A 57,671-nucleotide genomic window follows, 5' to 3' on the forward strand; every position below is an offset into this window, starting at 1 on the left:
AGACGTTACCCGTGAGCGAAGAGCCGTCAAACGTCTTGTCAGGTGCCGTAAACTGGAACGTACCCTGCAGCTTCCCGTCCTTGAAGTCAGCCTTCAGACCGCTTGCAGCAGCTGGTGCAGCAGGAGCAGTAGGCGTCTTTGGGAAGGTAAGAGCCATGAGTGAAGCCTCCGTTGAGTAGCCTCCTACGGGCGTAACCTTTCCGTTTTCAAGGTTGATCGTATAGAGTTGGAACTTCCCGTCCCTGTCTGTTGATGCCCAGAAGAACTCATTTGTGCGTGGATCAAACTCTCCACTCTGTGTGAAGTATTGTCCATTGTTATCGGAAACCACCACTCCCGTGGAGCCTTTCAGCGTCTCTGCACCCGTCGTACGGTCAATCTGATAGAAGTCACCTTCCTTCGTTACACCGTATGCAAAGCCGTCATTGGCGATGCCCAAGGCTACATATACGTGTTGTGCAGGGGCTATCGTGGTGCGCTTCAGTGTGGTATAATCAATCACACCCCACTCATGTCCATTCAAATCAGGAGCATAAAACTCACCGAAGATCTCACCCGTTACGGGGTCTACAGCCGTCTCTGTGGCAGTCAGACTGAGGTCGTTTACCTCTACAGGCTGGTCAATGAGCTGCCATGTTTTGGTGTCGTAGGCATAATATTTCAGTTTTATGACGCCCAGACTCGCGTAACTCGTGTCGAGGAACATACCATGCAGGATGCCATCAACAAGTCCACTTCCTGCATTGAAGTAGCCATTATAGAAGGAAGAGAGGCTCTCGAAGTTGATGTTTGCAGTGGGATGGAAGGCGTACATGCCCAGTAAATCGTCCGTCAGGAGGTTTCCCCACATCGTGAGTGACGGGTTCACGCTTACCAGGTTCTTTGGGGTTGCCGTCTGAAGGGGAATAGAAGCTGCGAAGAAAGGAGTCTTTTCGCCCCTTGGCAGTGTCTTTGCGAGCAAGGTGGGGAACGTCTTCAGCAGGTTGGTTGTTGGTTTTTCCGTTTTCTGTCGTGGCAGATTTCTGGATGGATAACGTACGCGAGTTCGGGATAAGAAAAGGCTTGAAAAAGTTGGTAATCTCGTCAAAAATTCGTATCTTTATAGGTGAAAATCAATAGATTACAAGATTTTTGAACGATGATTACCAAGGACAAAGTTACTGAAATTTTCTGTATAATCGACGAGTTTGATAAGAATTTGAGTGCCGAATTAGCGAAAAACCTGCGTCTACCGTCCCATAACAGTGACGGCAAACGCTACCGAAACCGCAAGGGCAGACTCTCGGAAAGTGAGATTATGACCATTTTGGTATGCTATCATTTCGGCGCATATCGCAATTTCAAGGAGTATTATTTGAATTGGGTCAAAGGGGTGATGCGTCAGGATTTTCCCGACGCGGTTTCCTATAACCGCTTCGTTGAACTCATGCCAAGAGTGTTCTTTAAGATGATGCTGTTCATGAAGCTCTATGCCTTCGGCAAGTGTACGGGTATAACATTCGTTGACAGCACAATGATACCCGTATGTCACAATGTACGACGATATTACAACAAAGTCTTTGCCGGCCTCGCCAAGGACGGAAAGGGTACCATGGGCTGGTGTCATGGATTCAAGCTGCACCTGCTATGCAATGATTCTGGTGAAGTGATAACGTTCTGTCTTACAGGAGCAAATGTGGATGACAGAGATAGCAGGGTATGGACGGTATTTGCAAAGGTCTTATTTGGGAAGATCTTTGCTGATAGAGGGTACATCAAGCAGGAACTCTTTGATAGTCTGTTCAGTCAAGGTATCCAACTCGTTCATGGGCTCAAGGCTAAGATGAAGAACAAACTGATGCCTATGTGGGACAAGATTATGCTGAGGAAAAGATACATTATCGAGTGCATTAACGAACTACTCAAGAACAAAGCCAACCTTGTTCACTCAAGACACCGCTCGATACACAACTTTATCATGAACTTGTGTTCTGCCCTTACAGCATACTGCTTCTTTGAGAACAAGCCAGAGGCACTGCCAGTGTATGTGGAAAAATCAAGGCAGTTGGAACTTTTTTCATACTAAACTTATCCCGAACTCAAGTATAACGTGGTGTTCTGTTTACTGGCAACACTTGTGCAGATGCTGAAAATACTGCCATGGTTGCAGTAAACAATGCAATCAGCTTAGTAAATCTTTTACTCATATTTAATGGTTTTAATTAATAGAAAGGTCGTTTCAGCGTTCATGATCGATTCATTCACAAATATATGAAAAGTCCGTGATGGACGCAAACACTTTCAGTCATTATTTTATGTCTGTTGAATAATTTTGTTATGGGGTTCAAACGACGGAGTCTCCGTGTGTGAAGAAGGATCCTTCTGTTATTATGAAATATCTTTACGGTTTTTCTTTGATGGTTTACTGCCATATAAGTGATTATGTGTTATTTTCGGGTTTGTAACCTTTTGGAATACAAGAGGTTACAAAGAGGGTTGTAAAAGGTGCCCTTTTGCACTGTAAAAGATGCTCTTTTGCATGGTAAAAGGGCGTCTTTTACCATGCGAAAGGGCGTCTTCTGTTTTCTAATCGTGAATTTGTTTTACAATAAAACTTCCCCATCTCCTTCTCAGGGGGTGGGGAAGTGCTTTTTGAGTTATTTAACTATCAGCTTCTTACCATTGACGAAGTAAACGCCCTTGGCAAGGCCTTTGAGGCTGGTTACACCCTTGGCAACACAGGTACCGTTGAGGCTATAGACATCAAAGGTAGCCGTTGTCGCATTGCGTGATGTGCTGTTGATGCCGTTGGCAGTAGACTTAACGGTGAGAACGGCAGGAGAATAGTTGAACTTATAGTTCTTTGCTTCAGCTCCACTCACCTCAATGGTGTACTTACCTGGTGCATCGAAGGTAGTAATCGTCTTGCCTTCGCTGTCTTTAACGGTGAAGACTGGCTCCTTGGTCAGTGTGACTGTCGTCTCATTGTTCTGCAGACTGTCCACGGTATATCCGAATGTTGGCGTCTGACCGGTCTCTATCGTCACGTCCTTAGCATGCATTTCAGCCAATGCTTTCTGCACAATGAGGAAGCCATTGGAGAACTCCACTTGCTCTTCCGTTATCGTTCCGCGCTTCACAACGATGGTATATCTACCTGCAGGAGAGGTCTTTGTAGCCTCGCATGTCAGTTCTGGCGTACCTTCAACATAGTCGCCCTTGAGCTGCCAACCGAACTTTGGATTCTCACTTCCGTATGGACGAACGGTGCTGCGAGCCTTTACTGTAGTGCCAAACTCAACAATGTCGAAGTCCTTCCACTGTGCATTGCGCTTGTAGAGGTTCTTTGTTCCAGAAGGAATCTGCAGTTTCACCTCGCTCTTGCTGATGTCTGTGAAGGCATTACGGCCCAATGTAGGTACTGTCTTGCTGTAAAGACGGATGATAGCGAGGGCGTTATTGCCAGAGAAAACCTGGTCACCAATGGTTGTAATGGTGTTCGGGAGGACAATCTTCGTCAGCTTACTGCATCCAGAGAAAGCATAGTCATGAACCTTCTTGATGCCCTTTGCCACAGCATAGTCGCCCTTGTTGTTTGGCAGAACAGCGATGACCTCAGTCCCATCGGTTGTTGTCAGCGCCTTACCATCAAAGAGATAGCTCTTGTCAGCACCTGTTGGGATGTCTAAAGAGTCGAGTCTGCTCAGTCTTCCGAAGGCTCCATCGCCGATGGAAGTGATTGTTTTCGGTAAGATAAGGTTACGTATTGACCTGCAATTGAAGAATGCCCGCTCAGGAATCTCATTGTCTTTCGTTGTCAACTCGCGTTTACCGTCAACGATATAAGGCTCTCCACCGCTTACGATAACGGCATCGCTGAGGTCGAGTGTAGCCAAAGAGCTGCGCTGAATAGTCCCGTCTGCATTGTTACCAGCTATCTGGCGGATGGTACGGAGGTCGGAAGAGTTGATCTTACCATTGACCTTCAACAGAGAAATCATACTCTTTGTGCTGTCAGCAATGAGTGTGTCGAGTGTTCCAGGAGTCTCAACTGTGACGGTATCCTGCACGAGTTCAGCCTTTTCACCTTCAAGACCGATGATCATATCCTGGTCATCTGAGAACTTCATTGATCGTGGATTGAGGAGTGCAATGTCATAGAATCCGTCGGCAGAGCCTTCCCATCCCCAGTTGACCCATACCTTTCCGGCTTCATCATATCCACAAATGACGAAGGCATGACCACCGTTCTTGAGGTCAACACCCGTATATAGGATGGCACGACGCTCATTGAGCTCGTTGTATACGATGTCCATCCATGCCTTTTCGGTGTATCTGCGGCGCTTCAACATCTGTATTGTCTCTGGGAAACCGAAGTTTCTCTTTAGTCCTTGGCAGGCATTCTCGGTGAAAGTTCCCGAACCATCGGTGGCATAATTCATGTCTGCTGCCACACCACAGTCCAACATCAGTCTGGCAACAGCCTCACCTTGCTCCTTAGAGTAGTGTCCTCTGTAGCTGTCTATCATGTTTCCCCAGTCGTAAACACTCTCTTCATAGTTGACAGTTAACTTCTTTTTGCTGCCATCAGCCTGCTTTACGTTTACGGAATGGGTCCCAATGCCATGCTCAGGCCACCCAATGTAATACAGGATCTGCGCCATTGCGGTGGCAACACACCCCGTTAAGGTTCGTCCAGTGCTGCCATATCCTTGCCAACTACCCGTTCCTGACGTTGTACCTTCAGGACAAAGGTCGTTGTAAGGCTTCTCTTGTCCCCATCGAGCAGTGAGGAATGACGGTATTTCAGCCGCATATTTGCTCTGGTCGGGAGGTACCATGGTGCGTGGTTTACCAGATTTCACAATGTCTTTGATAGCCTCTTCCGCTGCCGAGAGGTACCATTTGAAGTTCTCGTTGTTTGTGTTCTTGTCGAAAACCGTGTTTGAATAGGCGATGACATCAGGCAGAAGGTCATCGTTACTGACGATGACAAAGCCACCATTGTCGTATCCCATGACTGTGAAAGCCTTGTTTGCGAGGAGCGCTCTGGGCTCATCTTTACTTGCACGTGTCGTCATCAGCGTTGGTGATTGCTTGAAGACTTTGGCTGCTATGGCTTTTATGGCAGCCTTAGATCTCGGTGCTGCCGTTACTGTGAGTGCTGCTGTGAGTGTGAATAGCAGTCCTACAAATAATCGTTTCTTGAAGTCCATAATATCGTATGGTTGTTTGTTATGTCTGGCTTCGGTGTCTTTAGCACGCTGAAAGATAATCATTGTCCGGTGACAAGCCAGCTTTTCTCTTACTTAATGTATATAAAAACACAGATACGGAACCGCAACCCTTGTGAGGCTCCGGCTCCGTTTTTATCAATCCTGTTGTATGGATCGCGTTCTGTTCATTATCTTATGATGGTCTTTTTGCCGTTGATGACATAGACGCCCTTGCCCAATGACTTCAGACTCTTCGCATCTTTGAGAACCTGTTTGCCGTCGAGTGTGTAGACATCATATAGAATCTCGCCGTTAGCACCTACCTTCTGGATGATCGTTGTCACGTCAACAGAAACAGGATCAGACTCTGCTCCGTCAGCATATACGGCAGTTACGCTGTAGTTATGCTTTGTTCCGTCAACGGTAACATCACCACTCTCCAGCTTGATGCTGTTAGATAGATATTCACCATCACGATAGATGTTGTATGAAACAGGACCTGTGCTGCTCTCGAAGGTGATATCATCAATCATAAAGACGAATGCCTGGTCCTTAGAAGTGTTGTGATGTATAGCGAAATATCTTGTCCCTTCAGGTACATCTACCTTCACTTCATTCCATTTAGCATCACCTTGTTCATGTGTTTCTCCCACCTTCTGGAAGCTTGCTACTTGGTTGTCAGTGTTGGAGATGAGGACATCGAAGCTCTCCTTACCATATGACTTATCCTTTGAGTTGACGTTGTTAACCCAGAAGCTGATGGTCTGTGCCTTACCAGAAAGCATTGGAGTGATGAGCCAGTTGCTTGAAGCAGTGAGCTTTTTGTCTGCTCCTGTCTGGTAAATGGCTACGAGTGACTTGTTACCAGAGTGTGGATCGAGGCCTTGACCAGTCTTGAATATGTCTGAAGGCTGCCAGTTCATGAATGCGAACTGCTCACCTTGGTGTTTGTATTCAGCTCCCTTGGCAAGCGGAGCAGCAGTACCATGATCTTCATCAACGGTAGTCCAGTTGCCGAAAGTAGTACTCCAAGCCTCGTAACTCTCAAAGTCGTCGGTCTTTTGTTCGATGGTTGACGTTGGAGCATCCCATGTAAGTTTCACCTTATTGTCGTCAACCTTGACGTTCTTGAGGTTCCTTGGTGCTGCAACATCAGCTGCTGTACAGTTGATAACAGCCTCTGACTCATTGTTATCTGGGTCGAGATCGTCCTCATAAGTAACCGAAGCCTTCACGTTAAGAGCGTCAGACTTGTCGAGAGTAGTGGTTCTGTAGTCCACCTTATATTCCTTCTTCTGTAGCAGATTGAGCCCATCAAGGTTCTCTTCCTTGATTGTTTTACCGTTAACGGTGAGCTCCAGCTTGGCATTCTCCAGCTTATCAAGACCGATATTGGTCACTTTAACCTTGATTTCTGCCATCTGTCCCTTCTTAACATTGTCTGTTGCAGACACTTCAACGGTCGCATCTTTCTGCAATGGGTCAACGATGTTGATGTTATCCATGTACACTGGCACCTTAGTAATGCTGTCAGCAATACCTATGATGCGCAGGAATACGAAGTCTTCGTTGGTCAATTCAGAAGGAACATCAACGATAAAGCTCTTCCATTCACCATTGGTTGTGGTGGCATTAGCCTTTTCACTGGTCCAAACAGGGTCTGTTACCTCACCATTCTTCTTGGTAAAGCGCAGTTCAACCTTCTGTTGTGCATCCTTATCTGCACGATAGTAGAATACCAACTTCGGTGCATCGGCTCCGTGTAGACTGATCTTTCCAGTTACGAGTGCTGATGTTCCAGGCTTTGAAGGGTTGAAGATGAGTGCTCCGTTGTCATCATCACAGGATACATCCTTGGTCAGTGACCATGAAGTACTGCTGCTTGAGCGTTCCAAACCAATGAATTGTCCTTCGATAGAACCGTTCTTGAAGCTGTTATGGAATGGCAATGTGTAAGGTTTACCAACGACGATTCCGCCAGCAACCCACTTGCTTTCACCTGCAGCGTTTGATGCTTTGATAGCCCAGTGCTTATAGTTCTGTTCACCTTCGTTGGTGTTCAGACCCGTAACCGTGTACTCCGTCTGACCCTTTATCTTAGCAAGCTCGTCGCCAAGGTCGCCATCGTCGGTCACATTATTAATCTGATAGGTCACCTCATCAGGGAGTATCACACCCTTATGGGCACCTGTTGGAACGTCCCACTTGAGATTAGCAGATGTCACAAGGTCGGTTGTTGCGATCTTACCCATCACTGGAATGTCCTGTCCAACATATACTGTTACAGTTGCTTTCTCACCAAAGTCAGCATCATTGTAAGCCACAATGTCGTACGTATTCACACCTTGAGCAGCTGAATCATCAACAACTTCCAGTGCACTACCAGGTGTTGGGTTAGCAATCTCCTTAACAAGACGCTCGTTACTACGGATAACAATCTTCGTAATGCTGGTCAAATCAGTCTTGTTGACAGCCTTTGTAGGTGCATTGAACTTCAATGTAGCCTTCAAAGCAGCGGTAGGATCAGCCGTAGCGGTGAGGTTCTGAACCATCTGAGGCGCTCTTTCGTCAGCTGCAGCCTCAATCTCTAATGAGTCAAGGAAGATAGAGAACATGTTAGGATCTGATATACCGTGGAAGCCAACATAGTATTTTCCGTCGGTAGTAGCCTTTATCTTACCCGTGAATGTTCTGTAATTGCTGCTGTTGAGTACTGTTGGAGGAAGAATTTCTCCTGTCATTGCCTCGGCAGTATTGTCCGTTCCCCACTTTGCTTCCAGGCGTTCTGGATAAGTAGAGCCGCCAATAGCCATTGCTTTGAACGACACATTATAAGTCTTACCAGGCTTCATGTGGATTGGAGGAGTGATCAACCAGTCGTCACCATGGTTCTTTGAGTGGTATTTACACTTGAAGACGCCACCCTTTGAGTTGCTCCAGTACCATGTGCTATTGTCATTATTAGCATCGATAATGGTGTAAAGCTTAGAGCTCTCCTGTGTTGTGAAGTCATCGAAGAACGGTACTTCCAATGCGTTACCATATATCTTTCCGTCGGTAGTAGCCAATGCACTCTTCTTCGTTGAGTTGATAGCCTGTACGGAATAAGAGTAAGATGAGAGCTTACCCTTGGTGATTGTCTCGCTGAACTGGGTTGCTGTCTGACCTGAAGAAACCTTTTCAGACTTGCCACCTACGTTGCGGAAGACGTCATAAGTAAGCTGACCGAGGTATCCATTGTGCATACCTCCTGTTGGAGCCTTCCATGTTACGGTGGCAAGACCAGCATCATCAAGTGTCAGTGTCAGACTGTCTACGATGTCAGGCGTATCGTTTCCTGCGTAAATAGATACTTTCGCGCGTGGTCCTTTACCTGCTTCATTGTTGAGAATGACGATGAAGTTAACCACACCTTCATCAACTGTTACGTCAGTTGATATCTCCTTACCAGGCTCGGCAGTACCCTTTGCCACTTCCGAACTGTTGGCATAGACGACGTAATCAACGTTACCTGTCAGTGTACTACCATCGAATTTCTTGGTTGGAACATTGAACTTCACCTTACCAGAGAGTGCTCCTGCTGTGAATTCTGTGCGCAGACTGTCTGCTGCAGCAGGTGCTCCGCTGGCTGTAGGAACGGCTGGGAAGCTCAGTGCCATGAGTGTAAGCGGTGTTGGATAACTACCAACAGGTGTCACATGAGCCGTCTTGAGGTCGACCGTATAGAGCTGGAACTTACCGTCTTTATCTGTAGATGCCCAGTAGAACTCATTGGTACGGGTGTCGAACTCACCACTCTGATGATAGTAACGACCATCATCATCGGTGACCTTCACACCTGTTGAGCCCTTCAAAGTCTCGGCACCTGTCTTGCGATCAATCTGATAAAGGTCGCCTTCCTTGCTGATACCGTATGCGAAACCATCATCGGCAATACCCAGTGCTACGTAAGAATGCTGTGCAGTAGCAATGGTTGTACGGGTCAGGTTGGTGTAATCAATCACACCCCACTCGAAGTGATCGAGGTCAGAAGTATAGAATTCGCCGAACACTTCACCCGTCTTTGGATCGTTAGCAGTCTCAAGAGCGAGGAGTGCAAAGTCGCTTACATACGCTGGTTCCTCCGTTATCTGCCAGTTTGTAATGTTGAAAGCGAAGTGCTTAAGAAGAATGATACCGAGTGAAGACATACTGGTATCAAGGAACATACCGTGGAGTTCGTTGCCGACGAGTCCACTACCACCGTTGAAGAAAGCCTGTGAGTAGTCAGCCAACTGCGTAAAGTTAATAGGCTCTACAGGGTGGAAAGAGAACATACCACCGAGGTCTTTTGATACAATGTTAGCCCACATGATAGCCTCAGGGTTAACCGTTACCAGGTTCTTCGGCATCTTTTGGCGGATGTTCACCATAGGAGTGAAGAACGGCGATGGGCTTTCCTTGGGCAGTGTCTTTCCTAATAATGTAGGGAAAGCCTTGAGTTGGTCTACTTTCTGTTGTTCTGTTTCCTGTCCAGATTGTGACTTTGCAATGAGGAATGGCTTCTTTCCCTCTTGCTTCACTTGTGCGGAAACTTGCAATACTGCCATGGCTGCAGCGAAAATTGCAATAAGTTTAGTAAATCTTTTACTCATCTTTTGATGGTTTTAATTAATAATAAGGGTTTTTCAAGACTCAAAATTGAGTTTTTCAAGACTCACAAAAGAGTTTTTCAAGACTCATGATAGAGTTGTTCGCAAATATATTAAAATTCCCCAATGAAAGCAAACGTTATTAAGATTTATTTGAAATTAATTAATGAATTAAACTATTTATTGCACAAAAATGACAATTTATGCAATTTACTTGTACGAGAAGTGAGAAATGAAAAGTTAGGCTTTGAGAGGTAAAAAAGCAAAATTGGGAGGTAAAAACAGCCTGTCAAGCACCCCAAAACGGTTTTCCCCGACCCTCAGAAGGCAAGACTGTGCAGATGAAGCGTGGGGGAGGGACAGTCTCCTCAAGCTTCTTCGGTGGAGTGGATATGTCTGTCGGGAGATGTAGTGTTGGGAGTTGAGAAAATGAAACAACCAATGCTTCAGCTGCAAAAGTTAATGTTTAAATATGTAATCACAAAGGTTAAGCATTTTAAGAAATATACCTTATGATATATACCTTATCTCCTTTAACAACTCTAAGAACCCAAACTCCCACCACAAACCACTGTATCCTATCTGACATCCCCTCCCCTGGAGGGGCTTGGGGAGGCCGCTCCTCTTTGGTGCTTGCCGCCCTCTCTTTGTCAAATTCTTTCCCTTCTGCTTTTCAATCTACGCCCTTTTGCCTTCTAAAAGACGCCCTTTTACATTGCAAAAGGGCATCTTTTGACGTGTAAAAGGGCATGTTTTGCAATGCAAAAGGGCACCTTTTACAAGCCACTCTGTAACCTATTGATATCTTGATGGTTACAAAGTCTATTTTTTCATGTTTCCTTTGATTTCGCATTTTATCAGCCCTTAAATTTGTAAAGATACTTCATAGTTCGCAAGATGAGGCTGAATGCAGCATTATGATATAAAGACATTGCGTATAGTGGAAGCTGATTTCTGTTTGCACATGTATGGAATCCATAGAGCCTTTGCAGATGATAGAGCACTCAAGACACCAGCATACTTTTGCTAATGCATGGTATTGATGCCTGCGATATGTGTCGATAGCCAGCCATTTATGAGCTCTCCTTGTAGCTAAAAAGGCATCTGTTGTACATGTAAACTCAATCTTATAGGCGTAACTTGGTAGCTACTTCCCTCTCCAATCATAGAGGGATTGGTGGTGAATCCACCTCTCTTTTTTCCTCATTCACTTTGTTTGTTAAGGAAATAAAACGTATATTTGCGGAAAAACTAACTTTGACAATATGTGGAAATGGCAATGGAAATGGCTGAAAGAACATATACAACGTAGGGAACTATCTATTGTAATGGTGATACACCTTGGTTCTATGCTACTCTGCGGACTGATTTTTGAGCTTTTGCCAGACGATGTACACCTGCGTTGGGGACTGACTTACGGACTGATATGGGCTGCACTATTGTCGCCTATCGCCCTGATGATTGCCGCACGGAAGAGTAGACGGAAACTAGTTATACGTCTTTACAGTGCGTTGATAGGGATAGCACTGTGGCTATTGGCTGTTTTCCTACAACTTATAGGGGGTGATATTTTTCTCCCTGCCACCTGTTTTTGTAAGGATGGCGACTACCTTGTAAGGCGAGAGTTTGACTTCTTCGACAATAATATGATAGGGATTTACAAGGTGTGGGGACCCATAGAGAGGCGAGTTTCTACCTACAGTTATCATATTCCCGACTCTATTAAGGTGTACGAGTCGCTGAATGCCATTGTCCTCTACTGTCCTTCTTACATAGTGGAAGACCCCTTTGTCAGAGATACGATAGGTCCTGTCCGTGTTATCGAACAGCTCTATGACAGTCCGATGAATCCTAAACAGATGAAAGAGGTGGAACAACTTGCCCACAAACTCAATCTTGAACTTGGCTACACGTTGAAAGATTACAAATTAGAAAATAAACGACAATGAATTGTCATGTACTTAAATAGCGTGCCTACCTTGAAGTGTCACTTCTCACACAGACCCTTCTCGGCAGTAGTTTCAGAAGTGGTAAGGCGGATACGGACGAATCAATAAGCTGCTGAAGTTCGACTTAAAGAAGAATAGAAAGCATAGTGAGCTGTTTACATGCTTTATGTTTTCACTCCTCTGTCATTGTGTTTTTGTCTTTATGTCATTCTGTCTTTAATCTTATGTCCTTGTGTGTTTATCTTTATGTCCTTCTATTTTTGTCTTTATGTCATTCTGTCTTTAAACCTTTGTCATTCTGTATTAACCATTGAAAAAGCAACGTAAAGGGTTGTTTATATCGTCAAAAAAATGTATTTTTGTACGAAAATTATTGAAGAAAGCAAAGACAATGAATGAATATATACACAAGGTGAAGTACTACGAGTGCGACAGAATGGGTATCACACATCACTCTAATTACATCCGCATCATGGAAGAAGCACGTGTTGACATGCTCGACAGACTGGGCTATGGGTTCGAGAAGATGGAGGCGGAAGGCGTGGTGTCACCAGTGATGGAGGTGAAATGTCAATACCGTAAACCCACAACCTTCCAGGATGAGATACGTGTGGAGATACATTTAAAGGCGGTGTCAGTCTTTAAGTTCACCTATGGTTACATCGGCAGAAAGGGTGATGACATTGTCTTTACAGGTGAGTCAACCCACTGTCTGACGGAGAATGGCCGTCCCTTGAAGCTGCGTGAGCGTTATCCGAAACTGTTTGTGACGGATTAAACCATCGTCTGTAGACCGACACCTGATAACTAAAAACAAATCATTTAAGTAACGAACAATAAACCATGGATTTAAGATCTTTATTACTATCTGTCTCCTTGTGTGCAGCGACATACGGTGTGGGACAGGCTCAACGTTTACAAACCAACCCGTCTGATACCACTGTTAGCACCATCGTACGGATGGATATTCAGCAGAATAAGGTGAACTATGCACCGGGTGAGACGGTACGCTTCACGCTTGAAGGGACTCTCCCTGATGGTGCACACGTGCGTTATCGATACGGAAACACCATCATCGGAGACGAGACACTCAGCTGTCCGCAATGGACATGGACACCACCAAAGGATGATTATCGTGGCTATCTCGTTGAATTATATACGAAAAAGGAGTCGGGCGAACCCACCGTCCTTGCCACAACAGCCGTGGATGTGTCGAGTGATTGGGGACGATTCCCACGTTATGGGTTCGTGTCAGACTATGACAAAAGCAAGACAAAGGACGTGATTGAGCGGGAAATGGCATTCCTCAACCGCTGTCATGTGAACGGAATACAGTTCTATGACTGGCAGTATAAGCAACATTCGCCCCTCGGAATAAATAAGAAAGGAAAACTCTTCACAACGTATAAGGACATAGCCAACCGACAGATTGTGACACAGGTGCTGCAGGATTACATTGCTACACAGCATGCTTACGGCATGAAAGCAATGTATTATGACCTCTGTTTCGGTGCTTTTCGGGATGCAGCAAAGGACGGAGTGAGCGACAGATGGTACATCTTCAAGGACAAAGAGCACCGTGTGAAGGACGGATATAACCTGCCGAAGGATTGGAAAAGCGATATTCTGATCGTCAATCCGGGGAACAAGAGTTGGCAATCTTACTTTGCCGACCGTAGCAATGACGTCTATCAGCATCTTGATTTTGATGGTTTCCACATTGATCAGTTGGGGAAACGCGGTGATGTTTATGATTATTACGGTGAGCCGGTGGACCTCCCTGCAGGCTATGCCACCTTCATTGAAGCCATGAAAGCAAAGAATCCCGACCGCCGACTGGTGATGAATTCCGTGTCAAGCTTCGGTGCAAAGGAGATTGCCGAGGCTGAAAAGACCGACTTTTTGTATAATGAACTGTGGGAAGAGCAGGATAAGTTCAGTGATATTCACAACGTTATCAAGGCAAATAGTGACTTCAGTAAGGGCAAGAAGAACACCGTTCTGGCAGCATATATGAACTATCGGAAGGGCTTTCCGTTCTTTAACACACCGGGAGTGCTGCTAACGGATGCGGTGATATTCGCCCTTGGAGGTGCACATATAGAGCTGAGTGGTGATCATATGCTCTACAGTGAGTACTTCCCCGACCATAAAACGCAGATGGACAGTGGCTTGCGCAAGGCTATTGTGGGCTATTACGACTTCATGACAGCCTATCAGAACCTGCTTCGTGACGGTGGAAAGGAGACAAACGTGGATGTTTCGGCTGCTGATTCGGCAGTAAGTATCAACGCATGGCCCCCTCGTCAGGGCGCAGTTGCTGCCTATGGAAAGACATTTGATGGTAAGGAAGTCATCCAACTGCTGAACTTCCGACAGGCAAACAGTATGTCATGGCGTGATCTTGACGGTACAATGCCTGAACCACAACAGCTTCAGAACCTCACATTGCGCATCAAAACAACAGGAATGATGAGCAAAGTGTGGACCGCTTCACCCGATGTCAACGGTGGATCACCCCAATCTCTCGACTTCCATCAGGCTGATGGTTACCTCACTGTCACCCTTCCGTCCCTCAAATACTGGACAATGCTGGTGTTGGAGAGGTAGGATTACAGGTTCACTACCATCCCTTTTAGAGGTTCACCCCGTTCCTTTTAGAGGTTCACCCCGTCCCTTCTCCGAGTGGAAGGGGGAGTAATCGGCGAAAATCCCTAATGTTTTGGAGTGCGAAATCAACTCTTCGAATTTGAATTCGAGGGTTGATTTCTCATTCTTCCGTATCTTTATCCCTTCATTCCTGCATACTATCCATCTCCACTTGGTTTTTTATCATTTTCAATTTTCCTGTCATTTCTGTCACTCCTCATACCTTTCTAACCCGTTAATCACCAATAAGTTGCCTGAAATGTTAAATGTGACAGCAACTAAAAAACAAAAATACATAGGGGTTTAGCGTTGTTTTTTGAGGCAGATGAGAAGTATCTATGATTATAAAACCAGCTTTCTTTTTCATTGCTTGAGAAAAAATCGATAACTTTGTAGTTAGGTTTTACACATAGAAATGCTCCGTTTCAATATTTATTTGTGTGGGATTACTGCAAAAGAATAGGAGAAGAACCGATTAACAAAGGGCTCCTATGCGTGTGTTTATAAGATAATATACGAACAAAAATAGATATAAGATGAAGGAAATAGATTACAAAACGATGAAGTTTAATCCGTTCAATCTGTTGGGAAAGGAATGGATGTTGGCATCAGCAGGGAATGAAAAGGATGGTTGTAACACCATGACTGTCAGCTGGGGACACCTCGGTTGTATGTGGGGACATAATGATCCAACGGCTGTTATATACCTTCGTCCGTCACGTTACACAAAGATTTTCGTGGATAAAGAGGATTACTTCACGCTCTGTGTCATGGATAAAAGCTTCAAAAAGCAGATGGCTTACCTGGGAACAGTGTCTGGAAGGGATGAAAATAAGATAGAGAAAGCTGGGTTGACAACGGTGTTTGCCGATGGAACAGTCTACTTCAAAGAGGCGAAAATGGTGCTGATTTGTAAGAAGATGTATGCTGCCGAACTGCAGGAAAGTGGCTTTTTCTATCCCGAAACACTCGATGAAAGTTATCCAAACCGTGACCTCCATACCATGTATGTTGGTAAGATTGAGAAGGTCTTGGTGCGTGATGACGAGTATGTTGGGTAATATTTCTACAGACGACTATAAACAAACAATGAATATTTTGTGAACAATAGGTATATCTCTCATCTGCTTTCAGGATACAACAACGCCTGAAAAGACAGAAGAAAGATATACCTTTTTATTTTAAAGTATTTGCTTTACGTAATAATATAACAATAAAAGAATATGGAAAATGCCGTTAATCTACAACTTGGTGTTACGACTATTGGGGATTTGTTGGTGCATAAAAAGATATCACAGAGCCATAATGGGAGTTCGTTAGAGGATGTTGAACTAAGAATACCAGACTATCAACGCCCTTATAAGTGGACAGCACGTAATTCAATTCAGCTTCTTGATGACATTATCGAGGCTCGGAATAATAACAAAGAGGTGTACCGTGTCGGTACACTTATCCTGCATAGAGAAAAGAATAACGATGGTAAGACAATCTATAACATTGTTGATGGACAGCAAAGAACCATCACTTTCTCCCTCTTACTTCATGCTCTACATGAACTTGATACCAAAGAAGAAGGTTTTAAAATAGACCTTTTAGAGCAGGAAGTCTTTGATAATGCTTTCAGTAGGCATAACATTCCCAACAACTTAAATGCGTTTAGACGGAGAGTTTATAAGGAGAATAGAGAAGAAAACATTGACTTCATTAGAGATATGAAGCGTTTACGGGACTACATAGAGAAGCAATGTGAACTGATTGTTGTCATAACTGATAATCTATCAGAGGCTTTCCAATTCTTTGATTCACAGAATGCGAGGGGAAAAGCGTTGTATCCTCACGACTTATTAAAGGCGTATCATCTGCGTGAAATGACAAATATTGATGATGCGAAAACCGAACAAATCGTTAAAGGATGGGAGAAAATTCCGCAAAAATATTTAGCTGAATTCTTCGGCGATTACCTGTATCGAATAAAAGAATGGGTCAATGGTAATTGGGCATATACGCTGAATGAACATAACATCTACAAGTTTAAAGGCATTACGAAGTCGGATCGTACTCCTTATTCACAGTTCTATAAGAGTGCATTCTCCTATGCAGAGCTTGTCAATTCATCAGCAATGCCTTTTGTTTCTGGTACAAGAGAGGTCAATGCTTTCCAACTAAACACACCTATAATAGCCGGAAAACCATTCTTCGATTATACTAAACATTATTATAATCTCCTTGCAGACATACGAGATAACAGTCAATATGAAGGCTTTTATATTAAAGGTGACACGATAGTCAAGACCTTAGATAAGTATTATTCAAGAGGAACTGGAAACCAAATAGCGCGCTTGTTATTTGATACAGCTTTGCTTTTATATGTTGATCGGTTCTGTCCTGCTACCTATCCAACAAAGGTTGATACAGAATTATTCCAACAATTTGTTCTTTATACATTTATTTGGGCATACTCACTGCGTGCTCAATACTATCATTTAGGATGGCTTTCTGCACAAAACTACATACTTGGTAGAGGCGGTAAAGGCAATGTAAACTCCTTAAACATGTATAAACTCATCGCAGATTCAGATACTCCTGTCTCCTTATTAAGTTTGTTGGCAGATAAATTAAGACCCTTATCAGATGGTAATCTCAGTAAGAATGTAGCGAAAGGGATTGCAGAAAGGACTGTTGATCATATAGAAGGAGGAATTTATACTGACTATTTTCATTTCTTTAAAGCAAATACTTTTTATTCAAAATAACCTTATGAGCAATACATTACCACTTGAAGAGTGTTCTATCAATCAGATTTATTTAGATAGTTCAGACGTAAAAACCTACATGATTCCCATCTATCAGCGTAATTATGCATGGGAAGAAGATGAGATAAGAGCGCTGATTAAGGACATCCATGATTCTTTTGTGAAGGATCCAAAGGCACCTTATTATATAGGAACCTTGGTGACTTATAAGCGGGGAGATACAGAATATGAGGTAATTGATGGTCAGCAACGCCTGACTACCATCTATATCATCTTGAAAGTATTGGGCGTTAATAACCTGACAAACAAACTTACCTATAGTGCCAGACAAGTATCTGCATCAACAATAGCGAACTTAGACAACTACCCTAACTTGGGAGAGAATGTTGATGATGGTATTAAGAATGGCTATAAGTATGCTGAAAACGCTTATATTGAGTTTGTTGAGGATTCCGAGCAGGATGCTTTTAGACAGTATTTCCTCAATAATGTACATTTGATACGTTATGAAGTACCTAAAGATGTAGACTTGAATCATTACTTTGAAGTGATGAATTCTCGTGGCGAACAGTTAGAAAAGCATGAGATTGTTAAGTCTCTTCTCAGTAACTGTTTGAAAAATAAGACGGAAAGAGCAACGTTTAGTCGTGTATGGGAAGCCTGCAGTGAGATGGATATGTACATACAACAGTGCTTCTCTGATAAGTCGGTGTTTGGTAATTCTATGCGTTATTTCAAGATAGAGGACTTTGAAGGTATCCCAAAACAAGAGGGTTCAGAGGGTAAAAAGTCAATTTCGAAATTTCTAAAAGGCACAATCGATGAGGCTGAAGATGATACTTATATAGAAAGAAATGATAAGTTTCAGCCAATAATTGACTTCCCTAACTTCTTGCTGATAGTCTTAAAACTTACGAGAATGAGCTGTGATAGCTTTGATCCAACAGATTTCACACTTGATGATAAAGAGTTACTCAATGAGTTTAAGAAGGCTATTGATAAAGTTAAAAACAAGACTGAGTTTGCTAAATCGTTTTGTTTTAACTTGCTGAAGGCTAAATACTTCCTTGATAATTACGTTGTTCACCATACTCTTAGTGCGACAGAAACGGTGGGAGATAACCCTTGGAAGCTGCAATACTATTACAAAGAGTCAGCAGATAGGCAGTATCCTAAGAACTTATCAACTGATGATAATGATGTACAGAAAGAGCTTGTTCATCTGCTATCTATGTTTGAAGTGTCATTTACTCCTAAGCAACGCAAGAACTATCTCTTCTATTGTATGTTGTTCCTCTTTGAGAATTGCGAAGTAAAAGACTATTTAGCGTTCCTCCAATATCTTGCAGATAAGTATTTCGTTGATGTCTATATGAATCCTGATAACCTTACTGATAGGAATCAACCTAAGCCAAATGCGTTTGATTATGCTGTGTTGAGAGATGGTGAATTGAATGTATATGACTTTGATGGAGCTGGTTATAGAGAACGGTTTGAGAAGATTTATCAACAAGGTAGGGCTGATATACCTTTGTTTGTGTTTAACTTTACTGATTATTTGATATGGAGGAAATATGCAAATGATATTCGTGGAGAAAAGACAAAGAAAGATTCTTTGAGTCGTAAGAAGTTCTTTAACGCATTGGGATGTAGTGATTTTGAACTCAATCCTTTCAATAATTTCTATTTTTCACGTACTCGTAAGTCTTTAGAGCACTTCTATCCACAAGCGAAAGTTGGAGATGATAAGCCTCTTACGGCCGATGATATCAACTGCTTTGGCAACTTTGCCATGATAGGAGCTGATGTAAACAGTTCTGGTTCATGCTGGGATCCAAGGGCAAAGCTCGATCATTATAGTGACAGTAGGGCTAATCAGATCAGTGTTGCATCGTTGAAGTTTAAGATAATGATGCAGATGTGCAAAGATAATTGCAACAAAATACTTAGCAAAAAGTTAGAAAGGCCTGATGGGATGGAGTGGAATAAAGAAGATATGCAGATCCATCAAGAGAATATGCTTGATATAATCTTTGCTGGAATAGAATAAAGCGCCTCCTTATTTACCAATACAGAAGTGCTGGAAGATGTTGCCGAGAACCTCATGGGTGGTGATTTGACCACCCGTGATGTCGGCAAGTTGGTCGAGACAGATACGGAGATCCTCACTGATAAGGTCGCCACTGAGTTGCATGTTCATGCCATCAATGACACGAAGGATGGACTCGTCGGCACGGGTGAGGGCTTCATAATGGCGGGCAGAAGTGATGATCACACTGTTTTCGTTGATCTCTGGGATGTCAGCTGCCTCATAAATAGCCGTCTCCAAAGCATCAATGTTCTGCTTCAGTTTGGCTGATATATATATATAAGGTGTAACCTCGTCTGATGGTTGAGGCTTTTCTGTCTTGTTATCCATCTTATTGAATATCGCAATCAGCTTCTTTCCTTCCGTGAGATGTTGCATCTCTGCCAGTTCTTCAGCCGTTGGTTGCTGGTCAACGACCCATAGAACGATGGCTGCTTCATCCATTTTCTGATAAGCACGTTCGATACCTAACTGTTCAACCTGGTCGGTTGTGCGTCGTATTCCGGCTGTGTCAATGAAGCGGAAGGTGATGCCATGGATCTCGGTTGTGTCTTCAATGACGTCACGAGTGGTACCGTGGATATCAGAGACGATGGCTTTCTCTTCATGAAGCAGGCAGTTGAGCAGGGTTGATTTCCCCACATTTGTCTTACCAACGATAGCTACTGGTACTCCTTTCTTCAATGCATTGCCTGTTTCGAACGACTTTCTGAGCTCTGCGATACGCTCATGAATGGTCTCGGCAAGCGCTTTCAGTTCCGAACGGTCGGCAAACTCCAGCTCTTCATGGTCTGAAAAGTCGAGCTCAAGTTCGAGTAATGAGGTTATTTTCAGCAGTTGTTCGCGCAATAAGGACAACTCTGAGCTGAAATGTCCTTTGAGTTGACTCATCGCTACTTGGTGTGATGCACGGTTAGAAGCGCTGATGAGGTCGGCAACAGCCTCTGCCTGACTGAGGTCCATCTTTCCATTCAGATAGGCACGTTGCGTATATTCACCTGGGAGAGCCTGTCGGCAACCAGCGTCGATGAGTGCTTTCACAACCTGATTGAGGATATATGCCGAGCCATGACATGCTATCTCCGTACTGTTTTCGCCCGTATAACTATGTGGAGAGAGGAACACACTCACCAGGACATCGTCTATTGTATTGCCCGTTTTGTCATGTATCTCCCCGTAATGTAGCGTGTTGCCCTTGGCACTGGTCAGTTTTCTCCCGCTTCTACTATGGAAGATCCTGTCCGTAATCTCTATTGCCTGCTGACCACTCACCCTCACAATGCCTATTGCGCCACCCGGTTGTGTAGCAAGTGCACAGATGGTTTCGCCCACAGTCTGGCGTGTTGTTGAAATGGTTTGTTGTGCCTGTTGTGGGGTAAGTGTCTCTTTTTTCATTCTTTTTGTTTATGATGATTGATGTGACGGAGCGTTTATATTCTGTCAAGCACCGTCTTAACGAGTCCGTCAATCGTGTTTTTATATCCTGCATTTGCCTTCTTTGCCAGTCGGTTTGCAATGACCATGCAGCATGTTACAGCCCGATGTCCCATGAGCGTAGCCAGTCCGGCGAGTGCAGAAGACTCCATTTCGAAGTTCGTTATCTGTAACCCATTGTAGGAGAACTTCTCTATTTTCTCGTTCAGATGTGGGTCTTGCAATGGCAACCGAAGCTCCCTTCCCTGTGGACCGAAGAATCCTCCGCAGGCTATGGTGACACCTCTCACCATGTCGTCCTGTGCAATCTGCTCGGTAAGTTGCTCATCAGCGCAAGCCACGTATGGGTTTCCGAGTTGTGCATCCCACTTCACTTGCCGCTTGAATTCTGCTTCAAAGTCAAGGTCGGAAGCCTTGTCACGTCCGGCATAGAAGTTCAACAGTCCGTCGAAACCAATGCTTTTTACCGATGCAATGTATGTTCCTGTCGGCGTATAAGGCTGCAATCCGCCACAAGTACCAATGCGTACGAGGGTGAGCTGCCGCAGTTGGTCCTTCTCGGTGCGTGTTTCGAAGTCGATATTTGCCAACGCATCCAACTCATTGAGTACGATATCGATGTTGTCACAACCAATGCCCGTGCTCACAACCGTGATGCGTTTGCGGTGATAGGTTCCTGTAATTGTTCGGAACTCACGGCTTTCCACTTCACATTCTATGTCCTCAAAGTGGGAAGCTACGAGTGCTACGCGCCCCGGATCGCCCACGAGAATCACCTTGTCTGCAAGGTTTTCTGGTTTCAGATGCAGATGAAAGATACTTCCGTCCTCATTGATAATCAGTTCTGACGGTGCAAAATACTTCTTCTCCATAGGTCTTGAGATATTTGGGTAAATGTGTTCTTGTATAATGTTTAGGAGACAAAGATAAGAAGAAATATGCAGATGACCAAATGAAGGAGAAAGAATGATTGTAAGATAAATTCACTATTGATTTAAGAACAAACGCAACATTGAGGACAACAACTTACGCTATGAACGAAAAATAGATGATGAATGTATAAACATTTATCACAAACGCATCTATCGCATAACAACCTCGTTATCAACGCTTTCGTAACGCCAAAGCGCAGTTATCACTTTTTTATACTATTATCTTTACAAAACAAATGGTAAATCTTGCTCTTCCCAATCTATTTTTATCTACAAACTGTTGCTAGTAGTAGGGGTGCTATTTATCGCATTCATCACAGCAAATCTATTGCTTCGTTCGGAGATATAAACGTGAAAGGACACTCCCCTACCCGCATTGTACATTAACTGCCAAATCACTATAATAAAGATATTATAGCTTTACAGCAAAATATCAGAGGGCATATTAAAACTAAAAGAGTTGTATCTACCTATACCCTCAAGTAATGATACGACTCTTTTCATTATTCTTTTAATAAATTTTATCAAAGCCTTAAGCGAGTGCATCTATGTCGTTCATTAAACGCATAACAGCACGTGCCACTGCCCACGACAAATTTACAGGAACAGCATTGCCTATTTGCTTATACTGTGCTGTCATATTACCAGCAAATTGCCACTCATCGGGAAAAGTCTGAATACGTGCATACTCTCTTACCGTTAGCGGGCGAGTTTCAATTGGGTGGCATCGTTCTGTTTGTTTTTGCGCTGGTGAGCAAGTTAAGGTGAGTGATGGTTCGTCCATTGAGAGACGGCGAGCCATTCCCGTCTTACCTCCACCAAGAAGATAGCTTCCTCCCATATATTCTCTTGCTATATCATCAGGCAGATTGCGCCAATCACCTCCTTGCGGAACAAGGTCTAATACTCGTTCTTTCTTCTCAGGATACTTCACGCCTATGGATTTTGGAACATCAGTAAGATATAATTCCCCTTGTTTGAAAGCATCGTTTAAAGTCATTATACGATAGTAAGGAGCTGGCCATCGAAACGAAACTCTTGGTGCAATATCATTACGAATAGCCACAAGAACTATACGTTCTCGCTTTTGCGGAACTTGATAGCGTATGGCTTTTAGCACTTGAGGTTCTACAAGGGTATAGCCCAAATCAGCTATCACATTGCGTATAACAGAAAGTGTGCGCCCTTTATCGTGCGAAGCAAGCCCTTTTACATTCTCACAGACAAACACTTTTGGATTTATTTCGGCAACAGCTCGTGCCACTTCAAAGAATAATGTGCCACGTGTATCTGCAAAACCACCTTTATTGCCCGCATAACTGAAAGCCTGACAAGGGAATCCACCTGTCAGTAAATCTATTTGATTTCGCCATTGAGAAAAGTCTATATTGTGCACATCATCTTCCAAAACATTCCAATGAGGGCGATTTAAACGTAAGGTTTCACAAGCATCGTGATTAAATTCGTTAAGCATAATATGGTGAAAACCAGCCTTTTCAAATCCCAAAGCCAATCCACCTGCTCCAGCAAATAATTCTATGGAAGTAAATACTCGCTGTGGGATAGTATTCATTTCTATTTCCCATGAACTTTCTATCATTTCTTTTACTATTGGAATGGTGCGCAATTGTTCTAAACTAAAAAAACATTGACCATTTATCCGCTCTATTGGAATGTATCTTCCCTTGGCAACCCAGTTCTCAACTGTTCGCCTTGACACACCCATTATATTAGCAAAATTATTTAAAGAAATTGTTTCGGGCATAGAACTATTTTAAATTATCAAACCCTTCGTATGTCTTAAAAGCCAAAAGATAAAGACTCTTCAAAAAGTCTTTCTTATCCAATTTGTCATAAACATCATATTTTGTTGCTATTGATGGTTCTGCTTTTAATATATCATCAAGTATCTTGGGCAAAGCTATACACAGTTTAAAGAAAGCCTTTGAATCACCAAAAACAAGTTCATAAAACTTATCAATAGACATACGCCGTATTCTTGAATTGTTGAACTTCTCCTTATCAACCGTTACTTTCCATGTTATATCTTGCGATTGTCGAGAAATCACTTCTACAAGTATACAAGTAGCCTTATCATCACGCAACAATTTATTTTGCATCTTCATATAGGTTTTTGCTGCTGAGGAACTATTCATTGTATTATGCTTGTTTTTCATTTCGGCATAAATATGCAACTCGTCATTAACAACATCAAAACCGCCTTTCTTTCCATTTGCAGGTACCTCCCAATTATTACCAGCATACTCGGACAAAAACTGATGAAAATAACCTATCCTATTATTATTCGTCTTATCAATCTGTCTGATACATTCCGACTTAATAGTTTCCTCTATCGTCTGATTGTATATTTTAGAATCGAAAGTTAATTTTATAGGGTCAATAATATTTTTATTAAATTCTTTTATATTAATACTTCTGCGATATTGCATCACAGTAGCTCGAACATGGTTATAAATATCTTTATCGGAAATAAAACCTAAATTATATCTTTGCATAGTTGTGATAGTGTTTATATATGTATAATATTTGTGTATACAATATGCAAAGATACAAACAATAGATGAGGAAAAAGAAAATAAGTAAATAAATAAGGTGGAAACTTCAATAAAGAGTTTCAAACGGTGCTCTTTTGCCTTCTAAAAGGTGCCCTTTCACATTGCAAAAGGGCATCTTTTGATGTTCAAAAGGGCATCTTTTACAACGCAAAAGGGCGTCTTTTACAAGCCTGTTTGTAACCTCCTGATATACTATGGGTTACAAAGGCAGTTTTACATGGTTATTGTTTGCTTTTCGGTCTGCACCTCTTCTGCTTCTGTAAAGTTATTTCGTTACACCTGATTGTCTGTGATCAGGTTCCTTCACAGTGCTCTTTCCCTCGATGCTTCTTCAGCTTCTGTATCACGGAAAGCCTGAAGCGGGAAGGGTAGTGGGCGAGAGTCGGTTGGCAGTTAGCGCTTGGTTATTTGTCTAAATATGTAATAACATATTTTCTTATACCATAATACACATCGTTCTCCATCAACTCAATAGGGCGTCCTTTATCATCAAATTTATAAGAATCGGTATTTGTTTTCCCCAATTTATTATCATAAAAGACGTGCCTTTTGGCAACAAGATGCGCAGAACGGATGCCCGTTTGGGTTGTCCATATACCTTCATTGCGGTTGAAAATAGACGGATACACCCGGAAGATGTTTAAGTCTGGGAAGGTTCTGTTGGGCACATTGGTATATTCGAAACGAACGAATGTATTTCCATATGTTATCTTCCCTTTTCCTCCAACGGTAGCTTTGACGAGGTCATTGTTCTCCCACTTAAAGGTATTCTTTAAGTTTATTTCATGAATATAGGATGAAGTCAGGTGTCCGTCGGCGTCATATATAAGACTATCCTTTGTGTGAGGCGCCGTTACAGGCTCATCTGTCAGAGGGTCTTTATAAGGAGCTTCGTTGATAAACTTCGTTGCTCTGCCTTGTTTATCTAAGTACATAGCACCTCTATGGTCCTCAAGAACGATCCTACCGATGATGTATCCCTTTGTTGTATACGAGTAGATGGAGTCCGTATAGGTCACCGTTGCCACTCGAGGAGGCCCATATGTGTTGTGGAACAGGTCGTTAGAAAACGTTAGAAGGCGCTTCTGATTGTCATAAGTGAAGACATATTCCCCTTGCTTATAGCCCTGGGGATAGACGTAAACCTCAATCTTTGAGATGTAATCGTAGCCTTTTTTCGCAAGAGTATCAGACGAAGTATCCACCTGATCATCGCTTGAACAGGAGAAAAACGCAAAAGAAATCGCTAAGAGTAGAAAGAAATGTTTCATTAAAACCTAATTTTTTATGTATTGAGGTGCAAAGGTAAAAAAGATGAAAGAAAATACATGATGGTGAAAGTTATAGTCTGTAATTAAAAACAAACACATCGAAAGTTATATATATAAATCCTAAAATCAAGGTGAAAAGCAAGAGTAGATGCCTAAAAAGTGTAAATTGTGAAGGGGAAAAGGACTTGCTGAAAGCGCTAATCATACACCTATTAGCAACTTACGAAGCATGGGAAAAGTAGGACTGAAAGGTGTTTTTGAGGAAGAAAAGCATGGGTAAAAGGATTAGAAAGGGGAGAAAATCGCATGAAGAAGATAGCCTTTTAGCACTGATTCTGTCCGATATCGGTGGATATTCAGTACGTAATAAACACAAAAACGGCGCAGTGCAGAGTTGCACTACGCCGTTTTTTCTGTTCTAAAAGAGACGCTTTACTTTCGCCAAAAGCGTGATGTTATGTCTTCAAACGTACCGTCTGCGCATCGCCGAAGCATCCGTTGATTGGTCCGAGGAGAGTTAAGTGCACCGAGATGCTTGAGGTATGGACCTATTTTTATGTAGTCGAAACGCTCCTGATGGATATGAGGTGATACGGCAGTACGCCCTGTGTACCATCCAATCTTCAGTCTGGGATGCTGCTTGCGGATATGTTCTGCTAACTCATCAACCCTCTCCGGGGCTATATCACCTCCCATAAAACCCACGCAAGTGATGGGATTTCCTGCTTCAGAGATGAGCTTGTCGAGTGTCTCAGTGGTCAGATCGTTGCCTTCATCCTTCCAAAGAAAACTGCTATGGCAGCCCGGACAGCGACAAGGACAGCCGGAAATGTTGATGGCAAGCGTCACTTCGTCAGGGAATTCCTGAAAGACTATGTCTGTGTTGATATAGTGTAGCATCTTAATTGGTGGCGGGTGACGGTGTTCGGGAGCCTTGTTCCTTCCTCTCCTGTCACCCGCTTGCTAATCATTATGCCTCCTGTTTGCACTCTTTCGTCTGTTTCCCAGCTTCGGAAGGAGCAGTAGTCTTTATCGTATACTTGTTCTGTCCGGCATAGAAACGACGGTGTGCCTCATCCTGACGTGGTGCTGAGAAGTTGCTAACACGCTTCATGTAGCCAATGACACGTGTGAGATAATCCACGTTTGTAGAGTGACAATGAGGACATTCGTGCAGATAACGCTTGTCGATATGCCCGCAATCGTTACATACAGTGTTAGGAATATTGAACGTAAAGTAGTTACATCCCTCCTGTGCTGCCGTACGTAAGAGCTGTCGATACTGTGCTTCTGACAGGTGTTCCTCAAGGTTCATGTGCAGTGCAGAGCCTCCTGTGAGGTGCTCGATATAGGGTGCACCATGCAATTTGAACTTGTCGAGAATGGTCAGAGAGTTGTCTTCTACACGATAGAAGTAGCTGTTGTAACAGTCACGTGGTACGAAATAGCCGTCCTCACGGTCCCATTTTGCGTGCTTCACACCGACGTTTTCGGCAGGAATCATCTCACAATTAAACATTGCTTCCTTGGTGCGGAAGGCCTTGTTGTGCTTCTCTATCAGTCCGAGAACACCCTGAACGAACTTCTTGTAATCCTCGTTTGGTGTGATATCGAGTCCCATGAACTCTGCAGACTCAACCAGTCCGTTGATTCCAATGGTGAGATATTGACGGTCAATGTTGATGTATCCCGCATCAAAGAGTGGCAACATGTGGTTGCGCAGCAGCTCTTTGAGGTTCTCATTGTATGCCATCTGCACCTTATGACACAGTACGATGACGTGCTCAAGGTATTCCTTATAGTCTAAATCATGGTTAACAGCGTACTGGATACAGCGGTTGAGGTTGATAGTCAGCACACTCTTTGAACCAGTTGACACACCTCCGGCACCTAAAGTATAGGAGAATCCGTTGTCTTGTATCTCATTACGGAGTCGGCAACATGAACTCAGAGAGTCGGCATTGTCGCTCATGTAAGTGAAGAAACTGTGTCCTTCAGCATACATCTTAGCTGCATAATCGCCCCATTCCTTGTCCTTGCACTCTCCGTTTTCAGCTAACAGCGCCATCGTTTCGACTGGGAAAGTGAGCACAGTCTTGAGTCTTTCCTGGTTAAACCACTTCATAAAACGCTTCTGAAGCCATGAGAGACTCTCCCAGTCTGGCTGTGATCCATCAGGGAAATAGAAGTTTCCGAAGAGTGATTCGAAGTAAGGACGGTCGTAATAAGAGATGTTCCAGAACACAGCCTGGTAGTTACGAGCACCTGTTGGTTGGTTAAGTGAATAGACAATCTGCTCGAAATCGTCCGTGATAACCTTATCTATTGTACGCTTTCTGAGGCTGAGGTCGACCACTTCATCAGCTCGTTTCCAGTAGTCTTTACCGTATTCTTTCTGTATGAAGTAGTTCATGTACATCAGGAACTCTGGTGTTGCACAGGCTCCGGCAAGCATGGATGATACCATGAAGACCATGTTGATAAACCCACCACAGAAGCTCTTGAGGTTGGTTGGGGCTGTAGAGTTACCGCCAATGGATGTTGTTCCACCAATGAGCCATGGGTACATGGTGATAGAAGCACAGTAGTTGGCAAGGTTCGTCTCGTCATTCTTATATATAAAATGGTGGGTGAGGAGGTTGATATATTCGTCAGCCAGTTCCTTACCATACATCTTTTTGATACGATCTACCAGCATTCGACGATTCAAACGGATGAAACCTTGCTTGGGAAGTTCGCCGATAAGCGTCGCGATATTCTTGTTTTCAACGTTCGCATTGGCGTCAAACTTAGAACCAGTTGCTGCATTCTGCGCTACACAATAGTCTGTGAGGAATTTTATTTTCTCAACTGTTTCGCGGTCTTCTGTGTGCTGTTGGCGATATACAATGAAGCTCTTTGCCACCTTATAGAAGCCCTCTTTCATCAAAGCTTCCTCAACTTGATTCTGTATATCCTCAACTTTTATGTCGTTATGTATGTTAAGGTCAGATAAAATCTTCGATACCATACCGAGGTCGGTAGGCTCATTGACACTCTCGAATGCTTTTAAGATAGCATTCATAATCTTGTCGAGGGAGAACTTTTCCTTCGAACCGTCACGCTTAGTGATTGTAAAGTTTTTGATTTCCATTGCTATATTTTCTATGTCTTTATTGTTGTTTTAAATTAAATAGCTCATAGCTCATAGTCTTGATGGTCTTTTGATGCCCTGATTTCAATGCTCAAACCACAAGGTTAGTCACGTTTTAGCTTGTGTGAAGTTATCCGTTTTGGGAAACTTTTTTCTGTTTTTAATCTTCAAAGTTGTCCATTTTGGAAAACTTTAGTGGTGCAAAGATAGATAAAAGGATTCACTTTCCCAAAGATAATCTGGTTAAAAAAGAACTAAATTTTCTGCTGTTTTTCATCGTATATTCTTATAATCTCCTATCCCATTGTCATTTATAAATGTCTGGTTTTAGTGCCACTTTATTTCCTGGTTTCATCCCCATTTCTTTCCGTTTTGTCTATGACAACCTTTGCCTTTGTCTTCTTTCCCGTTTATTTTCCCATAGCACTGTACCATTGTCTGTCATAGAAGGAACCTCCAGTACCTTATGTCTGGATTCAAATGTGCTTAACAGTCTTCTTCCGTTCAGGGCAAAATAACTTTTTTGTACAGCCCCTCTCTTCTGTACGTCTATATATATAATAAGGTGTAATGGGATAGAAAGAAAAGTAAAGTTACCTCTTTAAAGAAAGTTTTCCAGTTATGTATATGGCTATTTTTGATAGATTAGAAAGTTAAGTATTTGCTAGAAACTAGAAGGGTGATCGTCTATTCTTGAATATGTATACAATAAAAAAAGCCCCGTATGGTAGGACGAGGCAACCTAATGTTTTCACATCGGAATAATCCTTATTGTGAATTGCTTTAAATTAGTCTTTTGCAAAGATATATATTCCTATAATAATAAGCAAGTTTTTTAAATGATATTTTGAATTTGTTACTCCTTTTTTGTATCTTTACGCAAAATTTTAAATAATCAATTCAACATGAAGAAGATTCTGGGATTAGACTTAGGGACTACAAGCATTGGTTGGGCCTTAGTATATGAGAGTGAGAATACAGATGAAAAATCATCTATAGTTAGACTTGGTGTGAGGGTTAATCCTTTAAGTGTAGATGAAAAAGGCAACTTTGAAAAAGGCAAATCTATTACAACTAATGCTGATAGGCAGCAAACCCATGGTGCAAGGATAAACCTCCAGCGCTATAAATTACGTAGAGAAAATCTTAAAGATTGCCTACAGAAACAAGGTTGGATTGGAGCAGAGGCATTGTGCGAAGAGGGGAAAGCGTCAACTTTTGAAACCTATATGTTGCGTGCAAAAGCTGCAGAAGAAGAGATATCATTACATGAACTCTGTCGAGTTCTGTTTATGCTGAATAAGAAACGTGGCTATAAGAGTAATCGAAAGGCAAATAATAAAGAAGATGGAAAGCTTTTTGATGGAATGACTGTCGCCAAGAAACTCTATGAAGAGCACTTAACTCCTACAGAATATTCACTCAAATTACTTAGTAGTGGGAAGAAGTTTAAGCAAGAGTACTATCGTTCCGATCTAAAAGAAGAGTTCGATAGAATATGGAATGAGCAGCAGAAGTACTATCCTGAGATACTTACGGATGATTTTAAACAGCAGTTGCAAGGAAAATCAAAGGGAAATACAAGTAAGATTTTCCTTGGTAAATATGGTATTTACTCTGCAGATTTAAAAGGTCTGGATAGGAAGTTACAACCTTTGAAATGGAGGGTTGAAGCGTTGAAACAGCAGGTCAAAAAAGAGGTTTTATCTTTTGTTATTAGTGATTTGAATGGGCAAATAGCCAGTATAAGTGGACTACTTGGAGCTATTAGTGACAGAAGTAAAGAGCTCTACTTTAATAAACAGACAGTTGGTCAATACCTATGGACTTCTTTAAAAGAAAGTCCACATGTAAGTATTAAGAATAAACCTTTCTATCGTCAAGACTATTTAGATGAATTTGAAAAGATCTGGGAGACGCAAGCAATCTATCATAAGGAACTAACTCCTGAATTGAAGCAAGAAATCAGAGATATAATTATCTTTTATCAGCGACCATTGAAGAGTAAGAAGGGGCTGATTTCAGTGTGTGAGCTTGAACAGCGTAAGGTAAAAGTAACTATTGATGGGAAAGAAAAAGAAATATCTATCGGTCCGAAGGTTGCCCCTAAGTCTTCTCCAATGTTTCAAGAGTTTAGAATTTGGCAGAACCTAAATAATATACTACTTATAGACAAAGGAAATAATAGTAATCGTCCTCTGTACGAGGAAGAGAGAAATTTATTATATGAGGAACTAAGTGTTAAGGAGAAACTTAGTAAAGCTGAGGCTCTAAAAGTATTGAACAAGAATAGTAAACAATGGGATCTGAATTATAAAGAAATAGAAGGTAATCGTACCCAGGCTGTCCTCTATAACTGTTATAATCGAATTATTGAGATGACGGGACATGAAGAATGTAATTTCAAAAAACTAAAAGCCTCTGATATTCGCTATTATGTTAAGACGAGATTCAAGAATTTAGGTTTCAGTACAGATATACTAGACTTTGACTCATCACTACAAGGACATGAGTTGGAAAGACAACCTTCGTATCAGCTTTGGCATCTGTTGTATTCTTATGAAAGTGATAACTCTCGAACAGGTAATGATGCTTTATTAAGGAAGTTGGAGACAGCATTTAGCATTCCTAAAGAATATGCAGCAGTACTTTCTGATGTGGTCTTTGAGGACAGTTATGGGAATCTTAGTGTGAAGGCAATGCGTAATATCTTACCACATTTGCAAGCAGGATTAGATTATAGTCAAGCATGTGAAAAGGCAGGATATAAACATTCACGTCGCTCACTTACGAAGAATGAACTGGATAAAAAAGAATATAAGGAGAAGTTAGAATTATTACCCAAGAGTAGTTTACATAATCCTGTTGTTGAGAAGATACTCAATCAAATGATTAATGTGATCAATGCAGTTATTGATGAATATGGAAAGCCTGATGAGATAAGAATAGAATTAGCTCGTGAACTGAAGATTGGAGCTGCAGAGCGAGAGAATATGACACGAAGTATTAATCAAGGTAATGCAGAGAATAAACGTATTCGTGAAATACTCGAGAAGGAATTTGCACTTTCATATATCAGTAGGAATGACATCATAAAATATAAGTTATATGAAGAACTTAAATCGAATGGCTTTAAGACTTTATACTCTGACACGTATATATCAAAAGATAAACTCTTCTCAAAAGATTTTGATATTGAGCATATTATTCCGAAAGCTCGTTTGTTTGATGATTCACTTTCAAATAAGACAATCGAAGCACGTGATGTAAATATTGCAAAGAGTAATAAGACAGCTTTTGATTTTATTTTTGGGAAGTATGGTCAGCAAGGGATTGAGGCTTATAAGAAGAAACTCGATATTCTTTTGCAGGATGGTTCCATTAGTAAGGCAAAGTACAATAGATTATTAATGAAGGAAGCTGATATTCCATCGGGATTCATTGATCGTGACCTTCGAGATACCCAGTATATAGCGAAGAAAGCGTATGAAATATTGAGTGACTTAGTTAGGAATGTTACACCAACAACAGGCGCTGTGACTAGTCGTCTACGTGAAGACTGGCAGTTAGTTGATGTCATGAAAGAGCTTAACTTTGAGAAGTATCAAAAGTTAGGTTTAGCAGAAGTGATAGAAGATAGGGATGGTAGGAAGATAAAGCGTATAAAGGATTGGACCAAGCGTAATGACCATCGTCATCATGCGATGGATGCATTAACAATTGCTTTTACGAAACCAAGCTATATTCAATATCTGAACAATCTTAATGCACGAAGTGATAAGAGTAGTAGTATTTATGGCATAGAAAATAAAGAACTACATCGTGAAGATAATAAACTTCGCTTTAATGCTCCTTTGTCTATTAATGAATTTAGGGCAGAAGCTAGAAGACACCTTAAATCTATCTTAGTCTCTGTTAAGGCAAAGAATAAGGTAATGACACAGAATGTAAACGTGATAAAGACAAAACATGGAGTAATTAAAAAGGTACAACTTACGCCACGTGGAGAATTGCATAACGCTACATTTTATGGAACAAAGAAACGTTCAATAATAAAGATGATTAAAGTTGGAGCTGCATTAGATGAAGCAACAATTAAGAAAGTAAGTAGTTCCTTTATTCGTGAGGCGTTGCTGGATAGACTCCATGAGTATAATGGTGATGCAAAGAAGGCTTTTACAGGAAGAAATTCAATAGATAAGAACCCTATTTATATAGATGAAGAGCACAAAAAGACTGTTCCATCATTGGTTAAAACGATAGAGTGGGAGATGTATCACCCTACTCGAAAGATGATATCACCAGATCTTAAAATTGACAAAGTTATAGATAAAGGTATACGAGAAATCTTAAGAACTCGGTTAGCAAAATTTAATGGTGATGCCCAGAAGGCCTTTAGTAATTTAGATGAAAATCCTATTTATAAGGATGAAGCAAAGAAGATAACCTTGAAGCGAGTCAGCCTTGAAGGAGTTTCAAGTGTAATTCCGCTACACAAACTTAAGGATATGGGAGGAAAGCCAGTTGTTGGAAAGGATGGGAAGCCGGTATGGGGTGATTATGTTCAAACAAGTAACAATCATCATATTGCTTTTTACATGGATGAGAATGGTAACCTGCAAGATGATGTAGTAACCTTCTTTAAAGCTGCGAGGCGTAAATCACAAGGAGTACCCGTTATTGATAAGAACTATAATCACGATAAAGGTTGGCATTTCCTATTTACAATGAAGCAAAACGAATATTTTGTGTTCCCTAATGAAGCGACAGGGTTTATTCCTACCGAAGTGGATTTAATGGACGAAGCCAATTATGACATGATAAGTCCAAATCTATACAGAGTTCAAAAGATGTCAAAAACAAAACAAGGCATAACCGACAAGAGGGATTATTGGTTTAGACATCATTTAGAGACAGTACTTAATAACGATTTAAAAGTTAGGAACTCTATATTTAAACAAATAAATTCATTAAAGCCTTTAGAAGGTATTGTAAAGGTGCGCATCAATGCTATTGGCAAAATAGTGGCAATAGGAGAATACGATTAACATTCTGAATCTATGATAAAGAAAACATTATGTTTCAGTAATCCTGCATATTTGAGTTTGCAGAATGCGCAGCTGGTAATTCGTTTGCCAGAAGTAGAGACTTGCAATAATTTGTCTGATGGTTTTAAAAAGCAAACCGAGCGTACAATTCCAATAGAAGATATTGGAGTTGTACTGCTCGATAACAAAAGAATAACCATTACTTCTTCTGCATTAGAAGCTTTAATAGAGAATAACTGTGCAGTAATTACCTGCGATAGCAAGAATATGCCCATTGGACTTTTACTTCCTTTATGCAGTAATACCTTGCAAAGCGAACGTTTTCGCACGCAAATAGAAGCATCGTTACCACTTAAAAAACAATTATGGCAACAAACCATTAAGCAGAAAATATGCAATCAAGCCAAACTCTTAGAAAGATATACTAAGGTTAATACTGGTTGTATGTACGTTTGGGCTGATAAGGTTAGGAGTGGCGATCCTGATAATCTTGAGGCAAGAGCAGCCGCATATTATTGGAAAAATGTTTTTTCTGATATTCCTAATTTCATAAGAGGTCGTGAAGGGGAACCTCCTAATAATCTTTTAAATTATGGTTATGCTATATTACGGGCTATTGTAGCACGGTCTTTAGTTGCCAGCGGATTGCTTCCAACTTTAGGCATTCACCACCATAATAAGTATAATGCTTATTGTCTTGCCGATGATGTAATGGAACCTTATCGCCCTTACGTCGATGGATTAGTGTTAGATGTAATGGCTTCAATGAACGATTATAGCGAACTAACTAAAGAAATAAAGATGAAACTACTTGCTATTCCAGTGCTCGATACAACAATTGGAAACAAGAAAAGTCCATTGATGATAGCTACACAACAAACAACCTCTTCGCTTTACAAGTGCTTCAATGGCGAATTAAGAAGAATGGCTTATCCAGAATTATAATGCAAATGAGTGGAACAATATAGGTTTAGTCAATATAGAAGCATGTGGTTAATGGTGTTTTTTGATTTACCCACAGATACAAAGAAAGAACGAAAGGCTGCTACTCTCTTTCGTCAGAACCTATTAAAAGATGGGTTTACAATGTTTCAGTTCTCTATTTATATACGCCATTGTGGAAGTAAAGAAAATATGGAAGTGCATATAAAAAGAGTTTCCACCTTTATTCCAACGTACGGAAAAGTTGGAATAATGAGTATAACTGATAAACAGTTTGAAGAAATTAAACTTTTTTATGGCAAGAAACCGCATAAGCCAAATGCTCCTGGAGTTCAATTAGAGTTGTTTTAGAAATAAATAAAGTTCCACTTCTAACGGTGGAACTTTATTTATACTTGCATTTTTTCTTTTCTCAAAGTAGGTGTTACGGTGTTGATAACCAACTTCTTACGCTACTTCAGTTGTGTCTGATAATGCAAAGATACTAATTTTAAAGCAAATCACAACTTTCTTCGGATAATCTTAAAAAAGCAGTTAGTTGTGTCTGATAATGCAAAGATACTAATTTTAAAGCAAATCACAACTTGCTGAAGATATTAAGAATAAGCGCGTTGAGTTGTGTCTGATAATGCAAAGATACTAATTTTAAAGCAAATCACAACTTACCGTTGCAGGTATGCAAGCTGCTGGTGTTGTGTCTGATAATGCAAAGATACTAATTTTAAAGCAAATCACAACTATCCTCAATTAGGTTATTTTGACCGTATTGTTGTGTCTGATAATGCAAAGATACTAATTTTAAAGCAAATCACAACATGGTTCAGAGGTAAAAATACCTAATAGTGGTTGTGTCTGATAATGCAAAGATACTAATTTTAAAGCAAATCACAACTAGATAAGAGTTCTTCGAAAATGGTCTTCTGTTGTGTCTGATAATGCAAAGATACTAATTTTAAAGCAAATCACAACCAAGCTGCTGCTAATTTTGTTACTTCTGAGGTTGTGTCTGATAATGCAAAGATACTAATTTTAAAGCAAATCACAACACTCCTTGTTATACTTTGATTAATTCTATAGTTGTGTCTGATAATGCAAAGATACTAATTTTAAAGCAAATCACAACATGGTTCTGTAGTTAAGATACCCAATAGTGTTGTGTCTGATAATGCAAAGATACTAATTTTAAAGCAAATCACAACACGCATCATAAGCGGGAAAAATATCAGAAAGTTGTGTCTGATAATGCAAAGATACTAATTTTAAAGCAAATCACAACTATTAAGAGGAGGTTCTGGTTTTTCTCTTGGTTGTGTCTGATAATGCAAAGATACTAATTTTAAAGCAAATCACAACGTACCAATCTAACCCGATATTCAAGGGCGCGTTGTGTCTGATAATGCAAAGATACTAATTTTAAAGCAAATCACAACTAGCTGAGGACATTAAGAACAAAAAAATTGGTTGTGTCTGATAATGCAAAGATACTAATTTTAAAGCAAATCACAACATGCTCCCTCTTATATGTCAGAAGGTGTAGTTGTGTCTGATAATGCAAAGATACTAATTTTAAAGCAAATCACAACCTGGAATTTTCAAGAAATGAGACATCTTTGGTTGTGTCTGATAATGCAAAGATACTAATTTTAAAGCAAATCACAACCCGAAGTATGATGTGTATATTTTCATATTGTTGTGTCTGATAATGCAAAGATACTAATTTTAAAGCAAATCACAACGTATATTGACGAGAACAAAAAACTACACAGTTGTGTCTGATAATGCAAAGATACTAATTTTAAAGCAAATCACAACATGACCAATTTCAGCGCGCTCTTACTCATGGTTGTGTCTGATAATGCAAAGATACTAATTTTAAAGCAAATCACAACGTTGCCTTTTATTGTGTGTCCTATACCATGTTGTGTCTGATAATGCAAAGATACTAATTTTAAAGCAAATCACAACTTTCTTCCGATAACCTTAAAAAAGCAGTTAGTTGTGTCTGATAATGCAAAGATACTAATTTTAAAGCAAATCACAACTAGCTGAGGACATTAAGAACAAAAAAATTGGTTGTGTCTGATAATGCAAAGATACTAATTTTAAAGCAAATCACAACACTTCGCTGATTATGCTTCTCTTAGTATGGTTGTGTCTGATAATGCAAAGATACTAATTTTAAAGCAAATCACAACCTGGAATTTTCAAGAAATGAGACATCTTTGGTTGTGTCTGATAATGCAAAGATACTAATTTTAAAGCAAATCACAACCCGAAGTATGATGTGTATATTTTCATATTGTTGTGTCTGATAATGCAAAGATACTAATTTTAAAGCAAATCACAACACCTTTACCTTTCATTAACCAATCCATATGTTGTGTCTGATAATGCAAAGATACTAATTTTAAAGCAAATCACAACACAACGCTTAATTTTTAATCGGGCTACCACGTTGTGTCTGATAATGCAAAGATACTAATTTTAAAGCAAATCACAACCCTTTCCAAATCATAAGAAAGCATAGAGAGTTGTGTCTGATAATGCAAAGATACTAATTTTAAAGCAAAGCACAACAATTCATCCATGCTCTTTTATATGCGCTTAGTTGTTGTTGCTACCACAAAGGTATGATTCCTGGGGCAGATAAATAATGCTTAACCCCCTAATAGAGTTTTGTTTTAATTTGCTGTCACTTTTAACACTTCGTGTAATGGGCTTATTTTTAGGAGTTTGTATGCCCAAAAGCGGTGACGGGAGTGACAGCAAATTTGTTTTTTGTCCCTTATATTCATTTTATTTTTTCATTTTTGGCATGCTATTTTCCGCATGTATTTAACATTTTTATGGTAAAAAAAATGTGTTGATAGTTGTTTGCTAAAAGATAAAATACTATATTTGCGGCATAAATTTCTATTTACCGAGTTCGAAAATTACTATTTGAGCGGTTTAATACTGCCTATCTATTACTAATATCTAAATAATGTTGACGATGAGTCCATTAGACTATGTAAAGACTTTTAATGAGTTTCTGTGGAACAGTTTTCTCATGTATGCGCTTTTAGGAGTTGGTATTTTCTATACTGTCTACCTTGGTTTCCCACAAATTCGCCATTTGAATTTGGCGTTCAAGTATGCTTTTGGTCCCGTTTTTAAGAAGAGAAAGCCAGGTGAAAAGAAGGTAAACTCTTTCCAGGCATTGGCTACTGCCGTAGCAGCTCAGGTCGGTACGGGTAATATTGGTGGTGTTGCTACTGCCGTTGCCACTGGTGGTTTGGGTGCTATTTTCTGGATGTGGGTATCAGCTTTGTTGGGTATGAGTACTATCTTCTCCGAGGCTGTGCTTGCCCAGAAGTACAAGAAAGAGTTTCATGGTGAGACGGTTGGCGGTTCAGCTTACTATCTTTACTATGGTCTTGGCAGTAAGTGGCTGGCAGTTTTCTTCTCTGTTGCCATTGTCATAGCCCTTGGTTTCGTGGGTAATATGGTGCAAGCCAACTCTATTTCTATTGCTTTGACGAATGCTTTCCACATCCCATCTTATATAATAGGTATTATTCTGGCAGCTGTTGTGGCAGTTGTTGTCATTGGTGGACAGCGTCGAATCACTGCTATTGCAGAGCTTTTAGTACCTTTCATGGCTATCGTTTACATTGTCGGTTCACTGATTATCATCTATATGTTTGCTGATCAGTTGCCTTCAGTCATCCGTACCATCTTCCACGATGCCTTCTCTCTCCAGTCAGCAGCCGGTGGTGCAGCTGGTACAGTGATGAAGTATGCCATTCGTTATGGTGTTGCCCGTGGTTTGTTCTCTAATGAGGCAGGTATGGGTTCCACCCCACATGCACATGCTTTGGCTGATGTTAAGGATCCTTCAGAGCAGGGTTTCGTCGCCATGGCAGGTGTATTTGTTGACACAGTACTCATCTGTACCTCAACAGCTTTCGTCATCATGCTTACCGGTTCTTATCATAATACAGCATTGAAGTCGGTTGCTATTACGCAGCAAGGCTTCGAGATAGCTTTTGGTGAAGGTGGTATCATCTTCCTTGCCATCAGTCTTATCTTCTTTGCTTTCACCACGATTATCGGCTGGTATATGTTTGCTGAGATGAACATCAAGTTCATGTTTGGTAAGAAGGGAATCCTTGCTTATCGTGCATTGGTAGTAGGATTCGTCTTCTTGGGCTGTCTTTTCGCAGCTGATTTGGTATGGGAGTTAGCCGACACCTTCAATGGTTTGATGGTCATTCCTAACCTTATAGGTATCATCTTCCTTGCTCCACAGGTGAAGAAGATATACACTAACTTCTTAGCAAACCGTAAAAAGAAAAGTTCTTAAGGTTTTTAGCCATTATTTTTGTTATTCCTTGTTCATTGCAAAGCTTATAGCGATGAGTCTGAACAATGGACTTATTTAGGGGGGAATAATCCATGGTGAGTTGCGATAGTATTGCAACTCACCGCTTTTTTGTTGTTATTTCTTATGCTTTATAAGATTATTCCATGTTCTCTTTATTGTCATTTACTAATCATTGCACACTCATGTGCAATCTACTGTTTAATTCACAACAAAGTGAAGGATAATCTTTAGGTTATTTGCTTACAATCATCAAAAAAAAGCGATGACCTTCACAGGCGATCGCTTTATCTTTTGATAGGCATTAGTCTTCTAAGGTAAAAAGATTGTTTTCAGGATAACGATACAAAGATATGGTATTTTTTCGTTACACACAAACTTTATTTCGTCTTTTTTTCGTTGTTTTTTTTGTGTGCGAACACATTGTAACTCTTTGACTATCTGTCGTGTATGAGATAAAATTTTATTGATATTTTGCGCCTATTTTGCTCACTTTAGCTTCTGCTTTCTAGCTCTTTTGTACCTTACGATGGTGTAGATGGAGTAATGGGGTGGGGCTTCCTGGTATTTATTCTTTGGTGTTTTGCCTTTCACGTTTATAGTCTTTGCTATCCCAGTTCAGTGTCTATACCTATTTATATTTATAGTCATTGCTATCCCAGTTCGGTGTTTTGCCTTTCACGTTTATAGTCTTTGCAATCCTTGTGCAGTATCCTTGCCTTTCACGTTTATAGTCTTATCTAATCCTGTTTAGTATCTATACCTATTTATATTTATAATCTTTGCAATCCTTGTGCAGTATCCTTGCCTTTCACGTTTATAGTCTTATCTAATCCTGTTTAGTATCTATACCTATTTATATTTATAATCTCTGCTATCTCGGTGCAGTATCTTTGCCTTTCATGTTTATAGCCTTTGCAATCCTAGTTCTGTGTCTATACCTATTTATATTTATAGCCTTTGCTATCCTTGTGCAGCACATTGTCTGTCACGATTCCAGCTCTTTGTAGGAATGGCGCATGAAGTAATAGCATGTAGGAGTGATGAAGATAGCGAGTAAAGCCATGGCGCCAGTGAGGAAGAACGAACCCCATAGCAGGTCAACGTTATCAAGTATAGCGATGAGAGTGATGTATACGAGGTTGAAACCATTGGCAAACATGATTTCCAGAAAAGCCATTACAGCCCAGTGGTGATTGCTCCACCGCCATGTCAACAGACTGCTTACGAGATAGAAACCAGCGATAGGGCTGGCGTAGAGGAGCATCTCTCCGTCCACCAGCGCATGCAGATCAGCGTTTAAGAAAGCAATGATTGCCTGATTGATAATAACCAACAGAGCAACCATCACAAGGTTTATGCGTATGAAACCCTTGAATGGTTGCCCCCATTTAATAGTTCTTTTGCCCATAGGCATACGATTGTGTAAGCCCTTAACGCCAGTTTACTTGTGTTATTCTGTTGCCCTTGATCGTAGCAGAGATAACATAATTGCGTTTCGACTTACCACCTTGACGGTCGATATCCAGCGTTGCAGGAACCTTTACCTTCAGCTCTTCGTCGTTGTCACCCTCCTTTGTTACTTCAGCAGGTGAGCCCAGATGCCAGTTAATGGTCTTCACATCAGCCTGGTAAAGTTTGTCTTTCATATACTTCTGAATATCTTTTGCCGTTGCACCACCTGCTCCTAAGAAGTTCAGTTGTGATGCTACAGCCCCTGCAATCTTATCACTGCTCTTGCTGTTCATACCCTGCAACAACTGGCGCAGCACGCTAACCGCCTTTGATTTGTCACCTTCTGTTGCCGTATGTACAAGCAAAACCTTCAGTTTCTCGTCTGCTTCCTTGCTATGTGCACCATTTGGATGTTGTGCTTTATAGCCTAAGAAAGCGTCTTCGCTGCCCTTTGCCACTGCAGCAGCCCAGTCAATCTCGTCAATCTTAGCAAGTAATTCCTTGCGATGAGGCGTGTTAGGGTGCTTGGAGAGATATTCCTGATAAGCCTCCTTAGAGTTACTTGTCATCATGCTTGTCCACTCCTGCGTGTCATTCTGTAGCGAATTCAACCGTGCAGAGATACTGTCACGATGCGTTTTCGGTGCATCAGGATTGTTTTCCAGGTAATCCTGCAACACGGTTGGTTCATTACTGCCAATCGCCTGTGCGTAAGCATCCTGCTCTTCGTTGGTTCTGTTCTTGTTAACTCCCTGATTATAGAGGAACAACAGTATACCTGCCGTGATGATAGCGATGAGCAGTGAGATGGCAAGCGAGCTGTGACTGCGTTTCTGTTGCTTCTGTTTTTCGTCGTCGTCATGGTTCTTTACGACTCTTTCAGCAGCTGCTATGACCTCCTCATCGGCGTTATCGTCCATGATGAAGTCGGCATCCACCGTCTCTTCCTCGTCTTCATTCTCCTTCTGGGGAGCCTCTTCGTTGTCCGTTGGTTCGGTCATTACGACCTCCATTGGTATCTGTTCTTCAGTTGAATCAGCTGGTTCTACGGGTTTCTGCATGGGCTCTTCCTGTGAAGCTGACCCCATGTCATGGTGCCCTGTCTCCGTATGGTGGCAGTTCGGACACATCCCTTCCTCCTTGAGATAGAGCTCTCCACAGTTGGAACATTTGATGAGATGTCCGGCAATCTCTACGCCACAGCTTGGGCATACAGGTGCCTTATCGCTCACTTGATGGCCACATTCAGGACATTTAATTATCATTTTCTTTAGAGTATCTTATTCGTTAGTGTGATGGTTAAAAAAGTCTGATGATGCCAGACGGCGTGTCTTATCGCCGTCGTCGGTATCTTAGTTCGCGCATACTGTGCTTTCCCATGAGTCGGCTCTTGTCCACATAGCCGTTCACACCGTTGATTCTGCCTTTTCCGGTGTACTGCCATGCAAAGATGTCTCTGCCGTCCTGCAGCACGGGTTCGCGTGTTGTGTACTGCGCAATGAATAGTTTATATCCGTCCAATGCCCCACTGAGGTATCGGTCATAGAAGTTCGTGTAAGTGTAAACGAGCGGTCGTACACCGTATTCCTGCGTCATGAGCACGAGGAATTTCTGCAGACTGTCTCGTAAGTCCTCCCTGCTTAGTCCGCCCGTTGTCTCTATGTCGACCATAGGAATGAGGTCTTGATCCTGCGGACGGCACTGCATGCGGAAGTTCCTAAGCTGTTCTGCCTGTGGCTGAGCAGGCCGATAGAAGTGGTATGAACCCACGTTCATACCGTATCGTTGTGCTGCCTCGATGTTATCAAGGTAACGTTGGTCGATTCTTGAGCCTCCTTCTGAAGCTTTCAGATATACGTAATTAAGCTTATGGTTGCTGTTTTGAGCCACAGTCTCCCACCATACATCACCCTGATAATGACTCATATCCAGTCCGTGGATATGGCTGCAGGTGTCTTCACATTGTATGTTGTATTGTGCCTTTGCGTTGTTGAATGTGAGTAGACAAGTTATGATAATTAATATATATTTAATCTTCATACATGCAAAGTTACTGATTTCTATTGAAATAGAAGTAGTAAAGGTGGTTATATTTGGTTTTTTTAAGTCACTGGCAGCCTCTTCTTCATGAATAGGGTGGGTCGGGGGCGACGGGAATATGTGCTTTTTTGCCTCTGTTTCCGTAGGGAAGAGCGTGGGGGAAGAGTGATTAAATGCGGCTGAATGGTTATTTGTTATCCGTGATGAAATAACCTTACAAATATCAGAAGGGTGATGATTGCAAAATGAAGGATAATCGTGAGAAATCGTCTTTGTAACCTTCAAGATGTCAAGGGGTTATAAAGAGGCTTGTAAAAGGTGCCCTTTTGCGCTGCAAAACATGCCCTTTTACACATCAAAAGATGCCCTTTTGCAATGTAAAAGGGCGTCTTTTAGAAGGCAAAAGGGCGTAGATGGGGAAACGAAAGGGAAAGAACTTTACAAATAAAGCCTCCCCAACCCCCTCCGAAGGAGGGGATGTGAGAGGAAACGGTGGGATAAGAAAGGAGGGGATGTACCTGGCGGGAAACGGAATGATGTGTGTTGGGGATATAGAAGGGTGGAGAAGACGGAGTTATAGGGTATTTATCCATTCGCAAAAGTCAAAAGATTAGAATCCAAACTATTGGCTTATCACATTTAGATAGTCTGTTTGTCAATTTGTGAATACGTCAACTGAGCACATAACTCGTCTGCTTATCAACTTGTAAACACGTCAACTCAGACTTCTAATTTGAACATATAGAAAGATAAAAAAGCAATTCGGAAGAAAAAAAGGTAAACGCGAAAAACGGTAAAAAGCTGCTTTGAAGGGTAAAAAATAAAAGAGTAAAAAGGCAAAACGGTGTGCCCAATTACTCTTTATAGGATGTAACCAAGTTGGTTATGTCGTGTAAACACGCTGGTTCTATGATGAAAACACGTGCAATGTGTCATGTAAAAATGCCTGTACCCCATATGATGATGGCGTAACGGATGGCTTTTCCGATGGTCATACTGAGGATGGTGATGACGATATTGGCACGTGTCAAACCCAAAACGACGGTGATAGCACTACCGATGATGGGCAGAAAAGCAAAGAATCCCATCCATGAGCCACGGCCCGACATGAACCGTTGGGCACGATCAAGCGACTTCTGACTCACATGGAAGTAACGTTGTAACCACTCCAACTTGCCCATTCTGCCTAAACCATAGTTGATTAAGCCGCCCAAGACATTACCCGTTGTACCATAGATGAGCAGGAGAACGGGGTCGAGTCCGCTTGCTATCAGACCCACCAATACCACCTCACTGCTGAAAGGGAGTACACTTCCGGCAAGCAAAGCCGAGAGAAACATACCCCAATAGCCGTAGTCTAAAAGGATGTGTGTAAGAAAATCCATAAGTTATAGAGCGTTATGAGGATGGCAGAGACTGATAGAATCTTGAACATCCAGTTTGTTATCCTTCCGTGTGTCAGTGCAAAGAAATGGGCTATGAGAGGTGCCGCGGCAACAATCAGTACGCCGATAAGGGCATCATAATGCTGTGGTTGCAGGAAAAGAAAGGCTGTTGCAATAAGGAAGATATTGATGAAAACCTGATAAAAGAGTCGGGTTCGGATACTGTCACTTCGCTTCTGGTCGAGGAAATGGATGATACCTATCAGTCCACAAAGCAACACATAAACCAAGAGTATTATCCTGTTGGGTGTCAGTATGGTTAGGTCGAAGGGATTACCGAACACTGCCAGCTCGCAGAAATGGTCTATGAAGGTCATCAGGTCGCCCCTCATGGCAAGGTAAGCGGTGTAGAACCAATAGGGAAGAATGATGCCTAAGAGGGATGCAACGAAGTTCCGAAGACTCATCGAGAGCAGGTTTACACGCATGATAAGCCACAGGAAGGGGAGGAAGAAAAGCACTTGTACCCATTCAATGCTTGCCGCCCCGATACAAAGGAAGGCATAAAACGTGTGTCCGGGAGACTGAATGTCCTGGTAAGAACGGAAGGCGAGGGTGTAAAACCCAACGAATCCGAGCATGACAAACGCCATCTGGTGGGACGGAAACAGGAAGACGGGTATGGTTGCCATTACAGCAAAGGCACAAGAAACCATCCTGCTATAGATGCGGATGAGGGCATTGGCATTGTTCAACTCCACCATCAGATAGGTTGAAAGGAGCGCAGTGCCGCCTGATAGGACGACGTTTCGGGTGTGTAATGCCGCTATTAACCAAACAATAAAAGCCGTTGACACTACTATGGATAGTGTCCAACGGCTTTCGGATATCCTGTTTTGTATTCTTTTCTTTTGCATAATCGTAAGCGGGATGTGGCTGCTCACGGTGTCATCTGCCCTCTGCAGACCCTCAGCAGTGTGCCCATCCCGTAGTCAGAGAGCACTCTCTATAGGTCCTGACCAATGTCTCTTCTGAAGTATTTATCCTTAAAATCAATCTTCTGTGCGGCATCAAAGCTCTTGCTCAGTGCCTCTTCTTTGTTGCTTCCATAGGAAGAAACGGCGATGACACGCCCTCCTGCGGTGACAATGTTACCGTCTTTGAGAGCTGTGCCACTATGGAAGACAACGGAATCTGTTACGTTTTCAATGCCAGTGATGGGGTAACCCTTGGCGTATTTCTCTGGGTAACCACCGCTGACGAGCATCACACAGACGGCAGAACGACTGTCGAATTCCACCTTCCGGTCGTTGAGATTGCCTTCTGCAACCCCTTCGAAGAGGTCGACAAGGTCGCTCTTCAGGCGGAGCATGACGCTTTCTGTCTCCGGATCGCCCATGCGACAGTTGTATTCGATGACCATTGGCTCGCCTTCTACATTGATAAGACCGAAGAAAATGAAGCCTTTGTAATCGATGTTCTCGGCTTTCAATCCCTCAACAGTAGGTCGGATGATGCGGTCTTCCACCTTCTTCATCCACTCTTTCGTGGCAAAAGGAACGGGAGTAACGCTGCCCATGCCACCCGTGTTGAGCCCTGTGTCATGCTCACCGATGCGCTTATAGTCCTTAGCCTCAGGCAGAATCTGATAATGAGAACCATCCGTCAGGACGAAAACAGAGCATTCTATGCCAGAAAGGAACTCCTCTATGACGACTTTAGCAGACGCATTGCCAAACATTCCACCCAGCATCTCACGCAATTCGTGCTTTGCCTCTTCCAGAGTTGGTAGGATAAGAACGCCCTTTCCGGCTGCCAGTCCGTCCGCTTTCAGTACGTATGGCGCCTTCAAAGTCTCTAAAAAGCGCATTCCTTCTTCGATGGTTGTACCGTCAAAGGTCTCGTAAGCAGCTGTAGGAATGCCATGTCGCTTCATGAAAGCCTTGGCAAAGTCCTTCGAACCTTCCAATACAGCACCTGCTTTCGATGGTCCGATGACAGGGATTGTGGCTGTGCGAGCATCTTCCTTGAAGGCATCATAGATACCATTTACCAATGGATCTTCCGGTCCAACGACCACCATGTCGACCTTCTCCTTGATGGTAAAGTCCTTGAGACGGTCGAATTCGTTTACACCAATGGCTATATTCTCGCCAACTTCAGCCGTTCCAGCGTTTCCTGGAGCGATGAATAGCTTGCTACACTTCGCACTTTGTGCGATCTTCCATGCTAAGGCGTGCTCTCTGCCGCCGCTTCCTAAAAGCAGTATTTTCATAAATCGTCGTCCCAACCCTCTGACATGAAGGTGTACAGGCTTACTGTACGTGGGTTGTTATATTGTTGTTAATATTAAGATGTGTCTTTGTTCGTAATGTCTGGCGGGGTACGGAACACCGCCAGACAGTCTTTGATTGACTATTCAGCCTTCTTTTCTGCAGGTGCAGAGAGCGGCTTGAGATAGTCCTCGAAGTACTGAGTGATACGGTCATGCAGGTGTACACTCTGATGACCACGCATGTTATGCGGCTCACCCGGATAGACAAAGAAGTCGGGTTGTGTACCAGCTGCGATGCAAGCCTTGAGGAATGAGTAGGCATGCTGTGGTACTACGACAGGGTCATTCAGCCCGATGATGATCTGAAGCTTACCCTTCAGATCCTTAGCCTTGGGCAGAAGAGAGGTCTGAGCATAGCCTTCTGGATTGGTCTGTGGGGTATCCATGTAACGTTCTCCATACATAACCTCATACCATTTCCAGTCAATTACTGGTCCACCAGCCACTGCTACCTTGAAGACATCAGGATAATTGGTGATAAGAGAGATTGTCATGAAACCGCCAAAGGACCATCCGTGTACGCCAATACGGTTCTGATCAACGTATGGAAGAGACTTAAGATACTTCACACCTTCCATCTGATCCTTCATTTCCTGTTGTCCAAGATGGCGGAAAGTAGCCTGTTCGAAAGCCTTTCCACGGTTATCACTGCCTCTGTTGTCCAATATGAAGAGTAAATAACCTTTCTGTGCCATGTATGTTTCCCATCCTCTTGAGCCCCAATGCCACGTTGCATCTACGTTATGAGCATGTGGTCCGCCATATACATAGATAACTGTTGGGTACTTCTTTGTAGGGTCGAAGTCGACAGGTTTCACCATTCTCCAGTAGAGATCGGTCGTTCCGTCAGCTGCTTTGATGGTTCCATTGCTGTATTCAGGCACCTTATATCCCTTCCAAGGGTCTGGAGCCGTGAAATAATGATGGCGTTGTGGCTTCGTGTTCAGTGTGATGAACTCGTAAGCATGGGGCACTGTAGGCTCGCTGTAACTGTCAATCAGTGCATCGCCAGCCGCATTGAGGCGTGCATAATGGTATCCCTTGCCATTGTCAAGGAGTGTTCTCTTGCCCGAATTGACGTCAACCATCCACGTGTTACGCTGTATTGGGTTGCATTCACTGGATGCATAGACGATGCTTTTCAGCTTTTTGTTGAAGCCCAAGACGTCTAATACAACCCATTTTCCGCTTGTTAACTGTTTGATCTGGCGTCCTTCTTTATCGAAAAGATAGATGTGATTGTAGCCATCCTTCTGAGTTTGCAGGATGAACTGGTCCTTGTTCCATGGTAAGAACTGGATAGGATGAAGTGGTTCAACGAACTTCTCATCCGTCTCATGGTACAGTTCTTTCAGCTTAGCACCTGTTGTTGCATCGTAAGAAACCAGTCTGCAATCGTTCTGATCACGGTTTACTTCAAACATATAGATGGTCTTCTCATCTGGACTCCATGCTATATTCGTGAAGTAACGGTCGGTAGGATCACCTGCTTGGAGGTAGATTGTCTTGCCAGTTGACAGGTCATAGACACCCACAGTGACCTTGTGTGAGGTCTCTCCTGCCATAGGATATTTGATAGGATCAGCCTTTGCAGCACGTGATTCGCCCTTGGCTGGCTTCCAATCAAGCTCTGGAATGTCAACAAGTGGATAGTCATTAACCATGCTTTGGTCCATGCGGTAGAAGGCAAGACGGTTGCCTTTCGGACTCCAGAAGAGTCCTCCGTTGATACCAAACTCATCCCTGTGGACGCTTTGTCCATAGACAATATCACGTGAACCATCCTTTGTCAGCTGATGATCTGTGCCGTTTGGGTCGGTAACATAGAGCTGATGATCCAGAACATAAGCCGTTGCCGCCGATGATTGGTTCCAATCACGAGCCTGTGTGTTCTGCTTTCGCTCCTGTTTCTTCTCTGTTTTATGAGTCTTGAAGTTGACAAATATATCCTCATGACCGTTCTGTACAAGTGCAATAGGGCGGTCAGCATATGGGAATTCAACGTTGTAAAGGTGGCGGATCTTATCCTCTGATGCCGTCAAACCAGCCCATTCATTGATGTCATCGAGGGTGAATAGTTTTGTTTCTTTGCCATTGGCAGGGTCAATCAGTGAGCAACTGTTAAGCTCCTGGCGCACAGGCTTGCTGCCCCACCACGTCAGATAGCGTGCCTCAGGGCGCATACTGTAGAAGTTTTTACCACCAAAGTTCAGGTCTTCGAGCGTAAATTGTTTCTGTGCCATACTATTAGTAGGACTGAAAAGTCCCGTAAGAGCAAGGAGCCCTACGAGACTAATAAAAGGTTTAATCTTCATCATGATATATGTTTTTGTTACGGAATCCTCCGCGTTTGTTAGCCTTATCAAAGCGTTTGCCACCAAACTTACGGTCGTCATCACGGCTGAAAGAGCGCCGATTGTCTCGTCCTTCCTTGTTCCATTTGCCGTTACGTCTGTCGTCATGTCTATCATCATTGCGGTCGAAGCGTGGCTTTCTGCCACCCCGATCATCACGGAATTTACTTCCAGAGAGTCTGTTTCGCTCTAAACTATGGAACGTAAAGGAGCGTATATCAGCCTCTGCATTCTCTTCATTCTCGTCAAGTCGCTTCTTAAAGTCGCGTTCTTTCTTGAACCGATGCTTCTGTGCCATCTCCTTTTTCTCCTCTTCTGTCTTGATGATGCCGCCCTCTTGGCGGAATTCTTTCATCTTTCCATCAAAGAGTTGATAGCGTCTGAACTCACATTCCAGCGATCCGTTGTATACAGGAATCTTGATACTGGGCTTCAATCCAATCTGTCTGAAGCACTCTTCACGGTAGGATAGGATCCAAGCTTCGTTTCCCATGAACTCATGTTTGAGTCTTTCACCTATCATTTTATATGTTCCAAGGAGGTTAGGAGTGGATATTCTCTCGCCATAAGGAGGGTTCATGATGATGATACTCTTCTCTTTTGGCTGTGTAAAGTCCTTGAAATCCTGCTGTTCGATGGTCACATAACGTGAGAAACCAGCTGCAGCGACATTCATTCGGGCTGTGTTGACAGCTTTCATATCCGTGTCGTAGCCATAGATATGGTGTGTAAACTCACGTTCCTGTGAGTCATCATTATATATACTGTCGAACAAATCCTGATCAAAGTCAGGCCATTTCTCGAATGCGAACTCCTTGCGGAACACGCCAGGGGATATGTTTCGTGCTATGAGAGCAGCCTCAATGGGTAGCGTACCAGACCCACACATAGGGTCAATGAAGTCTGTTTCACCCTTCCAACCCGTCATTAGAATCATTCCTGCAGCCAGAACCTCATTCAAAGGAGCCTCTACGCTTTCCTGACGGTAGCCCCTGCGGTGCAGAGATTCCCCACTTGAGTCGAGTGAAAGGGTAGCATTGTCTTCAGCAACGTGTATGTTCAGGCGAATATCTGGGTTACTAACAGAGATATTTGGGCGTTCTCCGGTGTTCTCACGGAACTGATCAACGATGGCATCCTTCACCTTATATGTTACGAAACGTGAGTTCGTGAATTCTTCTGAGTACACTACTGAGTCCACAGAGAAGGTCTTTCCCTTCAGAATATACTTACTCCAATCAATCTTCTTCACCTCCTCATACATGTCTTCAGCACTGCGTGCCTTGAAGTGTGCGATAGGTTTCAGAACGCGGATAGCGGTATGTAACTGGAAGTTTGCCCTATACATCATCTCCTTGTCGCCAGTGAATGATACCATTCTGCGACCGATCTGTACGTTGTTTGCTCCTAATTGTGTCAGCTCTTTGGCCAAGACTTGCTCCAAGCCCATGAAGGTCTTGGCGATGAGTTCAAATTCTTGCATTAATGTTTTATTTTATTTGGATAGGCATTTGTTAGTAAAATACGGTGTATTTCATATGCCTCCGCCATAATCATAGTTAATATCGAGGATATCGGTTTTGTTCTGTTTGTATTTTTTCGACCGTGGTTTCATGTCCCGTGTCACCCAAACATTGGCGCCAATGACAGCCCCTTTGCCTATGGTGATACGTCCTAAGATCGTTGCATTGGCGTATACAATGACGTTATCTTCCAATATTGGATGGCGTGGAATACCCTTGATAGGCTTTCCTTCCTTATCTAATGGGAAGCTTTTTGCCCCGAGTGTCACACCCTGATAGAGCTTTACATGATTGCCAATGACGCATGTAGCCCCGATAACGACGCCCGTCCCATGGTCAATAGTGAAGTGTGTTCCGATGGTTGCAGCCGGATGAATGTCTATTCCAGTCTCAGAATGTGCCATTTCGGTGATCATTCTTGGGATGAGTGGTACGTTTTCCAGCACTAATTCATGTGCCAATCGGTAGTTTGTGAGTGCTTTGATGGCTGGATAACAGTCTATTACTTCCCCCAGATTGGCTGCCGCCGGGTCACCATCAAAGGCTGCCTGCACATCAGTTGACAGTATCTTGCGCAGTTTAGGTAGCTTTAGGATGATGTTTTCAGCAATCCTTTCTGCCTCTTCCTGTAGGCAACAGCGTGTGTCAGCAGCATTGGCGCAGTGGCAATCCTCGTTGAAACAGAGTCCAGCCATCACCTGTCTGCAGAGCAGTTTGTACAGCCTTTCCGTGTCAACTCCTATGCGATACCTTATGGTTTGTATGTTTACGGATGTCATTCCATAGAATCCTGGGAAGAGAATAGAGCGTGTCAACTCAATAATCTCTTCCAATTCCTTTGACGAAGGAAGTGGATCTCCATCACGATGTTCATGGAAGAGCCCTTGAAGTGTTTGTGGTTTGGAAAGCTCATCCACTGTTTTGGTGAGTTGCTGAGTGAAGTTCTGGCTACTCATTGACTATTATATAAAATATATAACTACTCTGCAAAGATAATGATTATTATTGGATATTTGTGTTTTCGTTCGGGAAAAATGTACTAATTTTGCAGTTACTTCCACTAAGGAAACGTATTTAGGTGATAACATTCATAGTAAATCAATGAAGTCAATATTTCTTTCTCGCCCTCTCGGCGTACTGGTGTTTCTTTTTGTTTGTATTGTTTCAATGGCTCACACGGGCTCCCGTCGGTCGGAAAAGGCGGTAACTCGGCATTATGATGGTATTGATGTGTCGCATCATCAGGGCATCATCAATTGGAAGGAAGTGGGTCGTGACAAGCAGATTCGCTTTGTTTATGTGAAGGCAATGCAGGGTACTTCGATAACGGATGAGTATTATCTTCGTAATATGAGGGGTGCTCGTGAGCAGGGATTGCGCTGTGGTTCTTATCATTTTATGTCTTCCCGATCGTCTGTTCGGGCACAGTTTCGCCATTTCAGGGCTATGATGAAGCGTTGCCGACAGGACCTTATACCGATGATTGATGTGGAACGTGAGGGTGTAAAGGGCTGGTCACGCAAGCAGGTGCAGGACAGTGTGGCGCTCTTTGCACGACTTGTAAAGAAGTATTATGGTAAGAAACCACTTATCTACTCGCAGGTAAACTTCTATAATTCACATCTTGCTCCACGCTTCAATACGTACTTTCTTTTCCTTGGAAAGTACAATTCGCGTCGTCCAGAGATAAAAGGTGCAGGCAGACATAACATCTGGCAGTTCACGGAACGAGGCAAAGTGCGTGGCATAAAGGGGCATGTGGACCTCGATAGGTTTATGTCTGGTACCTCGTTGAGGGATATTAGGTTGTGAAAGGGCGGCCTCTGCACCAAAAAAGGGCGGCCTTCACACCAAAAGATGCGGCCTCCCCAAGCCCCTCCAAAGGAGGGGATGTCCAATTAGATGAGGCTGTTTGAACGTGGAAAGGTGAGGGGTTAAAAGTGAAAAATGAGCTTTTGAACGATGGAAAAGTAAAAGTGTAAGAGGTTAAAATGGTTTCTTGAACAGTCGAAAGGTGAAAGGATAAAAGTGTATTGTGAGCTTCCGAATAGCTATAAGGTGAAAGAATAGAACAGTAAAAGGCAGGGAAGGGGAGGTAAAAGAGTAAAGCGGAACGATGAAGAGTCATCGTTCCGCTTTTTATTTTGTTGAATGTGAGAGTCGTATTTGACTGTGTTCTTGTTGTTTATGTGTCTCTTTTAAAGCACAGTTAGCAACAAACTCGTTGGGACATTCGCTCCTCTAAAGGGATTAGGATAGACTGTTTTTAGCCCAGATACTTCATCAGCACACGTGCATTGCCACTCTCGCGAATCTTTTCGATGGCTTTTTCACGTATCTGACGTACACGTTCACGGGTCAATCCCATCTCTGTACCGATCTCTTCGAGTCCTTTTTCCTGGCAACCGATACCGAAACACTCCGTGACAATCTTTATCTCGCGATCTTTAAGTGTGTTCTGAAGAACGGCACGCAGGTCATCAGACATTGATTCAAAGTCTACTCCACGGTCAGTACGTGAGTCATCACCTGATGAAAGCATGTCACTCATTGAGTTATCATCGTCATCGCTGAACGGTGCATCAATGCTCATGTGATGGTTATCAGCACTCTGACTCTGTCGGATCCGTGCTTCGTCAATGCCAGTTAGCTCTGCCAGCTCATGTATAGAAGGCCTACGGTTGTGCTTTTGCACGAACTCATTGGTCACTTGATTAATCTTTGAGATAGCTCCAACTTGGTTCAGTGGGAGACGAACGATACGACTCTGCTCAGCAATAGCTTGCAGAATACTCTGTCTGATCCACCAAACTGCATAAGAGATGAACTTAAAACCGCGCGTTTCGTCAAACTTCTCAGCAGCTTTTACCAGTCCAATGTTCCCTTCATCAATAAGGTCTGTAAGCGAAAGTCCTTGGTGTTGATACTGTTTAGCTACGGAAACGACGAAGCGAAGATTAGCTTTTATCAGTTTCTCCTTGGCACGTTCACCTTTACGGCCGCCCTTATGGATCTCCTGAGCCAGTTCAATCTCCTCATCAACGGTAATCATTGGTTCACGACCAATCTCTACAAGGTACTTGTCAAGAGCCTCACTTGATCGGTTGGTGATACTTTTTGAAATCTTAAGTTGTCTCATGAATTGTTTACTATTTCCTCCTTAAATATAGCTGGTTTCCGTTATCCTAATTCTCGATACGGCGTGCAAAGGTACATATAAAGAGGTGAAAAACCAAATATAACAGGTCTGAATTTGTATCTTTTATGCTTTTTTATGTATAAATAGACCTAAATGCCCTTCATACTTTATCTCAGATGATGAAATACCCATGCGTCTGTTTTTAACAAATGATTTTACTTTCAGCAAATAATTAACGAACGTTTGTGGTGTTTATTGTGGTGAAGTGAGATTTTATTCTTTATTATTTGTTTTTCAATCGGTGCTTCCTCTTCTTGCGTTCTTTGGTCTTGTCATGCTGAAAAGAGGATGTTTTCTGTTGTTATGAAATATGCTTACACTTTTCGGTATGCCATTTCGTGAAAATCAAAGGATTATGTGTTTTTATTGGGTTTGTAATCTTCTGTGATTCAAATACTTACAAAGTGGGAAGTGAAAGACGCCCTTTTGCATTGTAAAAGGGCGTCTTTTACATGTCAAAAGGGCATGTTTTGCAATGCAAAAGGGCATCTTTTACAATGCAAAAGAGCCTCTTTTGTTTTCCGATTCTGATTTTTTCTTACAATGAAGGCATCTCTTTTGGTTGCCCGTCTGTGCCTACTTGGTTTTCCATCGAGCGTGGGTCGTAAGGTGGGATAGGGTGCTATATGTATAAATAAGGTGTAGAAACAGTAATTCTTAACATATATTTTGTATAAAATTACATCTTTCTTTGCCGTCATATAAGGTAAAACCACTAACTTTGCAACTGCTACTAACATCAGATACCATATCCTTTTGCATTGTGAAAGGATGACTGAAAACGACATACAAGACCAATAACTCAGTGTAATTGAAGGTTTTATTTTGAAGCACTACATGCTCTTCGGCATTGAGATTGTGGAACGGTGACACAAGCGTTTAATACGTTTTGAAGAATTATTTATCACTTATTTAATAGTATCACTATGAAAAGAATTTTACTATCAGTAACGTTGCTGTTAGCATTCTGTGCGGTAAACGCCCGTCCCATAGGGCAGACGGAAGCGCAGGAGTTGGCAACACGGTTCATGAAACGATGGGTCAAACGCCCTGTTATGCGTATGTTGCCTTCGTCGGCTATGCCTGCAGGCACACGCAGTAGTAACGGACAAGCACCGTTCTACATCTATAACAACGATGGTGGAAAGGGCTTTGTCATTGTCTCAGGTGACGATGCTATCGGCACCATCCTAGGCTATTCGGACCATGGGACATTCACGTTTAAGGATGCGCCAGACAACCTCTTGTTCTGGATGAAGACCTATGCAAAGCGCATTGCGGCTATCCGTGCTGATGAAAAGACGGAGGAGAGAATGGCTGAAGCACCTCATCCCGTGGTGAAACCATTGTTGGGCGACATTAAATGGGGGCAGGATACACCTTACAACAATGACGGTCCGACATGGACGGATGGGCAGGACACGTATCATTACTACGTGGGTTGTGTGGCTACGGCAGCCTCACAGATCATGCGTTACTATAAATACCCACTGCACGGAACGGGTAGTCACTCGTACACAACGACTTTTGTTGACGAGAATGGTAAGCCACTGAAGAAGAACGTTACGCTCTCTGCCGACTTCAGCAAGGATACTTACGAGTGGGATAAGATGTTACCCGACTATCGGAACGTGAACTATACGGCTGAACAGGCTAAGGCTGTGGCTCTCCTCAATGCACATGTTGCCATCTCAGTGGATATGGAATATGGGCTGACGGGTAGTGGAACATACTCTCCACTGGTGCCTTATGCCATGCGTACCTACTTCGGTTATGATAAGTCGGTGCAGTATCTGAAGCGTGAACATTACTCAACCAATGAGTGGATGACACTGATAAAGCACGAGCTTGACGCCCGTCGACCTGTTTATTATTCGGCAAGTTCGGAGGATGGACTCGGTGGTCACGCCTTCGTTTGTGATGGTTATGACAGTCGGGACTTCGTACATATCAACTGGGGATGGCATGGTGACAGTGACGGTTTCTTCATGGTGAACCATCTAAACCCTGAGAAACTCGGCATTGGAGCAGATAAAAGTGGATTCAATGTAGGGCAGGAGATCCTCATCAACTTCGTTCCTGCAGGGTCACAAGTATCTGAAGTACCTCTTAGTGTGTCGTCGCCTACACGCCTAAGCGTGATGTTATTCAATACGGAGAAGTTCGTCAACAAGTCCATGTCATTGGCAAGTTTCATTGAGAACTACGATGTTGAACCCGCTCAGTTCCGCATCTCTGCCGTGCTGATGAAGGACGGTCAGATCCTGAAACATCTGAAGGATGACAACCAGAAGCTGGCTGGTTACACGGACGGCAAGGCTGGTCATACTTATTACATCATGCGTGATATCCCGTTGGAGGTGGCAGGTGTTGCTGATGGTGAGTATCAAGTGTGCTTTGCAATATGCCCTGTCGGTCAGGACAAGTGGACGGTTCTTCGTCATCCTGTGGGCAATTCTGCTTATGGAGTAGTGAAGGTTGAGAAGGGAGTGATCGTTGCTGACATGGAATATAAGCCTACACCTGACGTTAAACTGCTGTCGAAAATCAACTTTGACGGTCCTCTTTATGCTGAAGGAGCTGGTCTTGTACGGGTCAAACTGCAGAACAAGAGCAAGGATTTCAACCTCAGTAAGCTCATCTTTAAGTTCACTTCAACGGCTGATCCGCAGAAGGTTTACACCAGTGATACGCTTCAGGCAAGCATCTATGGTGACTGTACCGAGAACTATGAAACGGTATTTGCTTTGCCTGAACAGCTCCCTGCAGGACGTTATGCAGTGAAGCTTTATCATGCAAAATATGACGCTTTGACATTTGATGATTCGGAAGTTGGAACGACAGAGGTGGACGTTCGTCCTGCTGCTGCTCATCCTGTGCTGCGTCAGGTGTCGGAGATGGGATGGCTCAATGCCGATACAAAGGAGCAGACTGCCGTACCACAAGGAAAGAAGATTGTGCTTGCCTGCGACATGCGTAACTATGGTAAGGACGGTAATGCCAGTGTTGTCACTTGCTTCAAGAGCACGCTGACGGGTAAGGAATACGTCTTTATGCAGGATTCAAAGGACTTTGATAAGGGTGAGAAGCAGACGATGAAGTTCTATAAACCACTGCCTTTCGAACCTGGAACCTATAAGGTAGGAACGAAATATGTGGCTGAGGATGTGCTGGAGGATATGCCTTGTGCATTCGATTCAGCAACGGTGACGATTGAAAAGAATGCCGAGTTGCCGTTAGAGTGTGCTGCCCTCGACTTCCCAACAACGCTTGAACTGGGGAAAGCTGCAACAGGTTCTTTCTCTCTCAAGGCTCTGAAGGATGTAAAGAACATGATGGTGAAGGTTGCTTTGCGCACGTTTACTGGTCGTGGCGGTGTGCTTCTGGCCATGACAAGAGTGTCGGGACAGGCTGGAACACAGTCGGACGGTAAGTTGAACTATACGCCACGTGAGGGCGATATAGCACCGGGATTCTATCTGATGCAGATCACTTGCAAGGCTGGTCTGGGTAAAAACGCTGTTGAAATGCCTGTCGGTGGTTGTGACAACTACTATAAACTTGTGCGTATTGTCAATTCAACAACGGGTATCAATGAGGTTCGTGGCAATGCAGCAGAGTATGGTCTGACGGTTAGAATAGAAGGTAACCGACTCCGTTTGCAGCCAGAATCGGATGCAGTACAGGTTCGTGAAGTGAGTGTTTATACGCTCTCTGGCATGCTTGTAAGTCGCATTTCGGGTGACGTTCGTGATGTTGAACTTCCACGAAAGGCATCTACTTACATCCTGAAGGTCGTTACGAACAAGGGAATTGTGGTGAAGAAGTTTATCACAGAATAATCTTCTGATACGAAAATTGCCACCAATTGGAAGGGAAACCTCCAGTTGGTGGCAATGTTTTTTTTGATGGTTCAGCAACGCATCGGGGGTGTTGAACCTTTCTTATAACCCGTTGAAAGCAGACGCTTAGTGCATGTCAGAAACCAACTTTACGCTGGTGTTGATCTCCATCTGCATACCCATCATCTTCATTTTACCTGAGCTAACCACGTCATTGACCCATCCGCTCTTTGTGAAATGATAGGTAGTCGTATCGTTCATGTCGATACTTGCCATGCCCATAGCCTTCAGTTGACCCCAGTTTTGCTCAATTTGTGAACTTATCTCATCGCCCAATCCCATCTTCTTGATATTGTTAATGAAGAACGCTTTGGTCTCATTCTCTGTCATGTTAGCCTTGCTTTTTGCCACAACAGTGAGCATGCCGAGAACGTTGCTGACGTCATAAGTGGTGTTAACCTTGATGCCTTGTATCTCTTTGTCCTCTTTGTCACCCGTCTTTAGGGTCTTACCATAGAGCTGGAAGACACTCTTGTTCTTGAAGTTCTCCATGATATTCTTCTCGGTGAAGAG

Annotated in this window: 34 protein-coding genes and 1 CRISPR repeat array (2 of these 35 cut by a window edge); of the genes, 13 read left to right on the forward strand and 21 right to left on the reverse strand. The window is 42.6% G+C overall.

The window, feature by feature from the left end; translation table 11 throughout:
* Positions 1-1,087, reverse strand: the beginning of a protein-coding gene (locus ACZ48L_RS11550; protein WP_464722057.1) for a choice-of-anchor J domain-containing protein. Its footprint begins 3,311 nt before the window's first position; 1,087 of the gene's 4,398 nt are visible here — the first part of the coding sequence; its start codon is at positions 1,085-1,087; the stop codon falls past the left edge of the window.
* A gap of 51 nt (positions 1,088-1,138) precedes the next feature.
* Here ACZ48L_RS11550 and ACZ48L_RS11555 point away from each other — a divergent pair, with 51 nt between their 5' ends.
* On the forward strand, positions 1,139-2,065 hold the full coding sequence (locus ACZ48L_RS11555; RefSeq protein WP_006045714.1) for an IS982 family transposase: 927 nt from the start codon (positions 1,139-1,141) through the stop codon (positions 2,063-2,065).
* A 571-nt stretch (positions 2,066-2,636) separates the two neighbouring features.
* On the opposite strand, the gene ACZ48L_RS11560 is transcribed toward ACZ48L_RS11555, so the two are convergent.
* Together ACZ48L_RS11560 and ACZ48L_RS11565 are read right to left on the reverse strand one after the other, a co-directional pair.
* Positions 2,637-5,258 carry a C10 family peptidase gene (locus ACZ48L_RS11560; protein ID WP_242401774.1) on the reverse strand — a complete coding sequence of 874 codons (2,622 nt, stop codon included), beginning with the start codon at positions 5,256-5,258 and terminating at the stop codon, positions 2,637-2,639.
* 125 nt (positions 5,259-5,383) lie between these two features.
* A complete protein-coding gene (locus tag ACZ48L_RS11565; RefSeq protein ID WP_025793036.1) occupies positions 5,384-9,829 on the reverse strand; it encodes a choice-of-anchor J domain-containing protein in 4,446 nt (1,481 codons plus the stop codon).
* Positions 9,830-11,091: 1,262 nt separating this feature from the next.
* Between ACZ48L_RS11565 and ACZ48L_RS11570 the strand changes: the two genes are divergently transcribed.
* The 6 genes from ACZ48L_RS11570 to ACZ48L_RS11595 all read left to right on the forward strand — a co-directional run bounded on the left by ACZ48L_RS11570 (position 11,092) and on the right by ACZ48L_RS11595 (position 19,227).
* Positions 11,092-11,775, forward strand: a complete 684-nt coding sequence (locus tag ACZ48L_RS11570) for a hypothetical protein (RefSeq protein WP_025792906.1) — start codon at positions 11,092-11,094, stop codon at positions 11,773-11,775.
* A 391-nt stretch (positions 11,776-12,166) separates the two neighbouring features.
* The gene (locus ACZ48L_RS11575) at positions 12,167-12,553 is read left to right on the forward strand and encodes an acyl-CoA thioesterase (protein WP_008822915.1); all 387 of its coding nucleotides are present in this window, start codon (positions 12,167-12,169) and stop codon (positions 12,551-12,553) included.
* Positions 12,554-12,618: 65 nt separating this feature from the next.
* On the forward strand, positions 12,619-14,385 hold the full coding sequence (locus tag ACZ48L_RS11580; protein WP_025792907.1) for an endo-dextranase: 1,767 nt from the start codon (positions 12,619-12,621) through the stop codon (positions 14,383-14,385).
* 575 nt (positions 14,386-14,960) lie between these two features.
* Positions 14,961-15,485, forward strand: a complete 525-nt coding sequence (locus ACZ48L_RS11585) for a flavin reductase family protein (protein ID WP_025792908.1) — start codon at positions 14,961-14,963, stop codon at positions 15,483-15,485.
* Between the two features lie 162 nt (positions 15,486-15,647).
* Complete coding sequence (locus ACZ48L_RS11590) at positions 15,648-17,177, forward strand: DUF262 domain-containing protein (protein WP_025792910.1); 1,530 nt, start codon at positions 15,648-15,650, stop codon at positions 17,175-17,177.
* A gap of 4 nt (positions 17,178-17,181) precedes the next feature.
* Positions 17,182-19,227, forward strand: coding sequence for a DUF262 domain-containing protein (locus ACZ48L_RS11595; protein WP_025792911.1), 2,046 nt, complete (start codon positions 17,182-17,184; stop codon positions 19,225-19,227).
* 9 nt (positions 19,228-19,236) lie between these two features.
* Here the strand turns inward: ACZ48L_RS11595 and mnmE are convergent, their stop codons facing one another.
* From mnmE to nrdD, 7 genes are all read right to left on the reverse strand, one after another.
* On the reverse strand, positions 19,237-20,661 hold the full coding sequence (gene mnmE, locus ACZ48L_RS11600; protein WP_025792912.1) for a tRNA uridine-5-carboxymethylaminomethyl(34) synthesis GTPase MnmE: 1,425 nt from the start codon (positions 20,659-20,661) through the stop codon (positions 19,237-19,239).
* 35 nt (positions 20,662-20,696) lie between these two features.
* A complete protein-coding gene (locus ACZ48L_RS11605; protein WP_025792914.1) occupies positions 20,697-21,572 on the reverse strand; it encodes a nucleoside phosphorylase in 876 nt (291 codons plus the stop codon).
* 592 nt (positions 21,573-22,164) lie between these two features.
* Complete coding sequence (locus ACZ48L_RS11610) at positions 22,165-23,397, reverse strand: DNA cytosine methyltransferase (RefSeq protein WP_025792916.1); 1,233 nt, start codon at positions 23,395-23,397, stop codon at positions 22,165-22,167.
* 4 nt (positions 23,398-23,401) lie between these two features.
* Positions 23,402-24,148: an Eco47II family restriction endonuclease gene (locus ACZ48L_RS11615; protein WP_025792917.1), complete on the reverse strand. Its 747-nt coding sequence runs from the start codon at positions 24,146-24,148 to the stop codon at positions 23,402-23,404.
* Positions 24,149-24,612: 464 nt separating this feature from the next.
* A complete protein-coding gene (locus ACZ48L_RS11620; RefSeq protein ID WP_025792918.1) occupies positions 24,613-25,479 on the reverse strand; it encodes a hypothetical protein in 867 nt (288 codons plus the stop codon).
* 432 nt (positions 25,480-25,911) lie between these two features.
* Complete coding sequence (gene nrdG / locus ACZ48L_RS11625; RefSeq protein WP_025792920.1) at positions 25,912-26,379, reverse strand: anaerobic ribonucleoside-triphosphate reductase activating protein; 468 nt, start codon at positions 26,377-26,379, stop codon at positions 25,912-25,914.
* 70 nt (positions 26,380-26,449) lie between these two features.
* Entirely contained in the window at positions 26,450-28,612 is a 2,163-nt protein-coding gene (nrdD, locus tag ACZ48L_RS11630; protein ID WP_008822924.1) for an anaerobic ribonucleoside-triphosphate reductase, read from the reverse strand.
* Between the two features lie 905 nt (positions 28,613-29,517).
* Here nrdD and cas9 point away from each other — a divergent pair.
* The 4 genes from cas9 to ACZ48L_RS11650 all read left to right on the forward strand — a co-directional run bounded on the left by cas9 (position 29,518) and on the right by ACZ48L_RS11650 (position 38,947).
* Entirely contained in the window at positions 29,518-33,660 is a 4,143-nt protein-coding gene (gene cas9 / locus ACZ48L_RS11635) for a type II CRISPR RNA-guided endonuclease Cas9 (RefSeq protein ID WP_025792922.1), read from the forward strand.
* A 12-nt stretch (positions 33,661-33,672) separates the two neighbouring features.
* Entirely contained in the window at positions 33,673-34,605 is a 933-nt protein-coding gene (cas1, locus tag ACZ48L_RS11640; RefSeq protein ID WP_025792924.1) for a type II CRISPR-associated endonuclease Cas1, read from the forward strand.
* A gap of 51 nt (positions 34,606-34,656) precedes the next feature.
* On the forward strand, positions 34,657-34,953 hold the full coding sequence (cas2, locus tag ACZ48L_RS11645) for a CRISPR-associated endonuclease Cas2 (RefSeq protein ID WP_036868850.1): 297 nt from the start codon (positions 34,657-34,659) through the stop codon (positions 34,951-34,953).
* Between the two features lie 109 nt (positions 34,954-35,062).
* Positions 35,063-37,179: direct repeats of the CRISPR family, unit length 47 nt; unit sequence GTTGTGTCTGATAATGCAAAGATACTAATTTTAAAGCAAATCACAAC.
* A gap of 415 nt (positions 37,180-37,594) precedes the next feature.
* Positions 37,595-38,947, forward strand: coding sequence for an alanine/glycine:cation symporter family protein (locus ACZ48L_RS11650; protein WP_025792279.1), 1,353 nt, complete (start codon positions 37,595-37,597; stop codon positions 38,945-38,947).
* Between the two features lie 1,006 nt (positions 38,948-39,953).
* Here ACZ48L_RS11650 and ACZ48L_RS11655 read toward each other — a convergent pair.
* From ACZ48L_RS11655 to ACZ48L_RS11695, 9 genes are all read right to left on the reverse strand, one after another.
* Positions 39,954-40,376, reverse strand: coding sequence for a hypothetical protein (locus tag ACZ48L_RS11655; RefSeq protein WP_025792278.1), 423 nt, complete (start codon positions 40,374-40,376; stop codon positions 39,954-39,956).
* Positions 40,377-40,398: 22 nt separating this feature from the next.
* Positions 40,399-41,685: a zinc ribbon domain-containing protein gene (locus tag ACZ48L_RS11660; RefSeq protein ID WP_025792277.1), complete on the reverse strand. Its 1,287-nt coding sequence runs from the start codon at positions 41,683-41,685 to the stop codon at positions 40,399-40,401.
* Between the two features lie 67 nt (positions 41,686-41,752).
* Positions 41,753-42,460 (reverse strand): glycoside hydrolase family 25 protein, encoded by a 708-nt coding sequence (locus ACZ48L_RS11665; RefSeq protein ID WP_008822934.1) that lies wholly within the window; start codon positions 42,458-42,460, stop codon positions 41,753-41,755.
* A gap of 932 nt (positions 42,461-43,392) precedes the next feature.
* Entirely contained in the window at positions 43,393-43,845 is a 453-nt protein-coding gene (locus ACZ48L_RS11670; RefSeq protein ID WP_025792274.1) for a YqaA family protein, read from the reverse strand.
* Complete coding sequence (locus ACZ48L_RS11675) at positions 43,818-44,762, reverse strand: hypothetical protein (protein WP_464722058.1); 945 nt, start codon at positions 44,760-44,762, stop codon at positions 43,818-43,820. The genes ACZ48L_RS11670 and ACZ48L_RS11675 overlap by 28 nt, the downstream gene beginning before the upstream one ends.
* Before the next feature lie 89 nt (positions 44,763-44,851).
* On the reverse strand, positions 44,852-46,120 hold the full coding sequence (gene purD / locus ACZ48L_RS11680; RefSeq protein WP_025792272.1) for a phosphoribosylamine--glycine ligase: 1,269 nt from the start codon (positions 46,118-46,120) through the stop codon (positions 44,852-44,854).
* 140 nt (positions 46,121-46,260) lie between these two features.
* On the reverse strand, positions 46,261-48,495 hold the full coding sequence (locus ACZ48L_RS11685; protein WP_464722079.1) for a S9 family peptidase: 2,235 nt from the start codon (positions 48,493-48,495) through the stop codon (positions 46,261-46,263).
* Positions 48,485-50,017, reverse strand: coding sequence for a THUMP domain-containing class I SAM-dependent RNA methyltransferase (locus ACZ48L_RS11690; protein ID WP_025792270.1), 1,533 nt, complete (start codon positions 50,015-50,017; stop codon positions 48,485-48,487). Before ACZ48L_RS11690 ends, ACZ48L_RS11685 begins: the two co-directional genes overlap by 11 nt.
* A gap of 51 nt (positions 50,018-50,068) precedes the next feature.
* A complete protein-coding gene (locus tag ACZ48L_RS11695) occupies positions 50,069-51,013 on the reverse strand; it encodes a serine O-acetyltransferase (protein WP_464722059.1) in 945 nt (314 codons plus the stop codon).
* 145 nt (positions 51,014-51,158) lie between these two features.
* On the opposite strand from ACZ48L_RS11695, the gene ACZ48L_RS11700 reads away from it, so the two are divergent.
* On the forward strand, positions 51,159-51,869 hold the full coding sequence (locus ACZ48L_RS11700; RefSeq protein ID WP_025792269.1) for a glycoside hydrolase family 25 protein: 711 nt from the start codon (positions 51,159-51,161) through the stop codon (positions 51,867-51,869).
* Between the two features lie 454 nt (positions 51,870-52,323).
* Here the strand turns inward: ACZ48L_RS11700 and ACZ48L_RS11705 are convergent, their stop codons facing one another.
* Positions 52,324-53,196, reverse strand: coding sequence for a sigma-70 family RNA polymerase sigma factor (locus tag ACZ48L_RS11705; protein ID WP_004352439.1), 873 nt, complete (start codon positions 53,194-53,196; stop codon positions 52,324-52,326).
* 986 nt (positions 53,197-54,182) lie between these two features.
* Here ACZ48L_RS11705 and ACZ48L_RS11710 point away from each other — a divergent pair.
* On the forward strand, positions 54,183-57,098 hold the full coding sequence (locus tag ACZ48L_RS11710; RefSeq protein WP_025792265.1) for a thiol protease/hemagglutinin PrtT: 2,916 nt from the start codon (positions 54,183-54,185) through the stop codon (positions 57,096-57,098).
* A gap of 126 nt (positions 57,099-57,224) precedes the next feature.
* Here ACZ48L_RS11710 and ACZ48L_RS11715 read toward each other — a convergent pair whose 3' ends face one another.
* A protein-coding gene (locus ACZ48L_RS11715) for a hypothetical protein (RefSeq protein WP_025792264.1) crosses the window boundary here: on the reverse strand, positions 57,225-57,671 show its final stretch. 486 nt of this gene lie beyond the right edge of the window; only the last 447 of its 933 coding nucleotides appear in the window; its start codon lies off the right edge, out of view; it ends in the stop codon at positions 57,225-57,227.

The sequence above is a fragment of the Prevotella histicola genome (assembly GCF_055385135.1).

Bases quoted from the DNA above. Each gene is read 5' to 3' on its own strand.
- ACZ48L_RS11560 (WP_242401774.1), bottom strand. From the start codon at position 5,258: ATGATTATCTTTCAGCGTGCTAAAGACACCGAAGCCAGACATAACAAA.
- ACZ48L_RS11700 (WP_025792269.1), top strand. From the start codon at position 51,159: ATGAAGTCAATATTTCTTTCTCGCCCTCTCGGCGTACTGGTGTTTCTT.
- ACZ48L_RS11555 (WP_006045714.1), top strand. From the start codon at position 1,139: ATGATTACCAAGGACAAAGTTACTGAAATTTTCTGTATAATCGACGAG.
- ACZ48L_RS11670 (WP_025792274.1), bottom strand. From the start codon at position 43,845: ATGGATTTTCTTACACACATCCTTTTAGACTACGGCTATTGGGGTATG.
- cas9 (WP_025792922.1), top strand. From the start codon at position 29,518: ATGAAGAAGATTCTGGGATTAGACTTAGGGACTACAAGCATTGGTTGG.
- ACZ48L_RS11705 (WP_004352439.1), bottom strand. From the start codon at position 53,196: ATGAGACAACTTAAGATTTCAAAAAGTATCACCAACCGATCAAGTGAG.
- purD (WP_025792272.1), bottom strand. From the start codon at position 46,120: ATGAAAATACTGCTTTTAGGAAGCGGCGGCAGAGAGCACGCCTTAGCA.
- ACZ48L_RS11695 (WP_464722059.1), bottom strand. From the start codon at position 51,013: ATGAGTAGCCAGAACTTCACTCAGCAACTCACCAAAACAGTGGATGAG.
- ACZ48L_RS11665 (WP_008822934.1), bottom strand. From the start codon at position 42,460: ATGAAGATTAAATATATATTAATTATCATAACTTGTCTACTCACATTC.
- ACZ48L_RS11565 (WP_025793036.1), bottom strand. From the start codon at position 9,829: ATGAGTAAAAGATTTACTAAACTTATTGCAATTTTCGCTGCAGCCATG.
- ACZ48L_RS11650 (WP_025792279.1), top strand. From the start codon at position 37,595: ATGAGTCCATTAGACTATGTAAAGACTTTTAATGAGTTTCTGTGGAAC.
- mnmE (WP_025792912.1), bottom strand. From the start codon at position 20,661: ATGAAAAAAGAGACACTTACCCCACAACAGGCACAACAAACCATTTCA.
- ACZ48L_RS11570 (WP_025792906.1), top strand. From the start codon at position 11,092: ATGTGGAAATGGCAATGGAAATGGCTGAAAGAACATATACAACGTAGG.
- ACZ48L_RS11655 (WP_025792278.1), bottom strand. From the start codon at position 40,376: ATGGGCAAAAGAACTATTAAATGGGGGCAACCATTCAAGGGTTTCATA.
- ACZ48L_RS11595 (WP_025792911.1), top strand. From the start codon at position 17,182: ATGAGCAATACATTACCACTTGAAGAGTGTTCTATCAATCAGATTTAT.
- ACZ48L_RS11675 (WP_464722058.1), bottom strand. From the start codon at position 44,762: ATGCAAAAGAAAAGAATACAAAACAGGATATCCGAAAGCCGTTGGACA.
- cas2 (WP_036868850.1), top strand. From the start codon at position 34,657: ATGGTGTTTTTTGATTTACCCACAGATACAAAGAAAGAACGAAAGGCT.
- ACZ48L_RS11610 (WP_025792916.1), bottom strand. From the start codon at position 23,397: ATGCCCGAAACAATTTCTTTAAATAATTTTGCTAATATAATGGGTGTG.
- nrdD (WP_008822924.1), bottom strand. From the start codon at position 28,612: ATGGAAATCAAAAACTTTACAATCACTAAGCGTGACGGTTCGAAGGAA.
- ACZ48L_RS11615 (WP_025792917.1), bottom strand. From the start codon at position 24,148: ATGCAAAGATATAATTTAGGTTTTATTTCCGATAAAGATATTTATAAC.
- cas1 (WP_025792924.1), top strand. From the start codon at position 33,673: ATGATAAAGAAAACATTATGTTTCAGTAATCCTGCATATTTGAGTTTG.
- nrdG (WP_025792920.1), bottom strand. From the start codon at position 26,379: ATGCTACACTATATCAACACAGACATAGTCTTTCAGGAATTCCCTGAC.
- ACZ48L_RS11590 (WP_025792910.1), top strand. From the start codon at position 15,648: ATGGAAAATGCCGTTAATCTACAACTTGGTGTTACGACTATTGGGGAT.
- ACZ48L_RS11585 (WP_025792908.1), top strand. From the start codon at position 14,961: ATGAAGGAAATAGATTACAAAACGATGAAGTTTAATCCGTTCAATCTG.
- ACZ48L_RS11575 (WP_008822915.1), top strand. From the start codon at position 12,167: ATGAATGAATATATACACAAGGTGAAGTACTACGAGTGCGACAGAATG.
- ACZ48L_RS11660 (WP_025792277.1), bottom strand. From the start codon at position 41,685: ATGATAATTAAATGTCCTGAATGTGGCCATCAAGTGAGCGATAAGGCA.
- ACZ48L_RS11690 (WP_025792270.1), bottom strand. From the start codon at position 50,017: ATGCAAGAATTTGAACTCATCGCCAAGACCTTCATGGGCTTGGAGCAA.
- ACZ48L_RS11620 (WP_025792918.1), bottom strand. From the start codon at position 25,479: ATGAAACATTTCTTTCTACTCTTAGCGATTTCTTTTGCGTTTTTCTCC.
- ACZ48L_RS11685 (WP_464722079.1), bottom strand. From the start codon at position 48,495: ATGAAGATTAAACCTTTTATTAGTCTCGTAGGGCTCCTTGCTCTTACG.
- ACZ48L_RS11605 (WP_025792914.1), bottom strand. From the start codon at position 21,572: ATGGAGAAGAAGTATTTTGCACCGTCAGAACTGATTATCAATGAGGAC.
- ACZ48L_RS11710 (WP_025792265.1), top strand. From the start codon at position 54,183: ATGAAAAGAATTTTACTATCAGTAACGTTGCTGTTAGCATTCTGTGCG.
- ACZ48L_RS11580 (WP_025792907.1), top strand. From the start codon at position 12,619: ATGGATTTAAGATCTTTATTACTATCTGTCTCCTTGTGTGCAGCGACA.